This window comes from Brachybacterium tyrofermentans, from assembly GCF_039526165.1.
Taxonomy (GTDB): domain Bacteria; phylum Actinomycetota; class Actinomycetes; order Actinomycetales; family Dermabacteraceae; genus Brachybacterium; species Brachybacterium tyrofermentans.
Window position 1 is genome coordinate 1 of sequence record NZ_BAAAIR010000035.1, and the last position, 57,671, is coordinate 57,671.

Consider the following 57,671-nt stretch of genomic DNA (forward strand, 5'->3'; position numbering starts at 1 on the left):
CCAACCGACTCCCCCTCTGACCACCCGGCAGAAGGACTGATCGACCGGCCCCTTACACAGAAAACTTGACACCTCCTCCGGAGGCCTTCAACTGCTCGACCAAATCCTGGCCCGACGGCTCACCGCCCGGCTGCTGCTTCTCGTTGGTCATGGTCATGATTCTTACCGTTCCTCTCGGTACGGCTTACACAGACCATCTGACACGCCCGGCTCGTATCGTGAGCCTCCATCGAGACACCGTCGTCCGAAGGAGCCCGTCCATGTACAACCTCTCCATCGTGCTGGAGGACAGCGCCCACACCCGACCCGATCACACGGCCCTGGTTCTGGGCCCGCTGAGCCTGACCTACGCCCAGGTCGATGCCGCCGCGAACCAGGTCGCCAACCTGCTGGTCTCCCTCGGCGTCGAACCCGGGGACCGGGTAGCGCTGAGCTGCCCCAACCTCCCGCAGTTCCCGATCGTCTACTTCGGAATCCTCAAGGCCGGTGCCGTGGTGGTGCCGCTGAACGTCCTGAACAAGGCGCGCGAGGTCACCTACTTCCTCGACGACGCCGCGGCGAAGGTCTTCTTCTGCTTCGAAGGGACCGAGGAGCTGCCGATCGGCACGTACGGGCACGACGGCGCACAGGCAGCGGCCTCCCAGCCGCACCTCGTGCTGATGACGGCCGACCCGTCGGCCCCGAGCCCGTTCGACGGGGTGCCCACCCTCGCCGAGTCCGTGGCGCAGCAGCCCACCACCTTCTCCACGGTGCAGGCCCGCGAGACCGACACCGCGGTGGTGCTCTACACCTCCGGCACGACCGGGCGTCCCAAAGGCGCCGAGCTCAGCCATTCCAATCAGCTGATGAACGCCCTGACCTGCAACCGCCTGTTCGGTTCGCAGCCGGGGGAGGACACGCACCTGGTGACGCTGCCGCTCTTCCACACCTTCGGGGCGACCGTGAACCTCAACGCAGGATTCTCCATGGGGGCCACGCTGGTGCTGATGCCCCGCTTCGATGCCCGCCAGGCGCTCGAACTCATGACCGCACATCAGGTCACGGTGTTCGCCGGAGTGCCCACCATGTGGTGGGGCCTGCTCCACGCCCTCGACGAGGTCCCCGGGGCCACGGCGATCACGAAGACCCTGCGCCTGGGCATCTCCGAAGGCGCGCCGCTGCCCGTGGAGATCCTGACCGAGGTGCGCGAACGCCTGGGGATCTCGATCATGGAGGGTTACGGGCTCTCCGAGACCTCGCCGGTGGCCTGCTTCTCCCTCGCGGAGAGGCCGCGCCCGGGATCCATCGGGCTGCCGGTGTGGGGCGTCGAGGTCATGCTCATCGACCCCGCGGATCCGGACTGGGCGGAGGTCACCGAGGTCGGCGCCGTGGGCGAGCTCGTGGTGCGCGGCCACAACATCATGACCGGCTACCTGGGACGCCCCGAGGAGACCGCGATGGTGATGCGCGACGGCTGGTTCCGCACCGGCGACCTCGCCAAGCGCGATGAGGAGGGCTTCTACTTCATCGTGGACCGCTCCAAGGACATGATCGTGCGCGGCGGCTACAACGTCTATCCGCGGGAGATCGAGGAGGTGCTGATCTCGCATCCCGAGGTCTCCCTCGCCGCGGTGGTCGGAGTGCCCAGCGAGGAGCACGGCGAGGACATCAAGGCCTTCGTGATCCTCGAACAGGGCGCGAGCGTCACCGTCGAGGAGCTGCGTGCCTGGGGCAAGGAGCAGATGGCCTCTTACAAATACCCCCGCGAGCTGGTCATCCTGGAGGAGCTGCCGATGACGGCGACCGGCAAGATCCTCAAGCGCGAGCTGACGTGACCGTGCCGCGGGCGTGAGCTGACCCGCCCTGACAGCGAACGGGCCGGGACCGGCACCCCTGAGGGTGTCGATCCCGGCCCGGAAGCCCGTCGACGTCAGACGATGATGCGGTCAGACGATGACGGGCGACAACGCGATCAGACGACGACGCGGGTGGCCTCCGCCTCGGTGGGCAGGCCCGCCTCGCTGTAGGCGCGGAAGCCGCCGACCAGATCGGTGGCGTTCTCGAACCCGAGATCCCGCAGGTCACGAGCGGCGAGCGAGGAGTAGTAGCCCTCGTTGCAGACCACGACGATCGTGTCGTCGTGCTCCGGGCCACCGTCCATCCGGTGCGCGCTGCTGGGATCCAGCCGCCACTCGAGCACGAGGCGGTCGATGACGGTCGCTCCGGGGAGGTGGCCCTCGGGCTCACGGGTCGCCGCGGTGCGGATGTCGATGACGTGCGCACCCAGCTCGATCAGGTCGGGCAGCGCGGCCGGCTCGATGCGCTCCACGCCCAGACGGGCGGCGTCGAGGATCTCGTCGATCGTGTGGCGCGCAGGCGACTCGGCCCGGCGCCGACCGGCGCCGGCCTCGGTCATCGGGTGCGTCCCGAGGAGAAGGCCGCGAGGCCGCCGCCGACGGAGCCGTTCCCGGAGCCCTCGGAGCTGGTCGTGTAGCGCGCGGGGGCGCTGTCACGACGGCCGCCGCTGCGTGCGGGACGGCCCTCGCCGCCCTGCCCGCCGCGACCGCCCTGGCCACCGCGCCGGCCGCCGGCCGAGCGCTGGCCGCCACCGGAGCGCTGGCCGCTCTCGGGACGTGCGCCCTGCTCGCCGGAGCCCTGACCGCCCTGGCCGCCGCGACCGCTGCCCTGGCCTCCGCGACCACCCTGACCGCCCTGGCCGCCTCGGCCACCGCGACCGCCCTGACCGCCACGGCCGCCGCTGGTGCGCTCGGGGCGCTCGGCGGGCTCGGGGGAACGGGGCTCGTGCATCTCGGTGCGCTCGCCGGGGGCGAGCTGCGTGAGCACGGCAGAGGAGGGGTTGACCTGCGAGTGGTAGGTCGGCTTGATGCCGGCCTTGCGCATCAGGTCGCTCACGTCGCGCTTCTGATCAGAGGTCTGCACGGTGATGACGGTGCCCGACTCACCGGCGCGGGCGGTACGGCCCGAGCGGTGCAGGTACGCCTTGTGCTCGACGGGCGGGTCGGCGTGGACCACGAGGGCCACTTCGTCGACGTGGATGCCGCGGGCGGCGATGTCGGTGCAGACCATGGTGGTCGCCTCACCGGAGCCGAAGGCCTCGAGGTTCCGCGTGCGAGCGTTCTGCGAGAGGTTGCCGTGGAGATCCACAGCATCCACACCGCGGGCGGCGAGCTTGCGGGCGAGGTTCTTCGCGCCGTACTTGGTGCGGGTGAACATGATCGTGCGGCCGGGTGCGGCGGCGAGGTCGCGCAGCACGTCGAAGCGCGCATTGCCGTCGACCTCGAGCACGTGGTGCTCCATGGTGCCGACGGGGCTGGAGGCCGGATCCGCCGAGTGGGTGACGGGCTCGTGCAGGAACTGCTTGACGAGCTTGTTGACTCCCGAGTCGAGGGTCGCGGAGAACAGCATCCGCTGGCCCTTGGGCGGGGTCTTGTCGAGGATCTTGCGGACCATGGGCAGGAAGCCCATGTCAGCCATGTGGTCTGCCTCGTCGATCACGGTGATCTCGACGCCGCCGAGGTCCACGTGACCCTGTCCCATCAGGTCCAGCAGGCGACCGGGGCAGGCGACGAGCACGTCGACGCCGCTGGCCAGGGCCTTGACCTGAGGGTTCTGGCCGACGCCGCCGAAGACGACGGTGCTGCGCAGGCTGGTGGCCGCCGCGAGCGGCACCAGGGAATCGGCGAGCTGCGAGGCGAGCTCGCGGGTGGGGGCGAGGATGAGCGAGCGCGGCCTACGGGGGGCGCGGCGCTTGGGCTCGGCGATCAGGCGTGCCACCAGGGGCAGCAGGAAGGCGTAGCTCTTGCCGGAGCCCGTGCGGCCCCGGCCCAGGATGTCGCGACCGGTCAGGGAGTCCGGCAGGGTCGCGGCCTGGATGGGGGTGGGCTGGGTGATGCCCTGGGGCGCAAGAGCGTCGACCAGGACAGAGGGCACGCCGAGGCGTACGAAATCGGGGGAGGTCACGGAGATCCGTTCTGAAGATGCAGATCCCGCCCGATGCGTCCGGTGCCCAGGCGCTGCCGTGGCAGCGGCTCAGAGGCTGCGCTGTCACCACTGAGAGGTGGGACCTGTGCCGCGGCGGGATGACGGCACGCAAGCGCAACGGTAGACCGGGCTCCCTCCTGGGGGAATGATCGACGCGCAGGATGTGAGATACCACTGCCGCCACCCCCGTCGGCCCCGCCTGCAGGTGACCTGCGCGACGCGCACCGAGGGATCTTCTGCACCGGATCGCGTCCGCGTCGCAGCCCGGATCGCGTCCGCGTCGGAGCCCTGATCGAGTCCGCGTCGCAGCCCTGATCGAGCCCGCGTCGGAGCCCGGATCGCGCCCGCGCCGGCGTGCTGGCGGGAGCCGGTATCCTTCCCACGTGAGACGGTGGGGACGGGGGCGACGCCCCCTGGTGACAGGACGGACGAGGAGCGAGCGATGGCACGCAGAGTGAGCATCAAGGACGTCGCCCAGCGCGCGGGGGTGTCTTGGAAGACGGTCTCGAACGTGGTCAACGAGCGCCCTGTGGTGCGCGCCGACACCCGGGAGAAGGTGCTCGCGGCGATCGACGAGCTCGGGTACGTGCCCAACCACATCGGCCGAGATCTGCGCGGCGGCCCCACGAGGTCGATCGCCCTGGTGGTCCCCGAGCTCCAGAACCCCTACTTCGCCCGCCTCGCCGAGCGCATGCAGGCCGCCGCCCGCGAGCGCGGCTACACGGTGAGCGTGGAAGTGTCCCTGCACAGCGCCGAGGTGGAGCGGGCCCACGTGCGCGGCCGCACCGCCCGCCCCGTCGACGCGGTGGTCATCTCGCCCTCCGCGCTCGAGCCCTCCGATCTCCTGGACCGTCGCTCGGGGCCGCCGGTGGTGCTGCTGGGGGAGAGCCTCACGGCCGCTCCGAACGTCGTGCACGTGGCGATCGACAACGTCTCCTCCGCGGCGGATGTGGTCCGCCATCTCGTCGGCACCGGCCATCGGCGCCTGCTGTTCCTCGGTGCCGAGGGGGCAGTGCGCTCGACCGGCACGGACCGTCTGGCCGGGTTCACGGCGGCGAGCCGCTTCGCCGAGCTCCCGCTGGAGGACGCTCTGATCCGGGCCACCGGCGCCTGGGACCGGGAGTCCGGGCGCGAGGAGGTGCTCCGCGCGCTGGAGGAGGGCATCGCCTTCGACGCGGTGGTCGCCGGCAACGACCTGCTGGCGATCGGCGCGCTCGCCGCCCTGCGGGAGCGGGGACTGCGGGTCCCGGACGACGTCGCCGTCGTGGGCTGGGACGACATGGTCGAGGCCGCCTGGACCGTCCCCACCCTGACCTCGGTCGCCCCGGACCTCGACGCCCTCGTCGCGGCCGCCCTCGCCGCCGCGATCTCCGGCGCAGAGCGGGGAACCGAGCAGGATGCCGAGCGGGATGCCGGCCAGGCCGCCGCGGGCGCCGACGACAGCGGGAAGCGCGGGGCGAGCCGAACGGGTGGGGCGGAGACCGTGATCGCCCATCGGCTGATCGTGCGGGAATCCACCCGGGCGTGATCGCCCACCGGTTGATCAAGTCGGAGCCCCCCGGGCCGTGATCGGCGGGAGTCCACCCGAGCGCGACCGTCGGCCGGGCGAAGGCCCTGAGAATCCTCGGTTCCCACGTTGCAATCAGGGGTCGGGTGCGCTTGACTGGATCCTGACCGATCCGTACCGGCGCCTCGAGTGCGCCGGAGACTCAGCGCCGAGCACCACCGATCCCAGGAGCCGTTCGTGAACGCCCAGACCCCCGAACTCCCGGAGCACCTCAGCTCCCTGTTCTCCCGCGCCGACGAGCTCGCCGCACTGCTCGACGCCCCGCTGTCCGCGGTGACGGACGTGCCCCGCCCCGAGCATCCGCGCCCCCAGCTGCATCGCCCCACCTGGCTCACGCTGAACGGCACCTGGCAGTTCGAGATCGACCAGGGTGATTCCGGCCGGGACCGCGGACTGCTCGAGCGCGACCTGGACTCCGAGATCCTCGTGCCCTTCGCCCCGGAGACCGAGGCCTCCGGGATCGGGAACCGCGACTTCCTCGAGGCCGTCTGGTACCGCCGCACCGTCACCGTTCCCGCCGACTGGGAGGGGCTGCGCCCGATTCTGCGCTTCGAGGCCGTGGATCAGGATGCGACCGTCTGGGCGAACGGGGTCGAGGTGGCCCGCCACCGCGGCGGCTTCACCGGATTCTCGGCCGATCTCTCGATCGTCCCCGCCGTCGGCCCCGGCGCGGAGGTCGAGATCGTGGTGCGCGCCCGCGATCCCCACGGCGTCCCGCAGGCCCGCGGCAAGCAGTCCCACGAGTTCAAGCCCACCGCCGCGAACTACCACCGCACCACCGGCATCTGGCAGAGCGTGTGGCTCGAGGGCGTCCCGGCCGACGAGATCCGCTCGCTGCGCGTGCTGCCCTCGCTCGGCGGCCGCTCCTTCGCCCTGGACGTGCCGCTCTCGCGCACCACCGCCGGCACCCGCCTCGAGGTCGTCGCCTCCGTGCCCGGCGGGGACGAGGTGGCCCGGGCCGCGGTGCGCGCCGATCTGGACCTGGCCCCGCACCTGGAGCTCGCGATCCCCGAGGACGACGTGCGCGTCTGGGGCCCCGGCACGCCCGAGCTCTACGCCCTCACCGTGCGACTGCTCGGCGCGGACGGCGCCGTGCTCGACGAGGTCCGCTCGTATGCGGGCCTGCGCTCGACCTCGCTGCGCGACCACGAGTTCCGGATCAACGGCGAGAAGGTCTTCCAGCGCCTGGTGCTCGACCAGGGCTACTGGGAGGAGTCCTTCATGACCTCCCCGACGGACGCCGCGATGACCACCGACATCCGCCTCTCCCTCGAGGCGGGCTTCAACGGCGCCCGGCTCCACCAGAAGGTCTTCGAGCAGCGCATGCACTTCTGGTCGGACCTGCACGGCTACCTCACCTGGGGCGAGTTCGGCGACTGGGGCGTCCACGGCTTCGGGCCGGACGGGGACAACCAGCAACCCCCGGCGACCTTCGTCGGCCAGTGGGTCGAGGCGGTCCAGCGCGACCTCAACCATCCCTCGATCATCGGCTGGTGCCCGCTGAACGAGACCCATCAGCTGATGCACGACCGCATCACCCAGCTCGACGCGGTCACCCAGGCGATGTATGACGCGACCAAGCTCGCCGACCCCACCCGCCCGGTGCTCGACGCCTCCGGCTACTCCCACAGGGTGCGCGGGGCGGACGTCTACGACTCCCATTCGTATGAGCAGGACCCGGAGCGCTTCCGCGAGGAGCAGTCCGGCCTCGCCGCCGGCGAGCCCTTCGCGAACCGGCGCGACCTCGGGCCCGACGAGATGCCCTTCGCGGACGGCGCCTTCTCCCTTCCCTACGCCGGTCAGCCCTACTTCGTCTCGGAGTACGGCGGCATCTGGTGGAACGAGGAGGAGGCGCGCAAGGCCGAGGAGGCCGACCGCGCCGGGAACAATGCCGCCGAGTCCTGGGGCTACGGCCAGCGGATCCGCAGCGAGGAGGAGCTCTACACGCGCTTCGAGGGCCTCACCCGGGTGCTGCTCGAGGACCCGCTCATGTTCGCCTACTGCTACACGCAGATGACCGACGTGTTCCAGGAGAAGAACGGCATCGTCGACTTCGAGCGCGGCCGCAAGCTCGATCTGGCACGACTGCGCGCCGTCCAGGAGAAGGCTGCCGCCTTCGAGCAGGAGGCCTGATACCGCGCGGGATCCTCTCTCGAGGGCCCGCTCGCTGACGCCGGGATCGCCCGGAGCACCACGGATAATCCCGTGACGCCCCGGGCGATCTCCTCCACGATGGGGCCATGGTCGATCAATCACGCCTGTGGGACGCCCGCACTGCCGCCGAGTACGACACCCCTGGGGAGGGCATGTTCGCCCCGGAGGTGCTGGGGCCGACGGCCGCCACCCTGGCGGGGCTCGCCGCCGGCGGCAGCGCCCTCGAGCTCGCGATCGGCACGGGCCGTGTCGCGATCGCCCTGCACGAGGCGGGCGTCGCCGTGACCGGCATCGAGCTGTCCGAGGCGATGATCGCCCGACTGCGCGAGAAGGTCGACGCCACGGAGATCCCGGTCGTCGCCGGCGATATGACCACCGCACGGGCGGGGGAGGGCTACTCCCTCGTCTACCTGGTGTTCAACACGATCTCGAACCTGCTCACCCAGGAGGAGCAGGTCGAGTGCTTCCGCAACGCCGCGCGCCACCTCGCTCCGGGCGGCTGCTTCGTGATCGAGCTGATGGTGCCGGACCTGCGCTCCCTCACCCCGGGGACCGGAGGGACGCTCGAGCACTCCGAGCCCGGCTACCTGCTGGTCGACACCTATGACACCCTGCGCCAGGTCCTCGTGTCCCATCACGTGCGCTTCGACCCCGAGGTGGACGGGTCCCGCGAGGCGAGCATCGGCCGCACGCCGCAGCGGTACATCTGGCCCGCCGAGCTCGATCTGATGGCGCAGCTGGCGGGCTTCACGCTCGAGAGCCGCTGGGCGGACTGGGACCGTGCCGAGTTCACCGCGGAGTCGGGCAGCCACGTGAGCGTGTACCGGCTCCCTACACTTGACCGGTGACCTCCACGACCAACGCCCTGCCCCCTACCTCTCTGACCTGGACCCCGCTGACCCTCGAGGACGTCCCTGCCCTCACCGCCCTGCTGAACCGCGTGGACGTTGTCGAGCAGTCCGGCGAGCCGGCCGAGGAGCCGAGCATCCGCGAATGGCTCTCGATGCCCGACCTCGACCTCGCCCGGGATTCCGTGGCGGTGCGCGAGGGGGAGGAGCTGCTCGGCTTCTGCGCCGTCGACGTCTCGACCGCCCCCGACTCGGAGGGGCGGGTGCGCTGCCAGCTCATGGGCACCGTCGACCCCGCTCGCCGCCGCCAGGGCCTGGGAACGGAGCTGTTCACCTGGGCCGAGGCCCGCGCCGCCCAGCTCGCCGCCGAGCGTCACCCCGACGTCGCGATCGCCGTGTTCCGCGTCTCCGGAGGCCGGGACCCCGAGGTCGACGGACAGGCGGACGCCGCGACGGAAGCACAGGCGAACGCACCGACGGACGCCCCGCTCACCGGTGGCGCCGAGGTGCGCCCGCTCCTCGCCCAGCGCGGCTACCAGCGCGCCCGCAGCTGGCTGACCATGGTGCGCGAGCTGCCCGGAGCGGCTCTCCCGACGGTCGATCTGCCGGGGGTGCGGGTCAGCGCCCCGGAGGATTCGGAGCGAGAAGCCACCCGCCTCGCCCACCTCGATGCGTTCGCCGACCATTGGGGATCGGCCCCGGTGACTGCGGAGCGCTGGAACATCTGGTGGTCCTCCCACACCTCGCGGCGTGAGCTCTCGAGCGTCGCGGTGGACGCCGACGGGTCCGTGCTCGGCTACGTGATCACCTCCGAGGACAAGCCCGGGGTGCTGCACATCGCCCTGGTGGGCACGCGCCCGTCGGCCCGCGGTCGCGGCATCGCCCGCGCAGTTCTCGCGCGGACCCTCGAGGCGGCATCGCAGGCCGGGTACTCGAGCGCCGAGCTCGAGGTCGACGCCGAATCGCTCACCGGCGCGACCCGCCTCTACGACGCCCTCGGCTTCGTGCGCGAGAGCGTCTACGCGACCTATGAGAAGCCGGTCGCCTGACAGCTGCCCTCGCCGTCCCGGCGTCCGGACTTCGACTGCTCCGCGTGACGTCACCGCTCGGCATCGCCTCTGCCAGCACTGCGTGACATCGCCGCGTGACGCCGCCGCTTGACATCACCCGCCCCCACTGTTCATAGTGAATATGAACAGTAGGCTCAGTTGATCGTTCTGGACGACGGGGAGTGGGGCCATGCACATACCGCTGGACCCGTCCGCCCCCGAACCCATCTACGAACAGATCCGCGCCCGCCTCGCCGAGTTGATCCTGCGCGGTGACCTCGCGGCGGGCGAGGCTCTGCCCTCGATCCGCGTCCTCGCCCGTGACCTGCGGGTCAGCGTCATCACCACCACCCGTGCCTACAACGAGCTGGTGGCCGACGGGCTCGTCGACGCGGTGCGCGGCAAGGGTGTCTTCGTCCGGGCCCAGCAGCCCGACCAGGTGCGCAGCCGCGCCCTGGGGCGCGTCGATATGTCCCTCGCCGAGGCCGTCCGCACCGCTCGTACTGCCGGGATCGGCGCCGACGAGCTCCACGACCGACTCACCCACGCCCTCGAGGAGGAGGACCGATGAGCTTCCTGCCCTCTGACCCGTCGTCTGCCCACAACGCCCGCTCGCTTCGACCTGCGCACCTCGATGCGCCCGATGAGCCCGAGGCCGCCGCAGTGGTCGTGCGCGACCTGGCTGTCGAGCTGCCTTCCGACGAGCGTCCGTACGCAGCGCCGATCCGTGCCGTCCGCGACCTCTCCTTCACGGTGCCGACAGGACAGGTGACGGCGATCGTCGGCACCAACGGCGCCGGGAAGACCACGACGCTGCGGGTGCTGAGCGGCGCGGTGCCCTTCTCCGACGGGAGCATCGAGGTGCTCGGCACGTCGCTGGGGCCGGCCACCGTCGGGCTGCCGGACGGCGTCGCCATCGTCCCGGATGCCCCCGCCTACCCAGCACGGTGGACCGCGCGCCACGTCGCTCGGGCGCACAGCTCGACCGCCCGGCACTTTGACCGCGCACGGTTCGACGCGTATCTCGCCGAGCATCGCGTTCCCGCAGGCAGGTCCGTCGGCGGACTCTCCCGGGGGCAGCTCGCCCGACTCGCCGTCGCAGCAGCCCTGGCGCATGACCCCCGTCTGCTCATCCTCGACGAGCCGCTGGCCCGTCTGGATCCGCTGGCCCGCACCGAGATGGTCGATGATCTCCGCACCCTGATGGCACGGGAAGGCCGCACGGTCCTGCTGTCGACCCATGACCTCGACGGCATGGACCGCTTCGTGGACCACCTCATCGTGATCGCTCAGGGTCAAAACGTGCTCGAAGGGGACGTGGAGATGCTGCGCGAGGAGTTCCTCCTGCTCGAACAGGACAGTGCCGGACCGGGGATGGACGGCGACAGCATCGCCTCGCCGATGATCGGTGCCGTCACGACCGGGGGTACCACGCGTGCTCTGGTGCATCTCGAGGAGGCCGCGGGGCTGCCCCCAGGGGCCGATCTCCGTCGCCCCGGTGTGAGTGAACTCGTCACGCATTGGTTGCGCGCCGCGACGGCAACGCGTCGTCCCGACCCGAGGAAAGACGCGGCATGACCACGACCAGACAGGCCTTCATCGCGGACCTGCGCCTGAACAGCGGACGATTCGGCACCAGCATGCTGCTGTGCGTGCTGAGCCTCGCCGCCGCCGCTGTGCTGACGGACGCGCTCACGACGGTGCTCCCGATCTGGGCGGCGCTGGCCTGGTACCGCTACGGCAGGGCGGACACGCTCGAGCGCGAGGAGCTCCGCGCAGGTCTCGGCCTCTCGCGCGCTGACCGGGTGCGAGGGAGGTCGGCGGTGATCGCCGTGGAGACCACCGCCCTGATCGTCACCGCGGCTGCTGCGACGCTGCTCTCCACGGCAGTGGGACGGGAACCGGTCAGCGGCGCAGGGCCGACGTTCACGGTCTCCGGTGCACCGTCGCTCTCGCCGCTCCTCGTCGTCCCGGTGGGAACCCTGTACTCCGGGACCGTGATGCTCGTCGTCGCGATCTTCGTCGGTGGCGAGTGCGTCACGCGCCGGCCGGGTCGAGGGATGCTCCTGACCTCATTGGCCGTCTACTTCTGCGCCGGTCTGCTCGGTGCCGTCGTCATCGGGCCCCTGATGACCTTCGATGTGCTCGGCAGCGGGGGCGGGCCGTCGCTGATCGCCGCGGCTGCGATCCTTGTGCTCGCCATCGTGCTGCTGTCCCTGCTGCTGAGACGGCGCGTGCGCGCCTGGATCGCTCAGCTCGACTCGGGCCTCCCGACGCATCTGGCGGTGACGGCATGACCCGTCCGATGCAGAGCTCGACGCATCCCAGGAGGCTCGCGTGAGTCAATTCCCTCCCGCTCTCGCTCCCGCCGCCCGGGTCGACAACCTGGCGGTGGATATCCCGCACCCCCGCGGCCGCTTACGTGCCCCGATCCGAGCTCTCGAGGATGTCAGCCTCACGGCACCGAGGGGGCGCGCCACGGCGCTGGTCGGCACGAACGGCGCAGGGAAGACGACACTGCTGCGCACGCTTACCGGCATCCTGCGGCCAGCGACCGGAATCGTCGAGGTCCTAGGTAGCTCCATCGGCCCGGCGGCGTGCGCGATCACGCCCTGGGTCGGTGTCGTGCCGGATGAGCCCGTCTTCCCCGAGGAGTGGACGGCGCGCGATGTGATCGCGCTGCGCCGACGACTGGGTGACCGTTTCGATGCCGACGGCTTCACCCGGATGCTCAGGGAACACCGTATCCGCCCGAACGCGATGATCTCGTCCCTGTCCGCTGGGCTGGCCACCCAATTCTCGATCGCTCACGCTCTCTCCGCTGATCCTCGGTTCCTCATCCTGGACGAACCGTTCGCGCGGCTCGATCCGCTCGCCCGAACCGACCTGCTGGACACTCTGCGCGGATTTCTCGCAGAAGAGCAGGATCGCTCGATCCTGATCTCCACTCACGATCTCGACGGGATGGATCGCTTCATCGACCACCTCGTGGTGCTGCACGCGGGCCGCACGGTGCTCGAGGGCGACGTCGACGAGCTCGTCGAGAGCCACGTCGTCGCCATGTACCCCTCTGGCGCTCCTTCCGTACCCAGCGGGGCGCGCACTGTCGGGGGCGACGGTGCCCGGGAGGCGCTGATCGCCGTCGAGGACGCCGTCGGTCTCCCTCCTGGGACCGCGCTGCGGGAGCCGACCCTGCCTGAGATCGTCAGCCTCACCCTCGCCGCCCGGAGCGGCCGCCACGACACGGAGGCTCTCGCGTGACCGCCACACTGCGCGGGACTTCCGGGGCACCGCCGAACCGCGCCCTCCGCCTCGAGCTCACCCTCCAACGCCCGTTGTTGTGGGGAAGCGGTGTCGTCGCGCTGGCGGTCCTGCTCCTCGCGGTCGGACAGCTCGCGCGGCTTGGCATCGTGCCTATCCTGCTCGCAGTCGCCGTGCCCGTCGCAGCAGGTCCCCGGGATCCGATGAGGGAGAGCGTGCTGCGGGGGACGCTCGGCATCTCTCGGGCCGCCCACGTGCGTGCCCGAGTGCGCTTCGTGCTGCTCGCACAGATGGCCTTGCTGCTCGTCGCGGCCGTCACGGTCCTGCTCGGCCCGCACGGCGGCGTGGTGGAGCCCGCGACCCTCGGACGGATCGAGGTGGCCGGATACTTCCTGCCCGCACCGACCCTTTACTACTGGCAGGACCTGGCGGTATGGGTGCCGGCTGTGATGTGGTCGCATCTCTGGGTGGGCCGTGACGCGCTGAGCAGCTCGTCGACGGTGGTGTGGGGCCGGGCTCTGCTGTCGTATTTCGGGATGTACCTCCTCGTGACCTTCGCGATCTACGGGGTGCAGATGCTCGTCCTGGTGCTCGGGACGGTGCTCGGTCGACAGGGCGCTGCGGAACCCGCGTCGTCCGTCGCATTCGTTCCCGTGGCAGTGGTGGCGATCGCTGGCGGCCTGCTCGTCCTGCATCAGCGCTCGAGGGTCTGGGCGCGTACGGCCTGAGCGCTCCGGTCGGCTGCGCGGTCGCTCACCGGCTCGGTGGCGTCTCCGGAAGGGCTGGTGTGATCGTCCCGGCGCGCACCGACCGGGCTGCGGGAGGATGGCCCCATGAGAGCAGTACGCTACGACGCCTTCGGTGAGCAGCCGTCCCTGGTCGGGGTCCCCGACCCCGAGTGCCCACCCCGCGGCGCGGTTGTGACCGTCCACGCCACCGGGGTGTGCCGCAGCGACTGGCACGCCTGGCAGGGCCATGACGACTCCGTGCACCTCCCGCACATCCCCGGTCACGAGTTCGCCGGCGTCGTCGAGCAGGTCGGCGCCGACGTCACGCGGTTCGCGCCGGGGGACCGGGTCACCGCACCGTTCATCCTCTCCTGCGGACGCTGCGAGCAGTGCCTCGCCGGAGCGCCCCAGGTGTGCCCGGACCAGCACCAGCCCGGCTTCGACCTGCCCGGATCCTGGGCCGAGCAGGTCGTGGTCATCGAGGCGGACCACAACCTCGTCGCCCTGCCGGACGGCATCGACATGACCCTCGCCGCCGGCCTCGGCTGCCGCGTCGGCACGGCCTATCACGCCGTGCTCACCCAGGCCCGCGTGGGCGCCGGGGAGAGCGTCGCCGTGTTCGGCTGCGGCGGACTGGGCCTCGCCTGCGTGATGGTCGCCCTCGCCGCGGGCGCCGACGTGGTCGCGATCGACGTCTCCGAGCACGCGCTCGCGGCCGCCGCCGAGCTCGGCGCGACGGCCCTCGCGTCGGGCCCCGACATCGTCGAGCGGGTGCGCGAGGCCACCGGCGGCGGTGCCCACGTCACCCTCGATGCCCTGGGCTCCGCGGCGACAGCCCGCACGGCGATCAGCTCGCTGCGCCCCCGTGGCAGGCACGTCCAGGTGGGCCTGCTGCTGGGCGAGGACGCGGACCCCGCCCTGCCGATGGGGCAGGTGATCGGGCAGGAGCTGCAGATCCTCGGCAGCCACGGCCTCGCCGTCGCCGAGTACCGCGACCTGCTCGCCGACATCGCGAGCGGACGCCTGGACCTCGGCCGCACCGTCGGCCGGATCCTGGACCTCGAGGACCTGCCCGCGGCGATGCTCGCCATGGACCAGCCGCCCACGACCGCCGGGATGACCGTGGCCCGCCTGCGCTGACGAGCGGCGACGCCGCAGCACGACGACGCGCCACGAGAGGAACCCCGCATCGGACGGCGCACGGCGCGGCCACGTGCAGGGACGTCGGCCCGCTGTGGAACGATTGGTCCATGACCATCACTGCTGCCGCCGACGGCTCCGCCCTGGGCAATCCCGGCCCGGCCGGCTGGGCCTGGTACATCGACGATTCCACCTGGCGCGCGGGCGGCTGGCCCCACGGCACCAACAACATGGGCGAGCTCAAGGCCGTGCTGGACCTGCTCGAGGCCACCGCCGTCGACGCCGATCAGCACCTGCACATCCTGTGCGACAGCCAGTACGTCATCAACTCGGTCACGAAGTGGATGCCGGGCTGGAAGCGCAAGGGCTGGCGCAAGAAGGACGGCAAGCCGGTGATGAACGTCGAGCTCCTCCAGGACATCGACCGCGCCCTGGCCGGCCGCAGCGTCGAGTTCGAATGGGTCAAGGGCCACTCCGGGCACGCGATGAACGAAGCGGCGGACGTGCGCGCCAACGCCGCCGCGACCGCTTTCTCCAGGAAGCAGGATCCGCAGGTCGGTCCCGGGTACACGGGCAGCTCCACGGGATCTTCCTCGCCCTCGTCCTCTGCCGCTGCCACTGCCACTGCGCCGGCCGCTGCCCCAGCCTCAGGCGCGGCCTCAACGACCCCGTCCCGCCCCGCCCCGAGCGCGATGCCGGAGGACGACCTCTTCAGCCTGCTGGAGCAGCGCGACCCCGAGCCCGTCGCGACCTCTCGCGGCAGGGCCTCCTGCAGCACCGCCGGTGAGGACACGGTGCTCGCCGCCGACGCCCCTGGCGCGACCGACTTCGAGCAGATCACCGCGCGCGAGCAGGCGCTGCTGTCGGACCTGCTGCGCGCCGACGCCCCCAGCGCCGCCGAGCTGCTCCACCCGGCCTTCACCGAGATCGGTGCGAGCGGTCGCAGCTATGACCGCGACGAGATCCTCGCCCATCTCGCCCCGGTCCCCGGCCTGGAGGCCGATGAGTTCGTCGCCGACGAGCTCGCCCCCGGCATCGTGCTGCTGCAGTACCGGACCACAGGGCCCTCCGGCGGCGTCGCCCGCAGCTCCGTGTGGGTGCGGGAGAAGGGCCGCTGGCTGCTGCGCCACCACCAGGGCACCCCGGCCGACAGGTCCTGATGACCCAGGTCGCCGGCACCGGCTCCGTACCTCTGGCCCGCCGCGCCGGTGGCCCGGACCTCGCCCGCGGCCTGGCTCTGCTCGGCATCGCCCTGGCCAACACGATCGGCTGGCTGCACGGCTCCTCGTGGACCGTGCTCCTCAAGCAGGTCGACGCCACCGTGCCCGACCGGATCGTCGACGTCCTGATCGGTCTCACGGCGGACAACCGCGGCTTCCCGCTGTTCGCGATGCTCTTCGGCTACGGCATCGGCATCATCTACCGCCGCTCGCGCGAGGCCGGGGAGCGCACGGGACACTTCGTGCTGCGCATGCTGCGACGCCACATCGCTCTGCTCGCGATCGGCCTCGCCCACGCGATCCTGCTGTTCAGCGGCGACATCCTCGTCGCCTACGCGATGGTGGGGATGCTCTGCGTGCTGTTCGCGACCCGTCACCGTGCGATCCTGCCGTTCGCCGCGATCCTCGCCCTGCCGGCGCTCGGCGTCTGGGGCTGGGTCGACGGGACGATCGGGCTGTCCGGATCCGACGGCTATGCCTCGGCCGCGGCCCCCGACTATCTGAGCAGCCTGCGCCTGCGCACCGATGAGGCCGGCGCCGAGGTCGCGACCTCCCTGGTCTCCGACATGGGGCTGCTGACCCCGATGGCGATCGGGGCGATCGCCGCCCGGCTGCGACTGTTCGAGGAGGTCGCCGCGAACCGCGATGTGCTCGTGCCGATCGCCCGCTGGGGCCTCGGCCTCGGACTCCTCGGCGCAGTCCCGCTGGTCGCCGTGCTCGTGCTCGACCCCGCCCATCAGCACCTCGACGCGGAGATCGTGCTCGGCAGCCTCGGGGTCCTGCACCAGTACACAGGACTGCTCGGAGCCCTCGGACTCGCCGCGGCGGCCGCTCTCATGTCGGACCACTTCCGACGGCCGGTCGGGGCCGACGGGACAGCCCCGACCGTGCCCGATGCCGCACGAGGCGCCGGGCCCGTCACGGCCCGTCTCGTGCACGGCATCGAGGCCCTGGGTGCGGTCTCGCTGAGCGCCTACATGGGGCAGTCGCTCGTGTTCCTCACTCTGTTCCCGCCCTACACCCTGGACCTCGGGGCCCGGCTCGGCACGGCAGGCACCGCGGTGATCGTGGTGGCCGTGTGGCTGGTGATGATCCCGTGCGCCGTGGCCCTGAAGCGCCGGGGCCGACGGGGGCCGCTCGAAGTGGTGCTGCGCCGTCTGGCAGGCTCGGCCTCACCCCGCGTCGTCCCCGACCGGACCTCGCACCCCAGCACGCTCGGAGGCCACCCATGACCGTCTACGCCGACACCCCGCGCTGGCCGCGGCACGGCACTCTCTGGGGCCACCTGATCTCCGACACCTCCCTGGCCGAGCTGCACCAGGCAGCCGAGCTCGTCGGCCTGCCGCCGCGGTCCTTCGACCTCGACCACTACGACTGGCCCGAAGCAGCACAGCCCCGCCTCGTCGAGGCGGGCGTACACCTCGTCGACAACGGGAAGCTGACCCGGATCCTGATCCGCTCGGGGCTGCGCATCCCGCTCGTCGGCCGCCCCGCGGCACGCGCCCGCCGCAGCGCCGAGCACGCGGCCCAGCTGGGCCTGACGAGCGTTCCGCGGGATCTGATCGTGGGGCTCTGCGGGCATGTCGACCCGCTGCCGCCGGCGGCCGACGCCGCCCCCGCAGCCTTCCGCATGACCCGTGACGACCCGGCGGCGCCGCCCCGTATCGAGGCGCATCAGGAGGCGGGCCGCCTGGCCGCCGCAGAGCTCCTCGACCAGCTCGACGCCCTCGCCCGGGATCAGGGCGGCACGGGATTCATCGGCCAGGTGCTCGCCGACGGGAGCTGACCCGACAGCCGGACGCCGGCGCAGGGCACCCGGCATCGGCTCGGGCCGCCCGACGTCGGCGCAGGGCACCCGCGCACCGGCACCCACTGCTACTTCCGACGATCGTCCCGCTCGGGATCGGTCACCGAACGGACCTGGTCGGGACGGCTCTGTCGTCCCGTTTCGATCTCGGTGCCCGGCAGCTCGACCCAGAAGGTGGAACCGCCCTGAGGGGTCTCCGTCACACCGATGCTGCCGCGGTGCTGCTGCACGATCGTCGCCGCGATCGAGAGGCCCAGGCCCGCGCCGCCGCCCTGGGTCGCCGAGCGCACGCGAGAGGAGTCGGTGCGGTAGAAGCGCTCGAACACCTTCTCACGCTGGTCGTCGTCGATGCCGAGGCCGTGGTCACGGATCTCGATCCGCACCGTCTCGGGGGCCGTGTAGCCCACGGCGATCTCGACCGGCGACCCCTTGGGGGTGTGCCGGTTCGCGTTGCCCACGAGGTTGAGGATGACCTGGCGCAGCGAGGCCTCGTCGCCGAGGACACCGATCGACAGGTGGGGCTGCACCGAGACCGGGGTCCCGGACAGGGACACCACCATGACCTGGCGCTGGGGGTCCAGGGCGCGGAGGTCCTGGGCGGCGTCGAAGAGGGCGTCGGTGAGGTCCACCGGTTCGAGGTCGAGATCGGGGTTCTCGTCCAGGCGCGCCAGGCGCAGCAGGTTCTCGACCAGGGATCCCATCCGTCGGGCCTCGTCCTCGATCCGGCGCATCGCCGAGGCGACGTCCTCGTCGGTGCCCAGCGCCCCCATCCGATACAGCTCTCCGAATCCGCGGATCGCGGCCAAGGGGGTGCGCAGTTCATGGGAGGCGTCGCCGACGAAGCGCCGCATCTTGGCCTCGGAGAGAGTGGCGTGCTCCTCGGACGCGGCCTGCGCCGCGAAGGACTGCTCGATCCTCACCAGCATCTCGTTCAACGACAGGGCGAGGGCGTGGACCTCGTAGCTGGTGTCGGTGACCGGGACGCGCCGGGAGAGGTCACCGCCGGCGATCTGGGAGGCGGTCGCCTCGACATCGTGCAGGGGCTCGAGGGAGCGATGCGTGACATAGCCGCCCAGGCCCATGCCGACCAGCACCACGAGGGTTCCCACCAGCACGATGATCAGCGCCATCTCGTGCATCGTGCGGTCCACCCCGGTCAGCGGCAGCGCGACGTAGACGGCGCCGCTGTCGGGCCCGGGGGTGACCATGGCGACCACGCGCCAGCGGTTCTCCGAGGAGTCCAGAACGGTGAACGGCTGGCCTTCCCTGGCGGTGATCTGCTCTTCGCTCAGATCAGGGAAGGGGACCGTGACCTCGGAGTTCTCGTAGCGGATGACGTCGCGATGGATCACCTGGCCGTTCTCGTCGCGGATCTCCACCGCGTACTCGACCGGGGTGTACGCACTGCTGGGCGCCACGTCCTCCGCGTCCCCGGAGAGCTCCTCCTGGGCGAGGGCGAGCATCTCGCGGGTGCTCGCGTGGAGGTTGTTGTCGACCGACTCGATGAGGGTGCGGTTGAGCAGGAAGAGCGAGAGGCTCCCGGTGATGACGACGCCGACGACCAGCAGCAGCGAGATGAGAGCGACGATCCGTGTCCACAGGGACACGGGCCGCTCAGCACGCAGGGTCGGCAGCGCCAATCGTCAGCTGCCTTCGGCGGCGCGCAGCACGTACCCGATGCCGCGCTTGGTGTGGATCATCGGATCGCCGATGACGTCGATCTTGCGGCGCAGGTAGGAGATGTAGGACTCGACGATCCCGACCTCGCCGGACCAGTCGTAGTCCCAGACGTGATCGAGGATCTGCGTCTTCGAGACCACACGGCCCGCGTTGAGCATGAGGTAGCGCAGGAGCTTGAACTCGGTGGGGGAGAGCTCGATCGTGACGTCTGCCCGGTAGACCTCGTGGGAGTCCTCGTCGAGGCGGAGGTCGCCGACCACCAGGGAGCTGTCGACGGTCGCGTCATGGCCGCCGTGCGTACGGCGCAGGACGGCCCGGATCCGGGCGACGACCTCTTCCAGGCTGAACGGCTTGGTGACGTAGTCGTCCCCGCCGACGGTGAGCCCGGCCACCTTGTCCTGGGTCTCGTCCCGCGCAGTGAGGAAGAGGATCGGGTACTGCTCGCCCCGATCCCGCAGGCGCCGTGTCACGGTGAAGCCGTCCATGTCCGGCAGCATCACGTCGAGGACCACGAGATCGGGCTGATGCTCGGTGGCCTCTCGGATCGCCTCGTTGCCGGTGGAGGCGGTGAACACCTCGAACCCTGCGAAGCGCAGGGAGGTGGCGAGGAGGTCGCGGATGTTCGGCTCGTCGTCGACGACGAGGAGCCGAGCCTCGTAGTCCTGTTCTGCAGTCGTGTTCATGCCCCTACCGTGCTCCTGCAGTGTGGGAATCTGCTGGACGTCTCCTGAGCGAGATCAGCGGACAGCGCGCTGGATCTTCTCCTGCTGCTTGCGCATCTTGCGGATCGTCCAGCTCATCTGGAACATCCGCACCGAGCCCACCAGCGCCATGACCAGCGCGCCGGCGATGGCAGCCAGGAGCATGGCCACACCGAGCGGCAGGTCGAAGGTGGCGTTGAAGTACTCGAAGCTCGCGCTCTGGCTGTTCTGGATCACGAAGATCAGCAGCAGCACCAGCACGATCGCGCCGAGGATCAGGGAGATCCACAGTCCGGCGGTCTTGCCGCCGGAGCGGGGAGCCTCCAGCGGCTCCTCGGCCAGCGTCCGCTCGGCAGGCGTCCGATCAGCAGAGGTGCGCTCGGTGGGCGTCTGGGAGGCGCGGCGGCCGGTGCTCTCGCGCGGGGCGTCGCGGACAGGGTCGGTCACCCCGCCAGCCGGATCGGCGGCGCGGCGGCCGGCGGCCGGGTCCTCCGGGGCACGGTCCGCGGCGGCGGGCTGCGCAGCCTCGGGTGCACGATCGACCGGCTCGCGGTCGAGGGGGTGTCCTGTGTTCTCAGGTCCGGTGCTCATGGTCGCTCCTCGATGTCGGGTCCTGGGGAAGTGTCCCGAGCGGCCTTCGGAGGAAGGTCGCCGCTGAGCACACTCTAGCGATTCCGAGCGTCCGCTCCGGGAACGCTCAGCCCGGGAGTCCTCAGTTCGCAGCGGCCGGTGCGTCCAGCTGGTCGGCGTCCAGGATCGTGTAGGCGTAGCCCTGCTCGGCGAGGAAGCGCTGGCGGTGCGCCGCGAAGTCCTGGTCCTGCGTGTCGCGCATGACGACCGTGTAGAAGTGTGCGGTGCGGCCGTCGGCCTTCGGGCGCAGGAGGCGACCCAGCCGCTGGGCTTCTTCCTGACGAGAACCGAAGGCGCCGCTGACCTGCACGGCGACAGATGCCTCGGGGAGGTCGATCGAGAAGTTCGCGACCTTCGAGACCACCAGGCGGGTGAGCTCTCCGGCGCGGAAGGCGTCGAACAGCTCCTGGCGGCGCCGCACCGGGGTCTTGCCGGTGATGAGCTCGGCGTCGAGATGGGCGGCGAGCTCCTCCAGCTGGTCGATGTACTGCCCGATCACGAGCATTGGCTCGCCCTCGTGCCGAGCGGCGATCCGCTCCACGACGGCGTTCTTGGCCGGATGGGCCGCCCCCAGCCGGGGTCGATCGGCGGCCTCGGCCATCGCGTACGCCATGCGGTCGTCGGCCGGCATCGCGACCCGCACCTCGGTGCAGTCCGCGGGGGCGATGTAGCCCTGGGCCTCGATGTCCTTCCAGGGGGCGTCGTAGCGCTTGGGGCCGATCAGGGAGAACACCTCGCCCTCGCGGCCGTCCTCGCGCACGAGCGTCGCCGTGAGCCCCAGCCGCCGACGGGCCTGCAGATCGGCGGTCATGCGGAAGACGGGCGCGGGCAGCAGATGCACCTCGTCGTACACGATGAGTCCCCAGTCGCGGGCGCTCATGAGCTCGAGGTGGGGATGGATGCCCTTCCGCTTCATCGTGAGCACCTGGTAGGTGGCGATGGTGACGGGACGGATCTCCTTGGTGGCTCCGGAGTACTCGCCGATCTCGTCCTCGGTGAGGTCGGTGCGGCGCAGCAGCTCGCTCTTCCACTGCCGTGCGGAGACCGTGGAGGTGACGAGGATGAGGGTGGTGCGCTGCATCGCCGCCATCGCGGCCGCGCCCACCAGGGTCTTGCCGGCGCCGCAGGGGAGCACGACGACTCCGCTGCCGCCATGGCGGAAGCCGTCCACGGCCTCGGCCTGATAGGGCCGCAGCTGCCAGCCGTCCTCGCGCAGCGCGATGGGATGCGCCTCGCCGTCGACGTACCCGGCCAGGTCCTCCGCCGGCCAGCCGAGCTTGAGGAGCGCCTGCTTCAGGGCTCCGCGCTCGGAGGGGTGCACGAGCACGGTCGACTCGTCGAGACGGTCGCCCAGCATGCCCTGGATCCGCTTCGCCCGCGAGACCTCCTCGAGCACCGCACGGTCCAGGGCGTGGAGCACGAGTCCGTGGGTGGGGTCTGCTCGCAGCTGCAGCCGGCCGTAGCGGTCCATCGTGTCCGCGACATCGATGAGCAGCGAATGGGGGACCGGGTAGCGGGAGTTGTCCACGAGGGCCGCGACCACGGATTCCGCGTCGTACCCGGCGGCGCGCGCGTTCCACAGGCCGAGGTCGGTGATGCGGTAGGTGTGGACGTGCTCGGGGGCCCGTTCGAGCTCGGCGAAGGCGGCGATCGAGGCGCGGGCGGACTGCGCTCCGGGGTGCCCCACCTCGAGCAGGAGGGACTTGTCGCTCTGGACGATGAGGGGGCCGTCGGTCATCCCCTCAGGCTACGCCGCAGGGGCGGGACGACGACGGGCCGACGGGGTGTGCCGGGACACTCCCCGTCGGCCCGTCGGCCCGTCGGCCCGTCGGCCCGTCGGCCCGTCGGCCCATCGGCCTGTCAACCTGCCAGCCCGCCGGCCCGCAGGCCCGTCGACGGCGCGAGACTCAGGCCTTCGCGGGCTCGGGGAGCTCACGGCGGTTCAGCCGCTCGTACATTGCGATCTCGAAGAGGATCACGAAGGGGACCAGGGCGATGACCAGGGGGAAGAAAAAGGCGACGACGGTACCGATCGCGTTGATCAAGATGTACATGATGATCGAGGTCCCGAGGTTGTTCTTGACCAGGGTGAAGCTCTCCTTGATCGCGGCGATCGGCGAGGCGCCGCGAGCCGCCGCCGGGATCGCGAAAATCAGAAGTACGGTGGCAATCAGGCCCGGAATGACGAGCAGCACGGTGCCGATGAGGGTGATCACGCCGACCAGCAGAGCGGTCAGGATGACGCGCAACGGACCGATGAGGGCTTGCCCGATGCTCGGCCGTCCGCCCTCGAGGATGACCTCGGCGGCACGCACTGACCCCGACTGCCACAGCAGCGCAAAGGGCGCGGTGAGCAGGCCAGCACCCAAAGAAATTCCATAGAAGATAAGCACGGCTTCCGCCGGGAGTTCGTCCGTCGGCCCCACGTCGTTTATCAGGGGGAGCGTGGCGAAGATGCCTCCGACGACGCCTCCGACGATGATCACGCAGGCGATAACGCCGTAGATCAGTCCGACGACCAGGAACGGGACCCAGTTGCGCAGCAACCCGTTGCCGGCGAACTTGAGGGCGGCCCCCAGATCTGCGCCGAGGTCCTGCCCAGGAGCGGGAACGCCCGACCCGACCTGGCCATCCTGCAGCCCCCACGCGGCATCCTGCGAGGGGCCGGGCTGGCCCGCCTGGCCCGCAGGCGCCGGCTGCCCGTAGGCCCCGGCGGGAGACGGCTGGCCGTAGGCCGCCGCGGGCGACGCCTGTCCGTAAGGGTCTGCTGCGGAGGGCTGGCCGTAGGACCCGGCTGGGGACGGCTGGCCGTAGTCGCCGGCAGGGGAGGGCTGTCCATGAGGGCTCGCCCCTCCCGGCTGGGCGGACTGTCCGTACGGGGAGGGTTCGTGCGGGGGCGGGGGGACTGTCATGTGTCGGGTCTCTCTCACGGTCGCGGCGTCCCGGCCCGTGCAGGCCGGTCCTCAGGGGCCGAAGCGGCTCGGCTCGCGGCGCCGTTCCGCGGCGCACGCAGGTACACGGTACGGGCGGGGCCGCCCTCGGCGATACCCGACGATCGGACGATCCCGGTCGACGGACGGAGGGAGTCGACCGCCTCGAATCCGTGGAGTACGAAGCGCCCCACGACGTGCTCCCCGGTGCGTCCCAGGCACCGCACCACGGCAAGCCCTGGCACGTGGGCCTACCCCCGAGCGCTTTTCACTAGAATGGGTGGCGATGGACCGGGCCCCGCAGTGCGTCGACGTCCTCGGCGCAGCGGTCCGGCCCGGCTCGACAGTCACCTGATCTGAGGAGAACCCATGGCTAGCTTCGCTCCGTCCCCCGCCGATGTCGCGGACATCGGTGTCACCGGAATGGCGGTGATGGGCTCCAACCTGGCCCGCAACTTCGCCCGCAACGGCTTCAAGGTCGCGCTCCACAACCGCAGCGTCGGCAAGACCGAGAAGGTCATGGACGACCACAGCGCCGACGGGGAGTTCTACCCCTCGGAGTCCATGTCGGACTTCGTCGCCTCGCTGCAGAAGCCGCGCGTCGCGATCATCATGGTCAAGGCCGGCAAGCCGACCGACGCCGTGATCGACGAGCTCGCCTCCCTCATGGAGGAGGGCGACATCATCGTCGACGCCGGGAACGCCCTGTTCGGCGACACCCGCCGTCGTGAGGCCGATCTGCGCGAGAAGGGCCTGCACTTCGTGGGCTCTGGCGTCTCCGGTGGCGAGGAGGGCGCCCTCAACGGCCCCTCGATCATGCCCGGCGGCACCAAGCAGTCCTACGAGCGCCTCGGCCCGATGTTCGAGAAGATCTCCGCGCACGTCGACGGCGAGCCCTGCTGCACCCACGTCGGTGCCGATGGCGCCGGCCACTTCGTGAAGATGGTCCACAACGGCATCGAGTACGCCGACATGCAGGTCATCTCCGAGGCCTACGACCTCATGGCGAAGGCCCTGGGCAAGGGCGCCACCGAGATCGGCGACGTGTTCGCCGAGTGGAACAAGGGCGACCTCGAGTCGTTCCTCATCGAGATCACCGCCGAGGTGCTCCACCACACCGACGTCACCTCCGGCAAGCCGTTCGTGGACGTCATCCTCGACCGCGCCGCCCAGAAGGGCACCGGCGCCTGGACCGTGCAGACGGCTCTGGACCTCGGCGTCCCGGTCACCGGCATCGCCGAGGCCACCTTCGCCCGCTCCGTCTCCGGCTCCACGCCGCAGCGCGAGGCCGGCCGCAAGGTGCTCCCCGCCGAGGCGCAGACCCTCGAGATCGCCGACGAGGCCCAGTTCATCGACGACCTGCAGAAGGCGCTCTACGCCGCGAAGCTGGTCTCGTACTCGCAGGGCTTCGACGAGATCGCCGCGGGCGCCGACGAGTACGGCTGGGACATCGACCTCGGTGCCATGGCTCGCATCTGGCGCGGTGGCTGCATCATCCGTGCCCGCTTCCTGAACCGCATCACCGAGGCCTACGAGCGCGACGCGAAGCTGCCGCTGCTGCTCTCGGACGAGTACTTCACCACCGAGATCGCCAAGTGCATCCCGGCATGGCGTCGCGTGGTGGCCTTCGCGGCCGCGAGCGGCTACCCGGTGCCGGTGTTCGCCTCGACCCTGTCGTACTACGACGCGGTGCGCGCCGAGCGCCTCCCCGCCGCCCTGGTCCAGGCCCAGCGTGACTACTTCGGTGCGCACACCTACCAGCGCGTCGACGCCGAGGGCACCTTCCACGTGGAGTGGTCCGAGGATCGTCGCGAGACCAAGCAGGACTGATCCGCCACGGAGCGGACGGCCGGGCGGGGGCGGGCGTCCGCTCCCNCTGCGAGAGATCGACGGCGCCTCAGCGCCTGGATCCGCAGATCAGTAGGTGTTGACGGAAGCGGTGAAGGCACCGCTCGCGATCATGATGATGATCAGGATGATGTAGAGGACCCAGATGATCGCGAAGACGATCCAGCCCCACTTGTAGAGCTTGTTCGCCAGGGGGAGGTCGGTATCCGCTTTGACCAGGCCCACGATGGCGAGGGCCAGGACGATGAGGTTGCCGCCGCAGAGGATCGAGACGATCAGCTGGACGATCCACTTGGTCTTGTTGACGGGGGCGCCTCCGGTCGGCGCGGCAGGAGCGAAGTTCGGGTCGGTCATGATGGTGGTCCCTTCGAGGTTCCTAAGGGTTGAGTCCCCTGAACGTTTCATCAGTCGCCGCGGAGATCCCGCTCGACGTCAGGAGGAATCATAACCCTGAGAAGACCCTGATGTGCTATGGGGAGAAGTCCCCACGCGCGGTCGGTGATCGCGTCGAGTACGACAAAAAACAGTCTCGCACCGTGTGCTGGCACCGTCGGAGTCGGCGAGCAGGGCGCTGTCCAGTGGTCCGTACTCGGCGAGAACTGACGCTCCTGGACAGTCGTCTTTCAGCTATCATGGACCGAGTATTCAGTCGGCATTCATGGCGTCGTGCGTCACGCAAACTTATTGAGGACAGATATATGACTCAGCAGTTCCAGGAGCCCGGTCAGACGGGGAGTCCTGCTCCAGCGGGTGCCTACAGCGCGTCGAGCCCGAACATGGTCCCAGCACAGTCGGCGCCCGGAGTGGTGGGTGTCGGCTCCGTGGCTGGCCAGGTTGCCGAGTACATCGAGATCCCAGGCAGAGGCGCAGTGAAGATGGCGGCCATGTCGCAGCGGCTCATCGCGAGAATTCTTGACGGCGTGATCCTGGGCATTGTGCTCGGCATTCTCATGGGTGTCGCGATCGCCCTGATCGCCGCCGCCGCGAGTGTTGAGGACGGCAGCGGCGCCGCGGCCGGCGTCGGCTTCCTCGGCTTCCTCGGATTGATGACCCTCGCGATGGTCCTCGTCTACGCTTATGAGGCCGTCATGATCGGCTTCTGGGGAGCGACCGTCGGCAAGATGATCATGAAGGTGAAGGTTGTGAAGCCGCGTGACGGGAACGCGCCGGGTATCGGCTCCGGCATCGTTCGCTACCTGATCCCGGGCATCTGTGCACTGATCCCTTTCATCGGTTGGCTCGGCACCCTGGCTTGCTATGTCTCTCCGACCTTCGATAGCTCAGGCCGTCGCCAGGGTTGGCATGACAAGGTGGCGAACACGGTCGTGGTGAGCACCTCCGTCTGATCGCACGTGTCGCAATGTTCTGACACGTCTTCGATGCGGTGCCGTTCCTTCGGGGACGGCACCGTTTTGTTGTGGTGCACGGTTTGCTTCCGCGCGGATGGCATCGGCAGAAGTCCTTGCGAGGAGTCGGTTTCCGTCAGCCCAGCGTCACCCTGTGCACGAGCACGGTGAACTCCTCGGGGCTCCCCGTCTCGCGGGCCCGCAGCCGGCCGCCCTCGAGGGACAGCGCATGCACCTGCTTCACAACCACTCCGCCGCGTCCGTCGACGATCCCGATCGCGATCTCGCTCTCCTGCGCGATCGCCTCGAGCAGACGGTCGGTGACCGACAGGTCCGTCGCGCCGGCCTCCGCCGCCCGGATCCGGCCGACGGCCTCGAACGCCGGGACCCGCAGATCGGGTCCGTCGACGGTGACCAGGTCCGGGTCGACCGGGCCGCCGGGCAGGGAGTGCGCGAGCTCGGGGCCGGCGGCGCTGCCGTCGGGACCCACCGCCTGCGGGGAGAGCCCGGCCGCGCGCGCCATATGCAGGGCGAAGCCGGGGTCGGAGAGGGTCACGGCGACGGTCGGGGCGAGGCGATGCAGCGACAGCGCCGCCGCCTCGGGAGCGACCTGCAGGAGATCGAGCACCTCGGCGTCCGCCGTGAGCACCGTGGTGGCCCGGGAGATCTGGATCCGTCCGTGACGACGCTGCTCGTCCTGCAGCAGGTAGCTCAGCCCCTGTGGGATCGGGGATCGCGAGGAGCTCTTCAGGAGCGCCAGCAGGGCCTCCGCATCACGCCCCGACCTCAGGGCCCGGCGGACGGAGGCGGTGCTGAACCGCAGCGTGAGCGCGCCTCCGCGGGAGACGACCTCCGCCCAGTCCAGCAGGGGCAGCAGACGCTCTGCGGGCCGTCCCGGGACGACGACGGTGAGATCCGCGTCCAGCAGCACCTCGTCCACCGGGGCGGGGGCCGCTGTGCGCAGTGCTCTGGCGAGGCGGGCATCGGCCTGGGTGACGTCCTCGTCCAGCGCGAGCACCAGCTCCTGGCCGAGCACGGTCAGCGCCCCGTCATCGAGCACGCCGAGCGCTTCGCCCTCCACGAGCAGCGCGGCGGTCTCCTCCTCGATCACGTCGGCGGGGACGAGGGGGAACGCCCAGGCCAGGGAGAGCGCCAGGGAGTCCTCGTCGATGCTGAGACCGGGGCAGGTGCGCAGGGTGCGCAGCAGGCTGCCGCGACGGGTGCGCACGCCGTCACGCCGGGTGAGGTCCGAGAGCAGGGAGCGGTTCGCGCCCGCGGCGTCGGGCGTGCCGACCACGGCTGCGAGGTGGTGGCCGAGCGCCCAGGCCAGGACAAGCTCCGCCCAACGCTGCTCGGCGGCCTGGACGCGGTGGGCGTCCCAGTCCCGGGTGGGATGCCATTCCTGCCCGTCATGGCCGATCAGCCCGGCCTGCCAGGCGGACTGCAGCACGGTGGCGTAGGTGATGGTGGTCGTGCCGGCGCGGTCGGCGAGGCGGCGCAGGTCGCGCTGGGGCAGCCCGCCCTTGCGCAGCACCCCCGGTGGATCCTCGTCGAATCCGCGCACGGTCCCCAGCAGCCGTAGGGCTTCGAAGGCCCGCTCGACGGCCTGGGCGGAGCGGGAGCCGGGGATGCGCTCGGTGAGCGGGGAGCCGCTGGGGGAGGGTCGCAGCGCGGCGTGGCTGCGCCGGACACGGCCGTCGCGGAGCGCCAGCTGGACGGTGCGGGGGATGTGCAGCGTGCCCTCGCCGTCGGCCACGACGATGCCAGCACCCTGCAGGGCGGCGGCGAGGCGTCCGCGGCCCTCCACGGTCGACGGGCCCCAGGCCAGGGTCTCGAGCACCTCGGACAGGGTCTCGCGCGCGGCATCCACCCGGCGTTCCGCCTCGGCCGGTGTCGGGTCGTCCGGGGTGGCAGGGGCGAGGCCCGCCGGGGCGCGGAGACCTTCGCGCAGCGGGCGGATCAGGTGCAGCTCGTCCTCGCCCCAGACCAGGGCGAGGGTGGTCAGGCGCTCGAGGCCGGGGGAGATGGTCGCCGGATCCGAGGAGACCGCCGCCGCGAGGTCCGCCGGTGAGGAACCGTCGTCCAGCACGGCGAGCGCTTCGACCAGATGCAGCTCCGGGAGGGTGAGCGCTCCGAGCGCCCGACGCGCCGAGGTGGCGCCGGCGGCACGGGCCGCGAGGGGGCCCAGCCCCTTGGGAACGGGCGAGGCGAGATCCGGTCGGGCGAGGAGCAGCGCCTCGAGGCGGTCGTCGCCGAACCGTCGCAGGGAGTCCGCGAGGGACCGGATCACAGCGGTCATGGTGCGATCCAGCATAAAGTGAAGACACAGTGCTCGGTGCACGCGGTCCGGATGGATCGTACGGGCCAGCCCCCATAGCCCAATCGGCAGAGGCGGCCGCCTTAAAAGCGGCACAGTGCGGGTTCGAGTCCCGCTGGGGGCACGAGGTTCCCGGAGCGGAACCCGATCAGGTCGTGGAGTCCGACAGGTCCCGGGACCCCGACCGGTCCCAGGAGCGGGACCGTCCAGGGAGCCGGTCCTGCCCGATTCCCGGGGACGACTCGTTCCGGGCCACAATGGAGGGCATGACCGCAGACTCCTCCGCCTCCGATCAGCTCGCCGCCCGCCTCGACGGGGTGCTCGCGCGCCTCGACGACGCCGCAGAGCGCAGCGGGCGCGATGGTCGGGCGATCACCCTGCTGATGGCCACCAAGACGCGCACGCCGCAGGAGATCGCCACGGTGATCGAGATGCTGAGGGAGCGCGGCCGGGAGATCGCCGTGGGGGAGAACCGGGCTCAGGAGATCGCCAAGCACGCCGATCCGCTGCTCGCGGACAACGGGGTGCCGCGGCACTTCATCGGCCGACTCCAGACCAACAAGGCCCGTGACGTGGTCGCGTTCGCCGAGCTGATCCACAGCGTGGACCGCACGGACATCGCCGACGCGCTCGAGCGCCGCGCCGATATGGCCGGCTTGGTGCGCGATGTGCTCGTGCAGGTCAACACCTCGGGGGAGGAGTCCAAGGGAGGATTCGCCCCGACGCTGGAGGCCGTCGGCCCGATTCTCGATCGTCTGCGCGCGAGCGAGCATCTACGGCCCGTGGGCCTGATGACCATCGGCGCCAACACCAGCGACGCGAACCAGGTGCGGGCCTCCCTGCGCGGGCTGCGGGAGCTGCGGGACCAGGCCCGTGAGCAGTGCGATCTGCCGGAGCTCGAGCAGCTGTCGATGGGCATGAGCGGTGATCTCGAGATCGCGGTCGAGGAGGGCGCGACCATCGTGCGCGTGGGCTCGGCGATCTTCGGCGCCCGCGCCTGAGCGGTCGACTACTCCACGAGCCCGTCCAGCTGGCTCATGACGCCGTCCAGGTGGCTCCTGCCGCGGAGCATGCGCGTGAGGCGGCCCTGCGCGGTGCCGCGCGGGCCGGGCTCGGGATGGTGCGCGTAGATCGCGAGCTCCATCGTGAGGTCGTAGACGGCCAACCTCTCGCGCAGGTGCTCGCGCTGGAACAGCTCCGGATAGGCGGCGTGCAGCCACCGGGGGACCTCCGCGAGCGTGGATCGCTCCAGCCCGTGCCCGCCCGGAGTGGGCGGGAACTCCTCGGCCCGCGCGCACCAGCGCAGAAGGGTGTCGAGCTCGGCATCGGCCGCCTGGGCCGACGCCTCCGCGAAGTCGATGAGCCCGGTGACACGCCCCTGGTCGATCATCACATTGGAGCCGTGCAGATCGCCGTGGACGAGCACGGGGCGGTCGTCCGCGAACAACCCCATCCGGTCCTGGATCCAGGCGGCGACGTCCGCGAGCAGGCGTGCGTCATGATCGGGTCGTCGCCGGGCGGCCTCGACCTGCGCCGGCGCAGCGCTGACGACGGGCGGGTGGTACGCGGGCCACGGCTCGCCGGCGAGCGCATCGGCCAACCACGGTGGCCGCAGGTTCTCCGGAACCGGCACCTGATGCAGGGCCCGCAGCGCCGAGCCGAGGCTCTCGATCAGGGCGCGGCGCGCGGACCGGTCCGCCTTCGGCCACGCCGCATGCAGGGTGCGGCCGGGCAGCCGTTCGGAGACGGACCACGGCCCGTCGGGCCCGTCCCCGTGCGCGATGTGCGGAGCGTGGGGGACCTCGGACCCCTCGAGCAGGCCGACGACAGCGGCCTCGTGGCGGTAGGCGTCGCGGAACCGTCCGTCGCTCAGCCGGACCACGTCGTCCTCGCCGACCCACGCCCGGCTGACCCAGCCGTGCGTGGAGAGGTAGGGCCCACGAGCCGGGAGCCCGGCAGCCTCCAGAGTCCTCAGCAATGCCGGATCGACGGCCGGTTCGACGGCGGTCGGCTCGCCCTCGGCCGCCTCACCCACGGGCGTCCTCGTCACCACGTCAGGATCCGGGGCCGACGAGCGCCTGGGGGATCCCGTACTCGTGCTCGAGGACCTCGCAGGCGGCGCCGACGGCGATGAGGTCCGTGCCGCGCGTGGAGAGCATGACCTCGACATGCACCCAGGGCTCGGCGTGCAGACCCTCGGCCAGCGCCGCGCGGATCGCGTTCATGGACGACTCGTGGTGGGCGTAGACGGTGCGGCCGCCGAGGACCACACGGTCCACGTCGACCAGGCGCACGATGTCCACGACGATCGTGGCGAGCACCTGGGCGGCGAGGTCGTCGTCCCCGGCGGCGAGGGCGGCCTGGTACTCGGCCTGCGCGCAGCCGCGTCGGCCGCAGGTGCAGGGAGCCCCGCCCATCCTCACCACCGTATGGCCGGCCTCGCCGGCATGGGAGTGGGCGCCGCGCACGATCGAGCCGTCCAGGCACAGGCTCGCCCCGAGGCCGTCCTCGACCAGCACCAGGGCGGCGTCGTGGAGCAGGCCGGGCTGGGACCAGGTCTCGCCCACGAGCGCGGCGCGGGAATCGTGATCCAGGAGCACGGGGAGGCCCAGCTCCTCCAGGAGCAGGCGGCGGATCTCCGCCCCGCGCCAGGGATCGGGGTCGGAGGTCCCGCGGTAGACGCCCTCGGACCAGTCGACCGGACCGGGCATGCCCACCCCGGCGCCCAGCAGCACCCCGGGGCCCACCTCGGCGAGGGCGCGCGCCTCCGTGGCGAGGGTCTCGATCAGCTCGGGCACGGGCTGCAGGCGGCCGATCTCGAGCTCTCGGCGCTCAAGGATCTCGCCGCTGAGGTCCACGACCACGCCGTGCACCCGCGAACGGGTCAGGTGCAGGCCGATCGCCCGGCGGGAGGACGGCACGATGCGGTAGAGCGTGGTCGGCTTGCCGGGGCCCGCGGCGAGCGTGCCGGCCTCGGCGATCAGCCCTCGACCCATCAGGCGCCCCATGATCTTCGAGATCGCCTGGGGCGTGACCTGGAGCGCGTCGGCCAGCTCGGCCCGCGAGACGGGGTCGCCGCGGCGCGCGACGGCGAGCACGGCGGCGTCATGCGCGCCGGCGACGCGGTCCAGGGGAGTTGTCTGTCTCACGCCGGTCATCCTCGCACGTGGTCCGTGTCTCGGCGCGCTCGGGAGCCACGCCGGCGCTGAGCCGACGGCGGCAGAGGACCGGTGCACGCGAGACTCGGCCGGGACCTGCAGGGACGGTGACAGACGGCGCTCAGCGCGGACGCGACGACCGGAGCGCGGGGGATATGTGATCCGCATCGGCCATGCAGCGTCTTGACGTAACGCAACAGCGTTGCCTTATTCTGGACGCCGGGTCGATGGAGCCCGCCCCTGAACATCCGCATCCGAAAGGTCGAGGCACTCATGACCACCATCGACAGCACCCGAAGCATCCGCACCGCCCCACCGCCGCTGACCCCCGCCCGCCGCCGCCTCGCGCTGCTCGCGATCGCCCTGGGCGGCTTCGGCATCGGCGCCTCCGAGTTCGTGTCCATGGGCCTGCTGCCCGGCATCGCGCACGGCCTGCTCGGCGAGCAGATGGCCGCCGACCCCGAGGGCGGCATCGCCAGGGCCGGCATCGCGATCACCGCCTACGCCCTCGGCGTCGTGGTCGGCGCTCCGGTCCTCGCCGTGCTCTCCGTGCGTTGGAGCCGGTCCTCGATGATCATCGCGCTCGCCGCGGCGCTCGCCGTCGGCACCGTGCTCTCGGCGGTCATGCCCACCTTCGAGCTGACCGTGCTCGCCCGCTTCGTCGCCGGCATTCCCCACGGCGCCTACTTCGGGGTCGCCTCCCTCCTGGCCGCCTCCCTCATGGGGCCCGGTAACCAGGGCAAGGGCGTGGCCCTCGCACTCTCCGGGCTCACGGTCGCGAACCTGATCGGCGTGCCCGTGCTCACCGCCGTCGGCCAGGCCGCCGGCTGGCGCGCCGTCTACCTCCTGATCACCCTGATCTTCGTGACCACCGTGGTGGCTCTGAAGCGCACCATTCCGCACGAGCCGAAGGTCGTCGGCCGGCGCATGGTCGAAGAGGTCGTGGCGCTGAAGCGCGTGCAGCTGTGGATCATCATGGGCATCGCCGCCGTCGGGTTCGCCGGTGGGTTCGCCGTGTTCAGCTACGTCGCCGACATCACCACCAAGGTCACCGGTGCCCCGGCCACAGCCGTCCCGTGGGTGCTCGCCGCCGCCGGACTCGGCATGACCCTCGGCAACGTCATCGGCGGTGCCGCCACGGACCGCTCCCTGAACAAGACCCTCCTGATCGGCTTCCCGATCTACATCGCCGCCCTCGTGGGCCTGTTCCTGGTCGCGCACCTCTCGCTGGTCGCCCTGCTGGTCGGGTTCTTCCTCGTCAACGCGGCGAACTCGTCCCTCAACCCGGCGATGCAGACCTGGCTGATCCGCGTGGCCCACCGCTCCGAGGTGCTCGGCGCCTCGCTCAACCACGCCGCCTTCAACGTCGCCAATGCCCTCGGCGCCTCCCTCGGCGGCGCCGTGATCGCCGCCGGCTTCGGCTACGAGGCGCCGATGGTCGTCGCGATCGCGCTGGCCTGCGTCGGCTTCACCCTGGTGATCGGGACCCTGGTGGGCCTGCGGGTGCGTGCCCGTCGCACCCTCGAGGTCCTCAGCGAGCACGAGGACACCATGACCGGCTCGCTCCCGGTCGTCGAGCCCGTCTCCGTCTGAGAACCACCACCTGTCCGCCGGGGCCCGGCCTCTCCCGCAGGAGGGCCGGGCCCCGGCGCATCCGGTCGGCCCGACCGGCGCCCCGACTTCCGCCCCGGAGCTCGTCATACTCGGTCATCCGGCTCCTGACAGCGGAAACCCGCATGCCTACAGTGGAGTGGCGCCGAGCGACGGCGCCCGAGCTGCCCCGCCTCACCGGAGCCGCGCCGACGCAGAGACCGTGGAGGCCCCGTGCATATCCAGACCGCCGCCGTGCAGACCCTCCGGCACCATGAGCACGGTGCCGTGGTCCCGCCGGTCCATCTCGCCTCGACCTTCGAGCTCGACCCGGGCAGCGAGGACGGCAGCTACGCCTATCAGCGCGGCGCCAACCCCACCCGGGCTCAGCTCGAGACCGTGCTGGCCACTCTCGACGGCGCCGACCACGGCTTCGCCTTCGCCTCCGGCATGGCCGCCACGGCCGCCGCGCTGTCCACCCTCGAGGTGGGCGACGAGGTGATCCTGCCCGCGAGCGTCTACGGCGGCACCTACCGCTTCGTGGATCTGGTGCTGCCGGGCCGCGGCGTCACCGGGCGCTTCGTGGACGACCTCGGTGCGCTCACCGATGCGGACTTCACCCCCGCGACCAGGGCGATCTTCATGGAGACCCCGGCGAACCCGACGCTGCGGATCACCGACCTGCGCCGCCTCACCGAGCTCGCCCACCGCCATGGGGCGATCGTGATCGTCGACAACACCTTCATGACACCCGTGCTGCAGCGCCCGCTCGAGCTCGGAGCCGACGTCGTCGTCCAGTCCGCCACGAAGTACCTCGCCGGTCACTCCGACCTGCTCGCCGGCGCGATCACCACGAACGACGAGAGCCTTGCGGAGGCCTTCGCCCTCGCTCAGAAGGCGCAGGGAGGGGTGCTCTCCCCGGGGGACTCCTTCCGCCTGATCCAGGGCATCAAGACGCTTCCGCTGCGCCTGGAGCGCCAGCAGGCCAACGCGGTCGCGATCGTGGACCACCTGCGGGGCCATGACGACATCGCCCAGGTCTGGTACCCCGGCTCCCACAGCGAGGACGAGGCGCGCATCCATGCCGGACAGGCCACCGGCACCGGCGCGGTGCTCTCCTTCGAGCTCGTACCCGAGCTGGACCGCGTCGCCTTCCTGCGAGCCCTGCGCTATCCCGGATACGCCGTGAGCCTCGGCGGGGTGGAATCGCTGATCTGCCGCCCGGCGACCATGACCCACGAGGCCATGACGCCGCAGGCCCGGGAGAAGGCAGGCATCTCCGACGAGCTGCTGCGGCTGTCCGTCGGCATCGAGGACATCACCGATCTCCTCTCGGACCTCGACCAGGCGCTCGCCGAAGCCGGCTGACGGGCGCTCGCCGCCACCCGCAGAGGCGGCGCTTCTCGCGGAGAGCGGAGCGGGCTTCCAGCCCAAGCACGGGAAACGCCGATACAGTAGGGGAGTCGGCGCGCCAGGGAACGGTGCTCTCCGTCCCTGACGTCGGCCCACCATCTCTCTCGTGAGGAGCGCCATGGCACGCCACAACATCGTGTTCGGCCGTGACCAGGCCGTGCAGGGGCAGAACTACAGCGCCCCCCAGTTCGGTCAGTCGCAGAGCGGCCCGGCCCAGGGGACCCAATGGTCCCAGGGCTTCGACCAGCAGAGCCCCGACAACCTCGAGGCCATGTACAGCAGGCCAGCTGCGACCGGTCACGACACCGGCCGCATGACGATGCGCGACGCCCTGAACGCGATCACCGCGACCCTGGGCCTCATCGTCGTCGTCGGCTTCGCCGTCGGGATCACCCCGAAGCTCCTCGGCGCCGTCGCCGGCCCCGAGGGGCAGCAGCTGGGCACCCTGGTCGCCGGGGGTGCCCTGGTCGTCGGTCTCATCGGCGGCCTGGTCATGGCGATGGTCAACATCTTCAAGAAGCAGCCCTCGGCGATCGCCGTGCTCGCCTACGCCGTGTTCGAGGGTCTTCTCCTCGGCGGCATCAGCGGGATCATGGAGCTCGCCTACCCGGGCATCGCCCTGCAGGCCGTGCTCGGCACCCTCGCCGTGGCCGGCACCGTGCTGGTGCTGTTCCGCGTGGGCGTGCTGCGCACCTCGCCGAAGCTCACCAAGATCGTCTCCGTGGCGATGGTCGCCTACCTGATCTTCGGCGTCGTGAACATCGGGTACCTGCTCATGACCGGGCAGAGCCTGCGCAACGGGCTGATCGGCCTGATCATCGGCGGCCTCGCCGTCGTCATGGCCTCGTACTGCCTCGTGATGGACTTCGAGGACGTCCAGCGCGCCGCGAACTCGGGCGCGCCGCGCAACTACGCCTGGCGCTGCGCCTTCGGGCTCGCCGCCACCATGGTGTGGCTGTACATCGAGATCCTGCGGATCCTCGCGATCCTCCGCGGCGACTGACAGCGTCGATCGGCGAGCGCTCCGTGCGCCGCCCGTATGCTGGAACGGCGGGTCCCCTCCTCGGGGGCCCGCCGTTCCGTTCCCGACAGAGAGGTGTTCCCGATGGCCGAGCTGTGGCAGTGGGTGCTCGACCACGGCGTCGTCGTCATCACGTACATCTTCTTGGCGATCGACGTGATCCTGCGGATCCTCGGCCTCGTGGTGGTCCCGCGGAACCGACGGCCCGGATCAGCCCTCGCCTGGCTGATGGCGATCATGATCTTCCCGCTCCTCGGCTTCCCGTTGTACCTGCTGCTGGGCAAGGCGCAGCTGCCGCGGAAGCGACGTGAGAAGCAGAAGGTCATCAACCGTCTGATGCATGTGCGGGCGCACGACATCCCCGACAGCGAGCTCGATGCCGATTCGCCGAGCTGGCTGCAGTCCGCGGTGAACCTGAACCGCGAGCTCGGCGCGTTCCCGCTCACCGGGAACAACTCTGCGGATCTCGAGATCGACTATGACACCTCGCTGTCCCGCATGGCCGAGGACATCCGCGCCGCCGAGAGCGAAGTGCACGTCCTGTTCTTCGCGATGGCTCTGGATACGACCACCCAGGACTTCTTCGATGCCCTCGCGGAGTCCGCCGCTCGTGGCGTGAAGGTCCGGGTGCTGTACGACCACTGGGCCTCGCTCACCCACGGCTCGGTCTACCGGGCGATGCGTCGCCACCTCGACGCCCACGGCATCGAGCACTACCCGATGATGCCGGTCAAACCCTTCCGCGACGGCGCCTTCCAGAGGCCCGACCTGCGCAATCACCGCAAGCTGCTGATGATCGACGGCCAGATCGGGTGGATGGGCAGCCAGAACCTCATCGCCGCGCACTACAACAAGCGCGCCAACATCCGTCGGGGTCTGCACTGGCAGGAGACGATGGCCCGGTTCCGCGGCCCCATCGTCTCGGAGATGAACCTGCTGTTCGCCACCGACTGGTACTACGAGTCCGCCGAGATGCTCTCCGAGGCCGACCTGGTCCAGGCCCCGGTCGACACCTCCGGAACCTACGAATGCCAGCTGGTCCCCAGCGGCCCGGGCTTCGTGTTCGAGAACAACCTCGCCCTGTTCAACCAGCTGTTCTACTCGGCGGACCGGCGCATCTGCGCGGTCAGCCCCTATTTCGTGCCCGACGAGTCGATGCTCGCCGCGATCGTGACCGCGGCGCGCCGCGGCGTCGAGGTCGAGCTGTTCGTCTCCGAGATCGGCGATCAGTTCCTGGTCTTCCATGCCCAGCGCTCCTATTACTCGGAGCTGCTCGCGGCAGGGGTGAAGATCTGGCTCTACCGGGCCCCGACCATCCTCCACGCCAAGCACGTCACCATCGACGACTCGGTGACCGTGATCGGCTCCTCCAACATGGACATCCGCTCGTTCCTGCTGGACATGGAGAGCTCGATGATGGTCGGCGGCACCGATTTCATCCAGAAGATGTACGACGTGGAGGACGTCTACCGCTCGCGCAGCCGGCAGCTGACGCTCGAGGAGTGGGAGCAGCGGCCCGTGCCGATGCGGCTGCTGGACAACCTCTGCCGGCTCGCCTCGGCGGTCGTCTGAGCAGGGGGCGACGACGGGCGGCTGCCCGGGCGGCTGTCACCTGCCCAGGCGGCGATCAGCTGCCCAGCCCGGTGAGGGATTCCAGGGCGGCATCAGCGGCCTCCTCATGGTCGGTGACCCCGACGGCGGTCTCGAGGGCGAGGGCGCTGGGGCCCTGCTCGGTCTCGAGCACCACCACGACGATCTCGGTGGCGTCGGTCTTCTCGAGGTCGTCGGAGCCGAAGTTCACGATGGCCCGGGTGGTGTAGCCGGGCATCCCGGCGATGGTCACCGGGGTGGTGGTCTCCTCGTCCCAGGTGCGCTCGCGGGCACGGTTGTCCCCCCAGTCGCCGTCCGTGAAGAAGCACTTCGCGATCTTCTGGGAGGCGATCTCGTTGCCCGGGTACTCGACGCCGGGCTGCCAGTCGACGGCGCCGACCGTGATCGTCGAGATCCATCCCTCCTCGACCAGCGCGGTCGCGACCTGGGTGTCATTGAGGAAGGAGGCGGGCCCGGCGCTCTCACGGCCGTCGAACACGGCCGGCGGGATGAACTGGAGGCCACCGCCGAGCAGCTTCCCGGAGGGGTTGGTGGAGGCCCGCTCGTACTCGGGGGTGTAGCAGCGCTCCTCGACGACTTCCGTCGGGGTGGGCGACTCGGACTCCGTCGACGTCGTGGAGGCGCTGGAGGAGGCGCTCTGGCTGTCGGGGCCGCTGCTCGCAGCGGGCCGCAGCACCAGATAGGCCACGGTGGCGCCGACGATGAGCAGGAACACGAGCGCGAAGGAGAGCCCGCCGAGCAGCAGAGCGTTGCCTCGGCCACCGCCGGTCTGCCGGGTCGTCATTCGACGACCTCGAGGCTGGCGATGATGTCGGCGAGCTCCTGGACGTGCTCAGGCTGGTCGGCCGCGACGTCGCTGGCCAGGGCGCTGGGCCCGTCGGGTCCTTCGACCACGATCGCCGTCACCACCGAGGAGTCCGTGGTCGCGAGGATCTCGGGGTCCTCGAAGTGGTAGGTGGCCTGCACGATCCACGCCTGATGGCCGTCGACTGTCATGACCTCGGAGCGGTAGTCGGTGACCTTCGGGTGGTCGCCGAAATAGGCGACGACCCCGGAGGTGGTCGCGTAGCACTGGAAGATCGCGACCGCGGCCTTCTCGAGCCCGGGATAGCCGCCCTCCTCGTCCGACCAGACCACCCGACCGAGGTTCACGACGCTGAACCAGGAGTTCTCGACCTGTCGTCCCTGGGCGTTGACCTCGGACATATAGGGGAGGTCACCGGAGCCCCACGGGTAGTCCCAGGTGTCGGGGATCGTGTACTGGAGATCGCCGCCGCGGATCGTGCCGGGGTCCGAGGACGGGGGCGAGCCGGGGTCGCTCGGGAAGGTGCAGTCCGTGGTCGGCTTCTCGGTGAAGATCGGCGGAGGGGGAGCGAGGTCGGGGTCCTCGGGATCGGGCACGTACTCCGACTGGCCGCCGGCGGTCCGGTCACCGGTCTTGAACGCGGTGGGATCGCCCTCGTCGAGCACGGAGCGGAACACCGTCTGCGAGAGCACGAGGGCGATGACGGCGAGCAGCACGACCCCGGAGCCGACGACGGCCAGCACGGTTGCCAGGGTCCGGTGGCGGGCCCGCTCTCCGGGCTCGCCCAGGGTCACGCCGTTCTCGGCAGGCCCCGTCCCGGACAGCTCATGCGGATCGTGATCGCTGAAGTCGGGCAGGCCGGAATCAGGCGACCGCTGATCGTCGCTGTGCGGATCCTGAGTCATCGCCACCTCCCCGGCGCGGAGGGCCCCTGCCCCGTCGAGGGATCCCTGAAGAGGACCCCGTGTCCCCGGGTGATTCTCGCATGCGACGCCCGGCGTTCCTGAACCGGGACGACCCGCGGGACGGACCTGCCTCGACCAGCGGGATCGACGGTGCCGCGATCGGCGGGCCGGGCAGCAGCACGAGGAGCGGGGCCACCAGCAGGTCCAGGTCACGACGAGCAGGTGCGATTGATACTCTCCGGGCACAGGCCGACGGAGACCTCGCTCCGGTCCCGGCACCGATAGATGGAGTCCGCATGCGCCCACCCCTCGTCCTGACGATCGCCAGCTCCGATTCCGACGGGGCCTCCGGCCTCCAGGCGGATCTGAAGACCTTCACGGCGCTCGGTGCCTATGGGGCGAGCGCCGTCACCATGGTCTCGACGGTGAACTCGCAGGGGCTCCGCGGCATTCACTATCTGCCCGGAGATGTGGTGCGCAGCCAGATCGATGCCGTCGCCACGGACCTCCTGCTCGACGCCACCAAGATCGGTGCCCTGGGCAGTGCGGCCGTGGTCGAGGCCGTCGCGGAGGCGGTGCGCGAGCACTCCGGGTCGCTGGGACGTCTCGTGCTGGATCCGGTGATGGTGGGCAGCGACGGTTCGGCGCTGATCTCCGCGGAGGGCGCGACGGCGCTGCGCGACTCCCTGCTGCCGCTGGTCGATGTGCTCACCCCGAACATGGCGGAGGCGGCTCAGCTGCTGGGCCGGCCGCTGGCCACCTCGATCGACGAGATGCGGGAGCAGGCGCTGGCCCTCCAGGCGCTCGGACCGCGGGCCGTGCTCATCACCGGCGGACGGCTGGAGCACGACGACGCGGTCGACGTCCTCGTGCACCCCGGCGGCACCGATCTGCTGCGGGCGGAGCGCGTGGCCGGACGGTTCGTGCGCGGCGCCGGGTCGACCCTCTCGGCCGCGATCACGGCGCAGCTCGCCCGGATCGAGGAGTTCAGCCGCGCCGGGGAGCTCGGCGAGATCGGCGATGCCGGCAGCCAGGACGACCTCGTGACCATCGTGGCCTCGGCCCGGGAGTTCCTCGCGAGCGCCATCGAGAACGCGCAGGGCTGGAAGGTCTCCCGTCACAGCGGGACCGGCTACAGCCCCTTGAACCACCTGATCACGCTCGACAAGGCCTGATCGCTCGACAGGGCCTGATCGCTGAGCCCGGCCTGATCACTCAGCCGTGAGCAGCCCGAGCTGCTCCTTGAGAGCGAGCACGCGCAGCACGGACTCCTTGACGCGCGCCAGGTTCGCGGGATCCTCCGCGGCCCACGCCTCGAGCGCGTCGACCAGCTGACCGGTGAGCGAGGCGTCGGCCGTGATCACCACGTCTCCGCCGGCGGCGAGCGGACGGGTGGCACGCTCGGCGACGGGAACGTCGGCGACGGCCTGAGCGGCCCCGATGTCGTCCGTGATCACGAGCCCGGTGAAGCCGAGCTGGTCGCGCAGCAGGTCCTGGATCGCGGCCCGCGAGAACATGGCGGGCACGCCCTCCTCGAGCTGCGGGTAGATCGCCGAGGACATCATCACCAGCTGTGCGCCGGCGTCGATCCCGGCGGAGAAGGAGCCCAGGAACGGATCGTCGGGCCCGGTGACGGTGTCCTCGATGCCCTCGGCCGAGAAGTCGGTGTTCTCGCGGACCCTGCCCAGGCCCGGGAAGTGCTTGAGGGTCGCCGCCACCCCCTGGGCATCCAGCGCCTCGACGGCGGCTGCGACGCACTCGCCCACCTGCTCGGGCTCCGTGCCGAAGCCGCGGTCCAGCGTGCCGACGGGCCCGTTGCCGTCGCCCAGCGCGGGATCCACGACGTCGGCGACGGGGGAGAAGGCCACGTGGATGCCGAGAGCGGCGAGGTCCTCGCCGATGCTCGTGTACGCCTCGGCGACGGCGTCCGTGCCGTCCTTCCCGAGGGATTCGGCCGACGGGGTATTCCGGGCGGCATCCCCGCGCAGCATCCTCACCTGCCCGCCCTCCTGGTCCACGGCGATCAGCGGGGGCAGGTCGGGGCGGGAGCCCTCCTGGGCGGCGTCCACCGCGTCGGCGCTCTCCCACACCTGCAGCAGGAAGATCCCGCCGGCGTGATGCTCCGCGAGCACCTCGCGAGGGATCTCGGTGCCCGCCGGGATGCCGACCAGCACCAGCTGCCCGGCCAGCTCCCGCGGCTCGAGCTCCTCGAGCAGCAGCTCGGCGGCCGTCGGTGGATCCTCGGTCGGCTCGGTCGTGGGGTCGTCGGTCGGGCCCCCGCCGTCCGAGCCGTCCGCCGAGCCGGTGCCGCCGTCCGAGGAGCCGCCGGAATCGCCGTTCCCGTCCGTCGCCGGATCCTCCCCGGGAGTGGTGCAGGCGGCGAGGGCGGCCGTCGGGGCCAGGGCCAGGAGATGACGTCGTCGCATGGCGCCAGTGTTCCATGCCGACCCCTGCCCCAGGATGCTGTGATGTGCGGCACCGGACGCCCCGTAGGGTGGCCCCATGAACACCGAGACGTCGCCGCGGGAGCACCCCCGAGCTGCCTCGATAGAGTCCGGGACCGGCACCGCGCTGGAGACCTGGGTGCAGCGGATCACCGAGGCCGGTGGTCCCGATCTCGACCACTCCGCCATCGCCCGCCTGCTGCCCGAGCGCTGGGACATCACCGAGTGGTGGGCGCAGGGCGTGACCGTGGCCTATGAGCAGGTCATCGGCCGACGGGTGGTGGGGCAGAGCTGTGACGGCGACTTCTCCGCCTCCGCCTCCCGGACCGTCCCGGGCGACCTCGACGCGGTGCGCGACCGCTGGGCGGCCTTCATGACGCCCGCGCGACGCGAGCAGCTGGGACTCGAGGAGCCCCGCCTCAGCGACACCGTGACCTGGCGCTACTGGCGCGCCGCGGTGGCCGACGGGAGCCGCGTCTCCGTGAACATCACGGCGAAGAGCGGCCCGGCCGGACGCACCTCGACCGAGCCCCGCAGCACGCTCGGCATCGAGCACAAGGGTCTGGAGACGGCAGCTGGCCGCGACGCCTGGAAAGCCGCCTGGAGCCGGACCCTCGCAGACTTCATGACCTCCCCCGACGACCTCCTGAAGGAGAACCGATGACCGACGCCGCCTCGCCGAGCCCATCCTCCGCCCCGCAGGGCACCTCTGCCGCGCAGCTCCCCGCCCCCGACGGCTCCTCCGATCCCCACGAGTGGCTCGAGGACGTGACCGGCGAGAAGGCCCTGGCCTGGGTGCGGGAGCACAACGCGGCCGCGGAGTCCGAGCTCGACGCGGTGCGCGATCCCCGCGGGTCCGATGCTGCCGATGCGGCACCGCTCGCGCAGACCCTGCAGCGCGAGATCCTCGAGATCCTCGACGCGACGGACAGGATCCCGGGCGTGGTGCTGCGCGGCGAGCACCTCTACAACTTCTGGACCGACGGCGAGCACGAGCGCGGGCTGTGGCGCCGCACCACGCTGGAGTCCTACCGCACGGATGCCCCCGACTGGGAGATCCTGCTGGACGTCGATGCGCTCAACGAGGCCGAGGGCGAGGACTGGGTGTGGCACGGCGCGAGCCTGCTGCGCCCCGTCGGCCTCGAGGACGGCGAGCCCTATCGGCACGCCCTGATCGACCTCTCCCACGGCGGCTCCGACGCCGACGTCACCCGCGAGTTCGACCTCGAGACCCTCTCCTTCGTGCCCGAGGCCGAGGGCGGCTTCTTCCGCCCCGAGGCGAAGGGGAGCCTGAGCTGGGTCGACGTCGACACGGTCTGGGCCTCCACCGACTTCGGCGAGGGCACCATGACGAGCTCGGGCTATGCGCGCCAGGCCCGCCTGTGGACCCGCGGCACCCCGCTGGACGAGGCACTCCTGGTGCACGAGGTCGCCGAGAACGACATGGCCGTGTTCGCCGCCCACGACTCCACCCCCGGCTGGGAGCGCGACTGGGTGATCGAGGCGCACGCCTTCTACGACAACAGCGTCCACGTCGTGGATCGCGAGCAGGAGCCTCCGACGCTCACCACACTCGACGTCCCCCACGATCTCGAGGCCAACGCGCACCGCGACCTGGGCATCTTCAGCCCGCGCAGCGACTGGGAGATCGACGGGACGACCTACCTGTCCGGCTCTCTCGTCGTCGGCGACTTCGACAGCTTCCAGCGCGGCGAGCCCGAGCTGCACGTGCTGTTCGAGCCCACCGAGAGCACCTCGCTGGAGGGGATGACCATCACGAGGACCGCGGTGGTGCTCTCGATCCTCGAGGACGTCGTGCACCGCCTGGAGGTCCACACCCGCGACGAGGACGGCGCCTGGGTGAGCCGGGACCTCTACCCCGAGCTGCAGGGCTCGATCGGGGTGGCCGCAGTCGACTCGGACGTCGACGACCGGATCTGGGTGACCGTGACCGGCTTCATCGAGCCCACCACGCTGCACCTGGGTGATCTCTCGGAGGTCGCCGGCGGTGGCGAGCCCGGCGAGCTCGAGATCATCAAGTCCACCCCGGCCCGCTTCGACACCACCGGCCTGGAGGTCAGTCAGCACTTCGCGACCAGCGATGACGGTACCCGGATCCCGTACTTCGAGATCTCGAGCACCGACGCCGTGGAGTCGGAGCGGCCCTCGCCGACCCTGCTGTACGGGTACGGCGGCTTCGAGATCTCCCTGACGCCGAGCTACCTCGGCGCGATCGGCAAGGCCTGGCTGGAGCGCGGCGGCACCTACGTGCTGGCGAACATCCGCGGCGGCGGCGAGTACGGGCCGCGCTGGCACCAGGCGGCGCTCAAGGAGAACCGTCATCGTGCCTACGAGGACTTCGCCTCGGTGGGGCGGGACCTCGTGGAGCGCGGCGTCACCGACCGGGACCATCTGGCGGTGCGCGGCGGCTCCAACGGCGGCCTGCTCACCGGGAACATGGTCACCCAGTACCCCGAGCTGTTCGGGGCGGTCATCATCCAGGTGCCGCTGCTGGACATGAAGCGCTACAACCATCTGCTGGCCGGCTACTCCTGGATGGCCGAGTACGGCGATCCGGACACCGAGGACTGGGAGTACATCCGCACCTTCAGCCCGTACCACCTGCTGCGCGAGGACACCGAGCAGCCGTATCCGCCGACCTTCCTGCTCACCTCCACCCGCGACGACCGGGTCCATCCCGGTCACGCCCGCAAGTTCACGGCCGCGATGGAATCCCTCGGCGCGGATGTGCGCTCATGGGAGAACACCGAGGGCGGGCACGGGGGAGCGGCCACCAACGAGCAGGCGGCCCGGATGAACGCCCTGCTGTACACGTTCCTGTGGAGCACGATCGGCTCGTGAAGCTCCCCGGCGTGCGCTCCACCGACCTCTTCGATCGTCCCGCGCAGGACGATCTGCTGCAGATCCGCAACGACCTGATGACGGTCTACCGCGAGATCTCGGCCGGCGACGAGCGTCTGTTCCCGCTGCGCTATGCGCGGACCGTCCCGCGCAGCACCTCGCGGCGACGGACGGCGTCGGCCGGAGCGCCGGTCGACGAGGTGACGGTCGACGGCGCCGAGCAGCCCCTCGCGGCAACGCCGGAGGTGCCCGTGCTGCTGCTCCCCGACGGGCCCGACCGGGCCTCGGTGCTGCCCTACGACGTGCTGCGTCGAAGCCTCGCCGGGCGCGGCCTCGACGTGCTCATGATGGAGCACCGGGGCGTGGGCCTCTCGCGCCTCGACGCGGAGGGCCACGACCTCCCGCCCCATGCCATGTCGCTGCGTGAGGTGCTCGGCGACGTGCTCGCGGTGCTGGACCATGCCCGGGCCCCGCAGGTCGCGCTGTACGGCGTGGGCTATGGCGCCTACCTGGCCCAGGCACTCGCCGTCCTGCACCCCGAGCGGGTGCATTCCCTCGTCCTGGATTCCCCGCTGACCAGTGCGGACGACGAGAAGATCGCGCAGGAGACGCTGCGAGCGATGTACTGGGACGGCACCGTGCCGGCCACCTCGACGACCGCGTCGTCCCTGCGTCGGCTCGTGGGCGAGGGCGTCGTGGACGGGTACCGCGCGGGTCCGGTGGTGCTGGCCGTCCATGAGCACGGCGGGCCATCCGCCGTACGGGACCTCGTGGACCTGCTCGCCCTGGGTCGCGGTCAGCTCACCTGGAACAGCGTGCGGCAGGTGCTGAACCGTGACTGGCTGCAGTCCACGCCGTACGTCATGGAGTACGACCTGACCGCCCGCATCCTCCACACCGAGCTCGGCGGCGGGCACCATGCGGACGGCGGACCGCTGGACCCGCTGGTGATCTCCGGTGAGAAGTCCCGGACGGTGCCGCCGTTCACCGGTGAGGTGCTCGATCTGCACGAGCTCGCCCCGGCGATCACCGCCCCGACCCTGGTGATCACCGGGTCGCTGGATCTCATCTCCCCACCTCGGATCGCCCGGGAGCTCACCGCACGGATCCCCGGGGCTCGACTGCTCGAGGTCCCCGGGGCCGGCCACTCGATGCTCGACACCCGCAGCCAGATCACGCAGATCGCGGCCCGCTGGAGCGCCTGCGGGGCCGCGCATCTGCTGCCGGAGCACGCGCACGAGCTCGCGGCGCTCCCGGCGACGCCGACAGATCAGGCACTCTCCCGCGGCCTCCAGATCGCGCTGGCCGCGGAACGGTACTCGCCGTGGCGGATCCGGGTGGAGTCCGCCCGGGCGAAGCGCGAGCAGGCCCAGGTGGATCCCCGGTCCCGACGCACCCGTCACGTGAAGCTCGACTGAACGGCTGTTCCGGACCTGCCTGCCCGTCCCGGTCCCCTCGATCGGCGGGGTCGCCTGTCGTCGGCCCGACATCCGAGACGTACGACCCGGCGATGAAGATTCGCAGGAAACTCTTCGAGGACGATGGATGATTTCTGCCCGGCGGTCTTCAGATCGGTGCGGGGCCCGCATACCCTGGGATCTGGTCGTGACCCGGGGAGCGCGATCGATGGCTCCCGGTCGTGGCCGGAGAGAAGCACCGCAGGACTGAACAGCACCACGATGGAACAGCACAGGGGGAACCATGCGTCGACGGGTGACGGGCGTGCGCAGCACGGACTCGCCGGCCTCGACGCCGCGGGTCTCGATCGTCCTGGCCGCTGCGAGCGTCGCCGCCGTCGGTGCCTTCACAGGCTTCGGCATCGCCGGTGTCGGGCCACTGGCCGCGCTCGCCGGGGACCAGCAGGACGACCCGACCGTCGTCCAGGAGGTCACGCCGTCCGACGGCGGCGGAGCCGACAACGCCCCCACGCAGACGCCTGAGCCCGCGAGCCCCGGGACGACGACCGCCGACCCGTCGCCCGAGCCGGACTCGCCGTCGCCCGAATCGGATTCGCCGGACACGGACGCGGATTCGCCGACTCCGGAGTCGGAATCGCCTGCCCCGGAGACGGAGGAGCCGACCTCCGAGGCACCGGATGCCGAAGACCCGGACCCGTCGTCGGAGAACCCTGCCGAGGACGAACCCACGACCCCGGAGTCGAGCGAGGACCCCGGTCCCGTCGGCCCCAGCCCTGTTGAGCCCGCTCCGCCGACCGATGACCAGAGCACACCCCCGGGCGACGGTGCAGGCGGCGAGGACGACGGAGACGACGGCAGCGACGGTGGCGGCTCGACGCCCAGCCCGACCGACCCGACCACGGAGCCGTCGACCGAGCCGACTACTGATCCGACTACTGATCCGACTGCTGATCCGTCGACCGATCCGACCGATCCGTCTGAGCCGACTGAGCCGACAGATCCGACGACAGCTGAGCCGACCGAGTCGCCGAGCGAGAGCCCGAGCTCGACCGATCCGGAAACCACCCCGTCCACAAACGATCCATCCACCGATCCCACCGATCCCACCGATCCCAGCGATGGCGGCTGAGGTCGCCCCAGGATCGATCGCTCCGACGCGCTCACCTCTCGAGGACGTCGCAAGCAACCGCTCGGCGCCTCAGTGGCTGGACGGCGTTCTCCCCGTCGTGAGGGACGCCGTCAGACTCCCAGCAGGTGAAGGATCTCGGCACGGTGCCGGATGATCCAGGCGGCGCTGCGTGAACGCCAGGCCAGCCGCCACGGCGCGGAATCGTCCGTCGCCGCCTCGCCTGCCGAGATGTTCAGACGCGTGGCCTCGTACGCCGTATCGCGGATCGCGTAGTCGCTCATGCCCTGCACGACCGCCGGCCAGAGAGCACGCTCCAGGCCGTATGCGTTCAGGAAGGCGCGCAGCAGCTCGACCTTCTCCTCGAGGTTCGTCAGCGGAGCGACCGCGTCGACCTCTGGATCGTGGAACCGCATGGCCAGCCAGCAGGTGGCGGCGATCTCGTCGAGTCGCACGATCGGGCCCGCGAACTCCCAGTCGATCAGGGACACGGACTCCGCCGAGGTCACCAGGACGTTCCAGGGTCCGGTGTCGCCGTGCCCGATCACGATCTCGGAGAGGAAGGTGCTCTCGCTGAACGGGTCCGGGGCGTGGGCCCGGAACTCGAACGGCTGCCACACGTCGGTGGGCAGTGCGTCGAAGTCCGCGCCGGCGTCATGGAGCGAGCGCAGCAGGCGACCGAAGGACTCGACCTGATCGCGGCTCAGCACCACGTCGACCGCCGTGGTCCCTTCGACGAAGCTGACCTCGTCCAGCTCGGGCGACTGCTCCGCGAGCGGGACCGGCAGGCCGTCGAGTCCTGCGTCGGCGAGATGGGAGAGCAGTCGATGCACGGTGGTCGACCAGACCCGCCGATCACGCGACACGCTTCTCGAGGTCACCGAGACGAATTCGTCGGCCACAGGTTCTCCGTTCAGGGGGAAGATGCTGAGGGTCCAGCAACCGGATAGCAGGTACCAAGAATGAGGGTGCCTGCGGTGGTTCCAGGATCCGAGCCTAGGCGGCTGCAGGCACGGCGGCGATCGAATACTCGAGCTCCTGCGCGGGCGCAGGCGGCCGGACCCTGGACCTCGTCCGTCGTCGCGCACCGGGCGCGAGAGGCCGATCCCGTGATGCGTCACCCGTCTACGCCCGGCACGCCACGCTGAACCCGCCGTCGTCGTAGACGGTCTCGAAGTCCGTCCCCCAGGTCTCCTGTGCCCAGTCGGTGATGTCCGCGGGCGGCTGACCGGCCCAGGAGAACGCATAGACGTCGCTCAGCACGCAGTCGGGGACCCTCGTGTTGGGGCCGTGGATCCACTGCACGTCGTGGTCGGGCACGGCCTGGGCCATGAGGGTGATGTCGACGGCGAGCACGGCGCCGTCCGGCACGGCATCCAGCGCGGCGGCGGCGTACGGGGCCCGCCACGTCGGCTCCCAGCTCCCGGGTCGCACGACGTCCAGCACCGGCATCGACCCGCCCAGTATCAGCGTGACCACGGCGGAGGCCGCGACCGCGGTGACCCGGATGCGCCGCACGGGCACCGGGGCGTCGCGCCGCAGCCACGCGGTGGCGCGGCCGCTGTGACGGTCGCCGAGGGCATCGAGCAGCGCGGCCAGGGCGATCGGCATGAGCACGGCGTCGTAGTGCCAGCCCCATCCCCAGTAGAACTCGACGGTGCCGGTGAAGCGCCAGGCCAGCGTGGGCAGCATGAGGGCGATCAGCGGAGAGCGGGCACCGATGACCCCGGCGGCCAGCAGCAGCATCAGGACCGTCACCCACTTCGCCCCCGGCCAGAACACGTCCAGCGGCGAGCCGAGGTTGTCGGTGTAGTCGTACTGCCCGGCCGTGTTCAGCGCCGGCAGGATCACGAAGGTCGACAGGATGAACCAGCCCGCGCCCCAGCAGGCGAGGGCGTATCCCAGCAGGCGATGCTCGCGATCGTCCCGGTGCCGTAGTGCGATGATCCCTCCCAGCAGGGCGACGGTGAGACCGAGGTCCTCCTTGACCAGCACCAGGGGCGCCGCCCACAGCACAGCGGCGGGCACCCGGTCACGCAGCAGGGAGGTCAGGGCCATCGCCAGCAGCGGCACCGCGAACGCGATCTCGTGGAACTGCACGGACGCGGCGGATTGGAGCCCGAAGGAGAACACGTACGCTCCACCCGCGACGGAGCCCAGCCAGGGGCCGAGGCGATCGATCGCGAGCCGGGTCAGCGGGATCGCGGAGATCCCCAGCAGCAGCGCCTGGGTCCACAGCAGCGCCTCGCCCGAGGGCCATACCCACCACACGGGGGCGAGCAGCGCCAGGATCGGATGGAAGTGATCGCCGAGCAGGTTCACGTCGTCGCCCTTGATCGGGACGATCGGCGCGCGCAGCTCCCCGTAGGCCCGCGCGAGCTGCGTGAAGATCCCCAGGTCCCATGACCGTGTCACGAGGTTCCGGAACTGCAGCGTGCCCTGCACCCCATAGGCGACGGTCGCGAGCACGGCGAGCAACGGGGGCACCAGGAGCCATCCCCGCCGCGCGGCTCGGTCGGTGGACGGCGGGGCGTCCTGCCGGGTCGAGGGAGCGTCGGCGGTGCGGTTCACGGTGCGAGGGTACCGGGCCCGCACGCGCGGCCGGATCGCAGGGGTGGGGCGGGGCTCTGCTCCGACTCGTGAGCGCCTCGCCGGCGAATCCTGCACTGACCATAGAATCAGCTCATGACCTCGATCTCTTCCGGCCGCCTGCTCCGCCTCACCGTCGCGGCGGGCGCCGTGGGCGCTCTCACCCTCATCGAGCCCCGACGGCTCGGACCCTGGACCCGTGCCGCCTACCGGGTGGGCACGGCTGCGGTGAGCGGTCTGCTCGTCGCGGATACCACGACGGAAGAGGGGGCGCTGCTCGACCCGGCACTCGACGGACTCCTCACCGGAGGTGTCACCCTGGGCCTCATGGACCTGTCCGAGCATCTGGATCACAGGATCGTGGGCGGGCTCCATCGTCTCGGGGTGTCGCGGCCGCGGTTGTTGCTGGCCGGGATCGGGGCGGCTGGCGCGGCGGCGCTCTACCTGGTGCCGACGCCGACCTGGGCCGAACGCGGTGGCGAGCTTGCTCCGTCCGAGGACGACCAGGCGACGGTGGAAATGCCCGAGCAGGTCAGAGCGTTGATCGCGGCTCTGCTCGCGCCTCCGGCCGACGGCGGCGACCATGCCGGCACCCCCGCGCTGCGCACGCAGCTGGACTCCACCCGCGTCATCGATGTCGGCAGCGGGAGCAGCGACGTGATGCTCGTCGTCGAGCGGGCGGAGCGCCTCGCCGTGCCGTGGAATCAGACCTGGCCGGTCACCGGCCGCTTCGATCAGGGCGGCTTCTGCTTCTCGCTGGAGCTGCAGATCGATGAGGGCCGGCTCGGGATGCTCAGCGTGATGGTGCTGGACGAGGACGAGCGCGTGGACGAGGCCCTCGAGTTCCTCGACCGTCCCGGATACGAGCTGCCGACGCCCCAGGCGATCACCCTGCACCATGAGAGCGAGAGCGAGGAGCCGTCGGACGCACTCCCGTGACGGCGAGCTGTCACCGGGGCCTGCATGGGCCCTTACACGGGCGGCGCAGCCGTGGCGCCTCGTCGTTGCACGATCGTGGCCTGGATCTTCAGTGATTGGGCTCACGCCGGTGCATCAGGCGTGATGAGATGCGCAGTGCTGGTGCGCGCCGGTGATCCCGGGCGCGACGATGCGCAGCGCACCGCCCATCCCATCCCCCGGAGGAACGCTTCGATGCCCTTCATCCACCCTCACCTGCCCAGACCGCGCGGAGTGCTCGCGGCGGCAGCCGGCGCGACCCTCGTCGCCGGTCTTCTCGTGACCACACCGGCGCTCGCCGACGGCGGCCCCGAACCCCTCGGATCCGCCTCCGACCTCGGCGTGGACACCCCCACGCCCGACGAGGTCCTCGACGCCGCGCCCGAGGCGATCCCCGGGCGCTGGCTCGTCGAGGTCTCCGGCGACCCGGTGCTCCGCGGCGGCAGCCGCTCGGCCAACGTCTCCGCCCAGGACACGGTCAGCGCCCGCGCCGCTGATGCGTCGATCCCGCTGACGGTCGATACGACCTACGTCCAGGGCTGGAACGGCATGGCGGTGCAGATGGACGACGCGGACGTCACGAAGCTGCGCGCCGTCGACGGTGTAGAGGCCGTGTACCCGGTGCTCGAGGTGGCCCAGCCCGAGCCCGCCGAGCCTGCGGACGCGGGCCCGGAGGATGTGTTCGGCAATGCCATGACCGGCGTGGACCAGGTGCAGGAGGTGGACGGCCTCACGGGTGAGGGCGTCACCGTCGCGGTGATCGACTCCGGCATCGACTACAACAACCCCGACCTCGGTGGATCCGGCGTCAACGACGAGAAGGCCGACTTCCCCGGTGATCGCGTCGTCGGCGGCTACGACTACGTCGGCGACGACTACGACTCCACCACCGGGATCCCCGCGGCGCCCGACGCCTACCCCGACGACTGCGGTGGCCACGGCACGCACGTGGCCGGCATCATCGGCGCGGACGGCGAGGTCATCGGCGCCGCCCCTGACGTGGACCTCCTCTCCTACCGGATCTTCGGCTGCGACGGCACCAGCAGCACCGACGTGATCCTCGAGGCGATGGAGCAGTCGCTGACCGACGGTGCGGACGTCGTGAACATGTCCCTCGGGGCGAGCTTCATGACCTGGCAGGACTACCCCACGGCGCAGCTGGCCGACTCCCTCACCGCCAACGGCGTCACCGTCGTCATCTCTGCCGGCAACGAGGGGGCGGCCGGGACCTTCTCGAGCGGCGCCCCCGGCGTCGCCTCCGACGCGATCACCGTCGCCTCGGTCGACAACACCCACATGCGCACGCCCTTCGGCATCGCGGCCGACGGCGAGCGCGCCTATGCCGCAGCCACCGGCGGTCCGGCCGCACCCACCGAGGGAGAGCTCGCGCTGATCCCTGCTGGCGAACCGGGCACCGAGGCCGCGCAGGGCTGCACCGCCGACGCGGTCCCGCCCGCCGCCAGCTCCGGCCAGGCTCTGCTCGTCGAACGCGGCGTCTGCTCCTTCTACGAGAAGGCGCTCGCCGGCCAGGAGGCCGGCTACGACGCCGTGATCCTGTACAACAACTCACCCGGCGCGGTGAACCCCACCGTCGAGGGCGACCCGGCGATCACCATCCCCGTGGTCATGATCGGTCAGGCCGACGGGGCTGCGCTCCAGGAGGCGGCCGCCGCGGGCGACGTCACCTGGGCCTGGCAGGAGGGCACCACCGTCGTCGAGAACGCGACCGGCGGGCTGGTCTCGGACTTCTCCTCCTACGGGCTCACCGCCGAGCTGGAGCTCAAGCCGGACATCGCCGCTCCCGGCGGTTCGATCTGGTCCACGGTCCCGCTCGAGCAGGGCGGGCACGGCGCGAAGTCGGGGACGTCGATGGCGGCTCCCCATGTCGCCGGTGCTGCGGCGCTGCTCCTGCAGGCCCACCCGGCCCTCGCACCGAAAGATGTGAAGACCGCGATGATGAACACCGCGGATCCGCTGACCTGGTCGCTCTCACCTGATCAGGGCTACCTCGAGCCGGTCCACCGTCAGGGCGCCGGCCTGCTCGACCTGGTCGAGGCAGTGCACACCACGACCAGCATCGGCGCTCCCTCGATCTCGCTCGGCGAGGGCGAGCAGGGCCTGCAGACGGTCACCCTCGGGGTCACCAACGACTCCGACCAGGAGAAGACCTACGACATCGGGGTCCAGCACGGCGTCGCGACCGGCGCGCCGACGGAGAACCCGCAGTTCTACACCGCCGAAGGCACCGCCGACCCGTCCGCGTCGAGCGTGACCGTGCCGGCCGGCGCCACGTCGGAGGTGGAGGTGACCCTCGGTGAGGACTTCGGCGAGGACGGCCTCATCTACGGCGGCTGGGTGACGTTCACCAGTGCCGACGACGACCTCGTGGTCCCCTTCGCGGGCCTGTCCGGCGACTACCAGGCGCTGCCCGTCCTCAGCGACCAGGGGATGGGCCTGCCCTCCCTCGGGGTGAGCGATGGAGCCGGCGGCGTGCTGCTGGATCCGGAGGGCGGGAGCACGTACACGATGCAGGACGGGGACATCCCCTACCTCGCCTACGCGTTCTCGTACCCCGTCGAGCGGCTGGAGATGAAGGCCTACTCGGTCTCGAAGACGGGGAAGCTGCGGCTCGTGAACCCGGGCGTGGGCCTGATCGATTCCACGGACCACCTCGGTCGCTCCCCGGAACCCGAGGTCTACGGCTGGGACGGCACGTACGCCCTGAAGAACGAACGGGTGCGGACCGTGAAGGATGGCGACTACGTGCTGCAGATGCGGGTGCTGAAGCCCCTCGGCGATCCGGAGAACCCGGACCACTGGGAGACCTACACCTCCCCGCAGTTCACGATCGACAACCCGGCACGCGGCAAGGACGACGCCCGCTGACCGAGGGCGGCGCCGTCCCCGAGCAGGGCGGCGCCGACGGGCGTGATGCACGCTAGAACACTGCGAGGGCGGTGGCACCCGATACCCGGGTGCCACCGCCCTCGCCGTCGTGCCGTCGCCGTCGCCGTCGTGCCGTCAGCCGTCCAGCTGTTTCGCCTCGATCCGGGCGAAGCGGATCTCGCGCGACTCGACCTCCCAGAGGATCCCGATCGCGTCGTCGTCCAGTGCCTGGACCACCGAGTAGTCCAGCGGCCCGGGCTCGAACACGAGTGCTTCCTGCCAGGTCGCGCCGTCGTCGGCCGAGCTGTGCAGGGTGCCGCGCACCCGCGCGAAGCGGTCCCACGCATTGCTGAACAGCAGGATCGTCGCGCGCGGATCCTCGGGCGACGCGTCCGGGAAGCGGCGCGCCAGCTGGGCGTTGTTGCCGGGGTCGACGAACTGCTCGTCGATGCCGAGGTCCTCCCAGGTCATGCCGCCGTCCGCCGAGATGGCGATCCTGCGGTGCCCGCCGCGGGCATGGTCGCGGGAGTTCAGCAGAACGCGCCCGTCGGAGAGCTCCACGACGGTGGTCTCGTCCATGTCCTCGCCCACCGGCTCGCCCCGCTGCCAGGTGGCGCCGTGGTCGTCCGAGATCAGGCAGTAGGAGCGCACCACCTGCTCGTCGCTCGGGGCGCCGCCCACCCAGAACCAGCCGGCGTAGGGCTGCACGAGCCGCCCGGCATGCGGACCGCGGCGCAGCTGCAGTCCGGTGCCGGAGGTGGGGAAGGCGGTGCGCAGCAGCTCCGGTGGGGAGGCGATCGCGGTGAGGGAGCGGTGCGTCCAGGTACGGCCCTGATCGGTGCTCGTGCTCACCGCGGAACCCAGCACGTCCCGATCCGCGTCGTCGGTGCCGGCTACTGCATCCCACACCCCGCGATCCTTGGCATGGGTGTGGAACACATGCACGGTGCCGGTGACGGCATCGACCACATAGCTGGGGTCGCAGTACCACTGGCGTCTTTCCTGGTCCGCCTCGCGCAGGGACTCGAACCGTCCCCACGTGCGGCCGCCGTCCAGCGACCGGCGCTGCACGAGTCCTGTGGGATCGGGGACGTCCTGACCGGTCTCGCGGCCGTCGAAGGCGGCGAGGACGATCCCGTCGCCGAGGTGGGCGAGGCCCACGATGCGGTACCGGGGCCACGGCCCCTCCCCGGCCCGGGCGAGCACGGAGTGGGGGACCGGTGCCTCAGGGACCGGGGAGGGGCTGTGGCCGAGGGAGATCACCGCGAGAGGATCCAGTCCATGTCGAGGCGGGCGAAGGTGATGGTCTCGTCCGCCGCTTCGTAGAGCAGGCCGAACTCGTCGCGACCGATCGCGATGACCACCGAGTACTGGCAGGCGCCGGCGTCGAAGACCCGCTTGCGCTCCCAGGTGGCGCCGTCGTCGGTCGAGATCTCGATCGTGCCGTTCACCCGGTCGTTCGGGACGTGGTCGGCATGGGAGAACAGCAGCACCTTCGCCGTCGCGGAGCCCTGCGGGGCGTCCGGATACGCCCGCGTGATCTGCGCGTTGTTCCCCGGATCCACGAGGGACGGATCGCGGTGCAGATCCTCCCAGGTCTCGCCACCGTCATGGCTCAGGGCCACCCAGCGGCGGCCGGTGCGCACGTTCTCCCGCGAGTTCATCATGAGCGTGCCGTCGGAGAGCTCGACGACCTTGTTCTCGTCCATCTCCGTGCCGACGGGGGTGCCCATCGTCCAGGTCTCGCCGTGGTCGTCGGAGTAGACGGAGTACGCCTGGACGATCTCCGCGTCCCCCTCGCCCTCTCCGCGGAAGAACCCGGCGTACTGCTGGACCAGACGGCCGGCGTGCGGGCCGTAGTGCAGCTGGATGCCGGCGCCGGAGGAGGCGAACATGGCGCGGCAGTCCGCGGGCTTCACGATCTCGGTGAGGGAGCGGTACTCCCAGGTCTCGCCGTCGTCATGGCTGATCGCGACGGTGGCGCTCATGATGCTGCGGTCCTCGTCGTCGTTCCCATAGTCGCCGTCCCACACGCCGACGTCCTTGGAGAACACGCTGAAGCAGAAGACGGTGCCGGTCCTGCGGTCGACCACGTACGACGGATCGCTGAACCCGAGCTTCTCCCCGGGCTCGGTGGATTCCAGACCCTGGCGGATGACCGTGGGCTTCTCCCACGTGCGGCCGCCGTCACGCGAGCGACGCTGCCACAGGGAGTTCGGGCTCGGAGAATCGCCGCCGATGGGTCGCTTGTCGAAGGCGGCGAGCAGATCGCCGCTCGGGGCGACGGCCAGAGCGGGGATGCGGAAGTTGGCCACGCCCTGATAGCCGGGCCAGGCCAGCGGCTGGTCCTCGTAGGTGCCGTGCCGGCGGCCGTTCTCCTTCGGCGGCGACAGGGCGGCAGCGGAGCCAGCTCCTGCGCCGAGAGCGGTGACTGCGGCGACGCCGCCGAGCAGACCGCGGCGGGACAGACCGTTCACAGGGGTGTTCATCATCGAATCTCCTTCTGGGGTGGATAGCGCGATCGGCCGAGCATGGCCGACGCTTTCCCGTACGAACTTTCGTCGCTGTGCGTCGGCTCGAGGCGTATGGAGCGTCGAGCCGACGCTGGGGAGCAGAAGTTCGTAAGGCTGGGTGGGGTGGGTCAGGCGGTGGTGACGGCGTGGTGGAACCAGGTGGTGAGGGTGGTGGGGTGGGTGATGGCGGTGCCGACCACGACGGCGAAGGCACCGGTGGCGCGGGCTGCGGCGGCCTGGGCGGGGGTGTGGACCCTGCCCTCGGCGACGAGGACGCTGGTGGCGGGGAGACGGCCGGCGAGCTGGTGGATCAGGTCGAGGTCGGGTCCGTCGGTGGTCGGGCGGGCATCGGTGTAGCCGGCGAGGGTGGTGCCGATGATCTCGACGCCGGCGTGGGCGGCGACCAGGGCGGAGTCGAGGGAGTCGCAGTCGGCCATGAGGGGGCCGTCGAAGACTTCGCGCACGGCGTGCACGGTCTGGGTGAAGGTGCGGCCGTCGGGGCGGGGGCGGGTGGTGCCGTCCAGGGCGAGGATGTCTGCTCCCGCGTCGATCACGGCGTGGCAGTGCTCGAGGGTGGGGGTGATGAAGACGCCGTCGGTGCCGTCTTTCCAGATGCCGATCACGGGGACGTCGACGGCGTTCTTGACGGCGCGGATGTCGTCGAGGCCTTGGGCGCGGACGGCGGTGGCGCCGCCGGTCTGGACGGCGGTGGCGACCTGGGCCATGGTGCGGGGGTCGCGCATGGCTTCGCCGGGGTAGGCCTGGCAGGAGACGATCAACGAGCCCTCGAGCGGGGCGATCAACGGATGCATGGGGAAGCCTTTCATCGGGAGAGGAGAGCGTCGTGGGCACTGGCCGCCGCCCCGAGCAGGGCCGCATGGGTGCCGGCGCTCGCGGGAAGCACCGGGGTCGCCGCGACGACGTCCATCGCCTCCTGCGCGATGCCCTGGCGCACGGCGTCGCCCCACGGGCCGTCGGCCTCGGAGACTCCGCCGGTCAGGGCCACGACCTCGGCGTCGAGCACGTTGAGGAGCCCGCCGATCACCCGGCCGGTCGCGAAGCCGGCCAGCCGGTACGCCTCGAGCGCGGCCGCATCGCCCTCCAGGGCGGCTCGGGCGAGCCCATGACCATCGGTGATCTCGGAGGCGGGCACTCCTGCGTCATCC

General features: G+C 70.9%; 48 protein-coding genes and 1 tRNA gene (1 of these 49 running past the window's edge). 29 read left to right on the top strand and 20 right to left on the bottom strand.

Going from position 1 to position 57,671, the window contains the following annotated elements; all coding sequences use genetic code 11:
* Positions 1–260: 260 nt before the first annotated feature.
* A complete protein-coding gene (locus ABD093_RS08860; RefSeq protein WP_343923830.1) occupies positions 261–1,814 on the top strand; it encodes a long-chain-fatty-acid--CoA ligase in 1,554 nt (517 codons plus the stop codon).
* Between the two features lie 137 nt (positions 1,815–1,951).
* On the opposite strand, the gene ABD093_RS08865 is transcribed toward ABD093_RS08860, so the two are convergent.
* Together ABD093_RS08865 and ABD093_RS08870 are read right to left on the bottom strand one after the other, a co-directional pair.
* The gene (locus ABD093_RS08865) at positions 1,952–2,395 is read right to left on the bottom strand and encodes a rhodanese-like domain-containing protein (RefSeq protein ID WP_193119462.1); all 444 of its coding nucleotides are present in this window, start codon (positions 2,393–2,395) and stop codon (positions 1,952–1,954) included.
* Positions 2,392–3,960: a DEAD/DEAH box helicase gene (locus ABD093_RS08870; protein ID WP_343923831.1), complete on the bottom strand. Its 1,569-nt coding sequence runs from the start codon at positions 3,958–3,960 to the stop codon at positions 2,392–2,394. Before ABD093_RS08870 ends, ABD093_RS08865 begins: the two co-directional genes overlap by 4 nt.
* Before the next feature lie 463 nt (positions 3,961–4,423).
* Between ABD093_RS08870 and ABD093_RS08875 the strand changes: the two genes are divergently transcribed.
* From ABD093_RS08875 to ABD093_RS08935, 13 genes are all read left to right on the top strand, one after another.
* Positions 4,424–5,509 carry a LacI family DNA-binding transcriptional regulator gene (locus ABD093_RS08875; protein ID WP_193119460.1) on the top strand — a complete coding sequence of 362 codons (1,086 nt, stop codon included), beginning with the start codon at positions 4,424–4,426 and terminating at the stop codon, positions 5,507–5,509.
* Positions 5,510–5,725: 216 nt separating this feature from the next.
* Entirely contained in the window at positions 5,726–7,681 is a 1,956-nt protein-coding gene (locus ABD093_RS08880; protein ID WP_343923832.1) for a glycoside hydrolase family 2 protein, read from the top strand.
* Between the two features lie 107 nt (positions 7,682–7,788).
* Positions 7,789–8,550 (top strand): class I SAM-dependent DNA methyltransferase, encoded by a 762-nt coding sequence (locus ABD093_RS08885; RefSeq protein ID WP_193119458.1) that lies wholly within the window; start codon positions 7,789–7,791, stop codon positions 8,548–8,550.
* Positions 8,547–9,599, top strand: a complete 1,053-nt coding sequence (locus ABD093_RS08890; RefSeq protein ID WP_319021713.1) for a GNAT family N-acetyltransferase — start codon at positions 8,547–8,549, stop codon at positions 9,597–9,599. The genes ABD093_RS08885 and ABD093_RS08890 overlap by 4 nt, the downstream gene beginning before the upstream one ends.
* 190 nt (positions 9,600–9,789) lie before the next feature.
* On the top strand, positions 9,790–10,170 hold the full coding sequence (locus ABD093_RS08895) for a GntR family transcriptional regulator (RefSeq protein ID WP_343923834.1): 381 nt from the start codon (positions 9,790–9,792) through the stop codon (positions 10,168–10,170).
* Entirely contained in the window at positions 10,167–11,177 is a 1,011-nt protein-coding gene (locus ABD093_RS08900; protein ID WP_343923836.1) for an ATP-binding cassette domain-containing protein, read from the top strand. Before ABD093_RS08895 ends, ABD093_RS08900 begins: the two co-directional genes overlap by 4 nt.
* A complete protein-coding gene (locus ABD093_RS08905; protein ID WP_343923838.1) occupies positions 11,174–11,896 on the top strand; it encodes a hypothetical protein in 723 nt (240 codons plus the stop codon). Before ABD093_RS08900 ends, ABD093_RS08905 begins: the two co-directional genes overlap by 4 nt.
* A 40-nt stretch (positions 11,897–11,936) precedes the next feature.
* A complete protein-coding gene (locus tag ABD093_RS08910) occupies positions 11,937–12,860 on the top strand; it encodes an ATP-binding cassette domain-containing protein (RefSeq protein ID WP_343923840.1) in 924 nt (307 codons plus the stop codon).
* On the top strand, positions 12,857–13,588 hold the full coding sequence (locus ABD093_RS08915) for a hypothetical protein (RefSeq protein ID WP_193119453.1): 732 nt from the start codon (positions 12,857–12,859) through the stop codon (positions 13,586–13,588). The genes ABD093_RS08910 and ABD093_RS08915 overlap by 4 nt, the downstream gene beginning before the upstream one ends.
* A 105-nt stretch (positions 13,589–13,693) precedes the next feature.
* Positions 13,694–14,728 carry a zinc-dependent alcohol dehydrogenase family protein gene (locus tag ABD093_RS08920; protein ID WP_193119452.1) on the top strand — a complete coding sequence of 345 codons (1,035 nt, stop codon included), beginning with the start codon at positions 13,694–13,696 and terminating at the stop codon, positions 14,726–14,728.
* Positions 14,729–14,838: 110 nt separating this feature from the next.
* Positions 14,839–15,888, top strand: a complete 1,050-nt coding sequence (locus ABD093_RS08925) for a ribonuclease HI family protein (protein WP_343923842.1) — start codon at positions 14,839–14,841, stop codon at positions 15,886–15,888.
* A complete protein-coding gene (locus ABD093_RS08930; RefSeq protein WP_193119450.1) occupies positions 15,888–17,180 on the top strand; it encodes a DUF418 domain-containing protein in 1,293 nt (430 codons plus the stop codon). Before ABD093_RS08925 ends, ABD093_RS08930 begins: the two co-directional genes overlap by 1 nt.
* Positions 17,177–17,734 carry a DUF4031 domain-containing protein gene (locus ABD093_RS08935; protein ID WP_193119449.1) on the top strand — a complete coding sequence of 186 codons (558 nt, stop codon included), beginning with the start codon at positions 17,177–17,179 and terminating at the stop codon, positions 17,732–17,734. Before ABD093_RS08930 ends, ABD093_RS08935 begins: the two co-directional genes overlap by 4 nt.
* 89 nt (positions 17,735–17,823) lie before the next feature.
* Here the strand turns inward: ABD093_RS08935 and ABD093_RS08940 are convergent, their stop codons facing one another.
* The 5 genes from ABD093_RS08940 to ABD093_RS08960 all read right to left on the bottom strand — a co-directional run bounded on the left by ABD093_RS08940 (position 17,824) and on the right by ABD093_RS08960 (position 23,678).
* Positions 17,824–19,395, bottom strand: a complete 1,572-nt coding sequence (locus ABD093_RS08940) for a sensor histidine kinase (protein ID WP_193119448.1) — start codon at positions 19,393–19,395, stop codon at positions 17,824–17,826.
* Positions 19,396–19,398: 3 nt separating this feature from the next.
* Positions 19,399–20,118: a response regulator transcription factor gene (locus ABD093_RS08945; protein WP_193119447.1), complete on the bottom strand. Its 720-nt coding sequence runs from the start codon at positions 20,116–20,118 to the stop codon at positions 19,399–19,401.
* A 54-nt stretch (positions 20,119–20,172) separates the two neighbouring features.
* Positions 20,173–20,727 carry a LapA family protein gene (locus ABD093_RS08950; protein WP_343923847.1) on the bottom strand — a complete coding sequence of 185 codons (555 nt, stop codon included), beginning with the start codon at positions 20,725–20,727 and terminating at the stop codon, positions 20,173–20,175.
* Between the two features lie 121 nt (positions 20,728–20,848).
* Positions 20,849–22,504: a DNA repair helicase XPB gene (locus ABD093_RS08955; protein WP_343923848.1), complete on the bottom strand. Its 1,656-nt coding sequence runs from the start codon at positions 22,502–22,504 to the stop codon at positions 20,849–20,851.
* Positions 22,505–22,673: 169 nt separating this feature from the next.
* Positions 22,674–23,678 carry a collagen-like domain-containing protein gene (locus ABD093_RS08960; RefSeq protein ID WP_343923850.1) on the bottom strand — a complete coding sequence of 335 codons (1,005 nt, stop codon included), beginning with the start codon at positions 23,676–23,678 and terminating at the stop codon, positions 22,674–22,676.
* A gap of 387 nt (positions 23,679–24,065) precedes the next feature.
* Between ABD093_RS08960 and gndA the strand changes: the two genes are divergently transcribed.
* Positions 24,066–25,526, top strand: a complete 1,461-nt coding sequence (gndA, locus tag ABD093_RS08965; protein ID WP_343923852.1) for an NADP-dependent phosphogluconate dehydrogenase — start codon at positions 24,066–24,068, stop codon at positions 25,524–25,526.
* Between the two features lie 87 nt (positions 25,527–25,613).
* On the opposite strand, the gene ABD093_RS08970 is transcribed toward gndA, so the two are convergent.
* Entirely contained in the window at positions 25,614–25,898 is a 285-nt protein-coding gene (locus tag ABD093_RS08970) for a hypothetical protein (protein ID WP_343923854.1), read from the bottom strand.
* A gap of 344 nt (positions 25,899–26,242) precedes the next feature.
* On the opposite strand from ABD093_RS08970, the gene ABD093_RS08975 reads away from it, so the two are divergent.
* Positions 26,243–26,890: an RDD family protein gene (locus ABD093_RS08975; protein WP_343923856.1), complete on the top strand. Its 648-nt coding sequence runs from the start codon at positions 26,243–26,245 to the stop codon at positions 26,888–26,890.
* A 136-nt stretch (positions 26,891–27,026) separates the two neighbouring features.
* Here the strand turns inward: ABD093_RS08975 and ABD093_RS08980 are convergent, their stop codons facing one another.
* Complete coding sequence (locus ABD093_RS08980; protein WP_343923858.1) at positions 27,027–29,189, bottom strand: helicase-associated domain-containing protein; 2,163 nt, start codon at positions 29,187–29,189, stop codon at positions 27,027–27,029.
* A 68-nt stretch (positions 29,190–29,257) separates the two neighbouring features.
* On the opposite strand from ABD093_RS08980, the gene ABD093_RS08985 reads away from it, so the two are divergent.
* Together ABD093_RS08985 and ABD093_RS08990 are read left to right on the top strand one after the other, a co-directional pair.
* A tRNA-Leu gene (locus ABD093_RS08985) sits at positions 29,258–29,331 on the top strand.
* A gap of 142 nt (positions 29,332–29,473) precedes the next feature.
* Entirely contained in the window at positions 29,474–30,208 is a 735-nt protein-coding gene (locus tag ABD093_RS08990) for a YggS family pyridoxal phosphate-dependent enzyme (RefSeq protein WP_343923860.1), read from the top strand.
* 8 nt (positions 30,209–30,216) lie between these two features.
* On the opposite strand, the gene ABD093_RS08995 is transcribed toward ABD093_RS08990, so the two are convergent.
* Together ABD093_RS08995 and ABD093_RS09000 are read right to left on the bottom strand one after the other, a co-directional pair.
* A complete protein-coding gene (locus ABD093_RS08995) occupies positions 30,217–31,257 on the bottom strand; it encodes a phosphotransferase family protein (protein ID WP_343923862.1) in 1,041 nt (346 codons plus the stop codon).
* Positions 31,258–31,261: 4 nt separating this feature from the next.
* Complete coding sequence (locus tag ABD093_RS09000; RefSeq protein WP_343923864.1) at positions 31,262–32,365, bottom strand: ROK family protein; 1,104 nt, start codon at positions 32,363–32,365, stop codon at positions 31,262–31,264.
* Positions 32,366–32,638: 273 nt separating this feature from the next.
* On the opposite strand from ABD093_RS09000, the gene ABD093_RS09005 reads away from it, so the two are divergent.
* From ABD093_RS09005 to cls, 4 genes are all read left to right on the top strand, one after another.
* Positions 32,639–33,958, top strand: coding sequence for an MFS transporter (locus tag ABD093_RS09005; RefSeq protein ID WP_343923866.1), 1,320 nt, complete (start codon positions 32,639–32,641; stop codon positions 33,956–33,958).
* Positions 33,959–34,189: 231 nt separating this feature from the next.
* Complete coding sequence (locus tag ABD093_RS09010; protein ID WP_343923868.1) at positions 34,190–35,323, top strand: trans-sulfuration enzyme family protein; 1,134 nt, start codon at positions 34,190–34,192, stop codon at positions 35,321–35,323.
* Between the two features lie 163 nt (positions 35,324–35,486).
* Positions 35,487–36,371 (top strand): Bax inhibitor-1/YccA family protein, encoded by an 885-nt coding sequence (locus ABD093_RS09015; RefSeq protein ID WP_343923870.1) that lies wholly within the window; start codon positions 35,487–35,489, stop codon positions 36,369–36,371.
* Positions 36,372–36,473: 102 nt separating this feature from the next.
* On the top strand, positions 36,474–37,961 hold the full coding sequence (gene cls / locus ABD093_RS09020; protein ID WP_193119031.1) for a cardiolipin synthase: 1,488 nt from the start codon (positions 36,474–36,476) through the stop codon (positions 37,959–37,961).
* A gap of 55 nt (positions 37,962–38,016) precedes the next feature.
* On the opposite strand, the gene ABD093_RS09025 is transcribed toward cls, so the two are convergent.
* Complete coding sequence (locus ABD093_RS09025; protein WP_193119030.1) at positions 38,017–38,784, bottom strand: hypothetical protein; 768 nt, start codon at positions 38,782–38,784, stop codon at positions 38,017–38,019.
* The gene (locus ABD093_RS09030; protein WP_193119029.1) at positions 38,781–39,710 is read right to left on the bottom strand and encodes a hypothetical protein; all 930 of its coding nucleotides are present in this window, start codon (positions 39,708–39,710) and stop codon (positions 38,781–38,783) included. The genes ABD093_RS09025 and ABD093_RS09030 overlap by 4 nt, the downstream gene beginning before the upstream one ends.
* Before the next feature lie 296 nt (positions 39,711–40,006).
* On the opposite strand from ABD093_RS09030, the gene thiD reads away from it, so the two are divergent.
* Positions 40,007–40,885: a bifunctional hydroxymethylpyrimidine kinase/phosphomethylpyrimidine kinase gene (gene thiD / locus ABD093_RS09035; RefSeq protein ID WP_193119028.1), complete on the top strand. Its 879-nt coding sequence runs from the start codon at positions 40,007–40,009 to the stop codon at positions 40,883–40,885.
* 36 nt (positions 40,886–40,921) lie between these two features.
* Here the strand turns inward: thiD and ABD093_RS09040 are convergent, their stop codons facing one another.
* Positions 40,922–42,136, bottom strand: coding sequence for a glycoside hydrolase family 3 N-terminal domain-containing protein (locus ABD093_RS09040; RefSeq protein ID WP_343923873.1), 1,215 nt, complete (start codon positions 42,134–42,136; stop codon positions 40,922–40,924).
* A 76-nt stretch (positions 42,137–42,212) separates the two neighbouring features.
* Between ABD093_RS09040 and ABD093_RS09045 the strand changes: the two genes are divergently transcribed.
* From ABD093_RS09045 to ABD093_RS09060, 4 genes are all read left to right on the top strand, one after another.
* Positions 42,213–42,818, top strand: a complete 606-nt coding sequence (locus ABD093_RS09045; RefSeq protein WP_343923875.1) for a hypothetical protein — start codon at positions 42,213–42,215, stop codon at positions 42,816–42,818.
* On the top strand, positions 42,815–45,016 hold the full coding sequence (locus ABD093_RS09050) for a prolyl oligopeptidase family serine peptidase (RefSeq protein ID WP_343923877.1): 2,202 nt from the start codon (positions 42,815–42,817) through the stop codon (positions 45,014–45,016). The genes ABD093_RS09045 and ABD093_RS09050 overlap by 4 nt, the downstream gene beginning before the upstream one ends.
* On the top strand, positions 45,013–46,434 hold the full coding sequence (locus ABD093_RS09055; protein ID WP_343923879.1) for an alpha/beta fold hydrolase: 1,422 nt from the start codon (positions 45,013–45,015) through the stop codon (positions 46,432–46,434). Before ABD093_RS09050 ends, ABD093_RS09055 begins: the two co-directional genes overlap by 4 nt.
* Before the next feature lie 283 nt (positions 46,435–46,717).
* The gene (locus ABD093_RS09060) at positions 46,718–47,563 is read left to right on the top strand and encodes a hypothetical protein (RefSeq protein WP_343923881.1); all 846 of its coding nucleotides are present in this window, start codon (positions 46,718–46,720) and stop codon (positions 47,561–47,563) included.
* Positions 47,564–47,673: 110 nt separating this feature from the next.
* Here ABD093_RS09060 and ABD093_RS09065 read toward each other — a convergent pair whose 3' ends face one another.
* A complete protein-coding gene (locus tag ABD093_RS09065) occupies positions 47,674–48,462 on the bottom strand; it encodes a phosphotransferase (protein WP_343923883.1) in 789 nt (262 codons plus the stop codon).
* Between the two features lie 223 nt (positions 48,463–48,685).
* Positions 48,686–50,131 (bottom strand): DUF2079 domain-containing protein, encoded by a 1,446-nt coding sequence (locus tag ABD093_RS09070; protein ID WP_343923885.1) that lies wholly within the window; start codon positions 50,129–50,131, stop codon positions 48,686–48,688.
* Between the two features lie 114 nt (positions 50,132–50,245).
* Here ABD093_RS09070 and ABD093_RS09075 point away from each other — a divergent pair, with 114 nt between their 5' ends.
* Positions 50,246–51,088: a hypothetical protein gene (locus ABD093_RS09075; RefSeq protein WP_343923886.1), complete on the top strand. Its 843-nt coding sequence runs from the start codon at positions 50,246–50,248 to the stop codon at positions 51,086–51,088.
* Positions 51,089–51,301: 213 nt separating this feature from the next.
* Positions 51,302–53,992, top strand: a complete 2,691-nt coding sequence (locus tag ABD093_RS09080) for a S8 family serine peptidase (protein WP_343923888.1) — start codon at positions 51,302–51,304, stop codon at positions 53,990–53,992.
* 135 nt (positions 53,993–54,127) lie between these two features.
* On the opposite strand, the gene ABD093_RS09085 is transcribed toward ABD093_RS09080, so the two are convergent.
* From ABD093_RS09085 to ABD093_RS09100, 4 genes are all read right to left on the bottom strand, one after another.
* Positions 54,128–55,255, bottom strand: coding sequence for a sialidase family protein (locus ABD093_RS09085; RefSeq protein WP_343923890.1), 1,128 nt, complete (start codon positions 55,253–55,255; stop codon positions 54,128–54,130).
* Positions 55,252–56,484 carry a sialidase family protein gene (locus ABD093_RS09090; RefSeq protein ID WP_343923892.1) on the bottom strand — a complete coding sequence of 411 codons (1,233 nt, stop codon included), beginning with the start codon at positions 56,482–56,484 and terminating at the stop codon, positions 55,252–55,254. The genes ABD093_RS09085 and ABD093_RS09090 overlap by 4 nt, the downstream gene beginning before the upstream one ends.
* Positions 56,485–56,633: 149 nt before the next feature.
* Positions 56,634–57,317, bottom strand: coding sequence for an N-acetylmannosamine-6-phosphate 2-epimerase (locus ABD093_RS09095; protein ID WP_343923918.1), 684 nt, complete (start codon positions 57,315–57,317; stop codon positions 56,634–56,636).
* Positions 57,318–57,328: 11 nt separating this feature from the next.
* A protein-coding gene (locus tag ABD093_RS09100; protein WP_343923894.1) for an ROK family protein crosses the window boundary here: on the bottom strand, positions 57,329–57,671 show its end. The gene runs 686 nt beyond the window's last position; the window shows 343 of its 1,029 coding nt (coding positions 687–1,029); the start codon falls outside the window, past its right edge; it ends in the stop codon at positions 57,329–57,331.

Coding starts and splice junctions, on each gene's coding strand:
- ABD093_RS08865 (WP_193119462.1), bottom strand. CDS start 2,395: ATGACCGAGGCCGGCGCCGGTCGGCGCCGGGCCGAGTCGCCTGCGCGC.
- ABD093_RS08900 (WP_343923836.1), top strand. CDS start 10,167: ATGAGCTTCCTGCCCTCTGACCCGTCGTCTGCCCACAACGCCCGCTCG.
- ABD093_RS09015 (WP_343923870.1), top strand. CDS start 35,487: ATGGCACGCCACAACATCGTGTTCGGCCGTGACCAGGCCGTGCAGGGG.
- ABD093_RS09000 (WP_343923864.1), bottom strand. CDS start 32,365: ATGACCGGCGTGAGACAGACAACTCCCCTGGACCGCGTCGCCGGCGCG.
- ABD093_RS09025 (WP_193119030.1), bottom strand. CDS start 38,784: ATGACGACCCGGCAGACCGGCGGTGGCCGAGGCAACGCTCTGCTGCTC.
- ABD093_RS08980 (WP_343923858.1), bottom strand. CDS start 29,189: ATGACCGCTGTGATCCGGTCCCTCGCGGACTCCCTGCGACGGTTCGGC.
- ABD093_RS08920 (WP_193119452.1), top strand. CDS start 13,694: ATGAGAGCAGTACGCTACGACGCCTTCGGTGAGCAGCCGTCCCTGGTC.
- ABD093_RS08990 (WP_343923860.1), top strand. CDS start 29,474: ATGACCGCAGACTCCTCCGCCTCCGATCAGCTCGCCGCCCGCCTCGAC.
- ABD093_RS08945 (WP_193119447.1), bottom strand. CDS start 20,118: ATGAACACGACTGCAGAACAGGACTACGAGGCTCGGCTCCTCGTCGTC.
- ABD093_RS09095 (WP_343923918.1), bottom strand. CDS start 57,317: ATGCATCCGTTGATCGCCCCGCTCGAGGGCTCGTTGATCGTCTCCTGC.
- thiD (WP_193119028.1), top strand. CDS start 40,007: ATGCGCCCACCCCTCGTCCTGACGATCGCCAGCTCCGATTCCGACGGG.
- ABD093_RS09090 (WP_343923892.1), bottom strand. CDS start 56,484: ATGATGAACACCCCTGTGAACGGTCTGTCCCGCCGCGGTCTGCTCGGC.
- ABD093_RS09050 (WP_343923877.1), top strand. CDS start 42,815: ATGACCGACGCCGCCTCGCCGAGCCCATCCTCCGCCCCGCAGGGCACC.
- ABD093_RS08950 (WP_343923847.1), bottom strand. CDS start 20,727: ATGAGCACCGGACCTGAGAACACAGGACACCCCCTCGACCGCGAGCCG.
- ABD093_RS08875 (WP_193119460.1), top strand. CDS start 4,424: ATGGCACGCAGAGTGAGCATCAAGGACGTCGCCCAGCGCGCGGGGGTG.
- ABD093_RS08960 (WP_343923850.1), bottom strand. CDS start 23,678: ATGACAGTCCCCCCGCCCCCGCACGAACCCTCCCCGTACGGACAGTCC.
- ABD093_RS08860 (WP_343923830.1), top strand. CDS start 261: ATGTACAACCTCTCCATCGTGCTGGAGGACAGCGCCCACACCCGACCC.
- ABD093_RS09040 (WP_343923873.1), bottom strand. CDS start 42,136: ATGCGACGACGTCATCTCCTGGCCCTGGCCCCGACGGCCGCCCTCGCC.
- ABD093_RS08935 (WP_193119449.1), top strand. CDS start 17,177: ATGACCGTCTACGCCGACACCCCGCGCTGGCCGCGGCACGGCACTCTC.
- ABD093_RS08930 (WP_193119450.1), top strand. CDS start 15,888: ATGACCCAGGTCGCCGGCACCGGCTCCGTACCTCTGGCCCGCCGCGCC.
- ABD093_RS09045 (WP_343923875.1), top strand. CDS start 42,213: ATGAACACCGAGACGTCGCCGCGGGAGCACCCCCGAGCTGCCTCGATA.
- ABD093_RS08885 (WP_193119458.1), top strand. CDS start 7,789: ATGGTCGATCAATCACGCCTGTGGGACGCCCGCACTGCCGCCGAGTAC.
- ABD093_RS08970 (WP_343923854.1), bottom strand. CDS start 25,898: ATGACCGACCCGAACTTCGCTCCTGCCGCGCCGACCGGAGGCGCCCCC.
- ABD093_RS09005 (WP_343923866.1), top strand. CDS start 32,639: ATGACCACCATCGACAGCACCCGAAGCATCCGCACCGCCCCACCGCCG.
- cls (WP_193119031.1), top strand. CDS start 36,474: ATGGCCGAGCTGTGGCAGTGGGTGCTCGACCACGGCGTCGTCGTCATC.
- gndA (WP_343923852.1), top strand. CDS start 24,066: ATGGCTAGCTTCGCTCCGTCCCCCGCCGATGTCGCGGACATCGGTGTC.
- ABD093_RS08925 (WP_343923842.1), top strand. CDS start 14,839: ATGACCATCACTGCTGCCGCCGACGGCTCCGCCCTGGGCAATCCCGGC.
- ABD093_RS09030 (WP_193119029.1), bottom strand. CDS start 39,710: ATGACTCAGGATCCGCACAGCGACGATCAGCGGTCGCCTGATTCCGGC.
- ABD093_RS09060 (WP_343923881.1), top strand. CDS start 46,718: ATGCGTCGACGGGTGACGGGCGTGCGCAGCACGGACTCGCCGGCCTCG.
- ABD093_RS08895 (WP_343923834.1), top strand. CDS start 9,790: ATGCACATACCGCTGGACCCGTCCGCCCCCGAACCCATCTACGAACAG.
- ABD093_RS08975 (WP_343923856.1), top strand. CDS start 26,243: ATGACTCAGCAGTTCCAGGAGCCCGGTCAGACGGGGAGTCCTGCTCCA.
- ABD093_RS09075 (WP_343923886.1), top strand. CDS start 50,246: ATGACCTCGATCTCTTCCGGCCGCCTGCTCCGCCTCACCGTCGCGGCG.
- ABD093_RS08955 (WP_343923848.1), bottom strand. CDS start 22,504: ATGACCGACGGCCCCCTCATCGTCCAGAGCGACAAGTCCCTCCTGCTC.
- ABD093_RS09080 (WP_343923888.1), top strand. CDS start 51,302: ATGCCCTTCATCCACCCTCACCTGCCCAGACCGCGCGGAGTGCTCGCG.
- ABD093_RS08905 (WP_343923838.1), top strand. CDS start 11,174: ATGACCACGACCAGACAGGCCTTCATCGCGGACCTGCGCCTGAACAGC.